This is a genomic window from Agrobacterium sp. O3.4, assembly GCF_041414895.1.
GTDB classification, from domain to species: Bacteria; Pseudomonadota; Alphaproteobacteria; order Rhizobiales; family Rhizobiaceae; genus Agrobacterium; species Agrobacterium cucumeris.
In genome coordinates, this window is the sequence record NZ_JALPZP010000006.1 from 1 (window position 1) to 57,671 (window position 57,671).

48 protein-coding genes and 1 pseudogene are annotated in these 57,671 nt (G+C 58.2%); 21 read left to right on the forward strand and 28 right to left on the reverse strand.

Annotation, left to right across the window (positions count from 1 at the left end; translation table 11 throughout):
• Positions 1-344 precede the first annotated feature (344 nt).
• The 4 genes from ureG to M0412_RS21550 form a co-directional block, all read right to left on the reverse strand.
• The gene (ureG, locus tag M0412_RS21535; protein ID WP_269702265.1) at positions 345-956 is read right to left on the reverse strand and encodes an urease accessory protein UreG; all 612 of its coding nucleotides are present in this window, start codon (positions 954-956) and stop codon (positions 345-347) included.
• Between the two features lie 867 nt (positions 957-1,823).
• On the reverse strand, positions 1,824-2,885 hold the full coding sequence (locus M0412_RS21540) for an AI-2E family transporter (protein ID WP_269702649.1): 1,062 nt from the start codon (positions 2,883-2,885) through the stop codon (positions 1,824-1,826).
• Between the two features lie 144 nt (positions 2,886-3,029).
• The gene (locus M0412_RS21545) at positions 3,030-4,841 is read right to left on the reverse strand and encodes an SLC13 family permease (RefSeq protein WP_269702268.1); all 1,812 of its coding nucleotides are present in this window, start codon (positions 4,839-4,841) and stop codon (positions 3,030-3,032) included.
• Between the two features lie 216 nt (positions 4,842-5,057).
• Positions 5,058-6,161 carry an alpha/beta hydrolase gene (locus tag M0412_RS21550; protein WP_283159208.1) on the reverse strand — a complete coding sequence of 368 codons (1,104 nt, stop codon included), beginning with the start codon at positions 6,159-6,161 and terminating at the stop codon, positions 5,058-5,060.
• 315 nt (positions 6,162-6,476) lie between these two features.
• On the opposite strand from M0412_RS21550, the gene M0412_RS21555 reads away from it, so the two are divergent.
• The 6 genes from M0412_RS21555 (at position 6,477) to M0412_RS21580 (ending at position 16,418) form a co-directional block, all read left to right on the forward strand.
• On the forward strand, positions 6,477-8,306 hold the full coding sequence (locus M0412_RS21555; protein WP_269702272.1) for an SLC13 family permease: 1,830 nt from the start codon (positions 6,477-6,479) through the stop codon (positions 8,304-8,306).
• 160 nt (positions 8,307-8,466) lie between these two features.
• The gene (locus M0412_RS21560; RefSeq protein ID WP_237681452.1) at positions 8,467-9,207 is read left to right on the forward strand and encodes an alpha/beta fold hydrolase; all 741 of its coding nucleotides are present in this window, start codon (positions 8,467-8,469) and stop codon (positions 9,205-9,207) included.
• Positions 9,208-9,447: 240 nt separating this feature from the next.
• Positions 9,448-10,512 carry an AraC family transcriptional regulator gene (locus M0412_RS21565; RefSeq protein WP_269702275.1) on the forward strand — a complete coding sequence of 355 codons (1,065 nt, stop codon included), beginning with the start codon at positions 9,448-9,450 and terminating at the stop codon, positions 10,510-10,512.
• A 316-nt stretch (positions 10,513-10,828) separates the two neighbouring features.
• A complete protein-coding gene (locus M0412_RS21570) occupies positions 10,829-11,893 on the forward strand; it encodes a helix-turn-helix domain-containing protein (RefSeq protein WP_269702277.1) in 1,065 nt (354 codons plus the stop codon).
• A 245-nt stretch (positions 11,894-12,138) separates the two neighbouring features.
• Positions 12,139-13,275, forward strand: a complete 1,137-nt coding sequence (locus tag M0412_RS21575) for an efflux RND transporter periplasmic adaptor subunit (RefSeq protein ID WP_269702279.1) — start codon at positions 12,139-12,141, stop codon at positions 13,273-13,275.
• Positions 13,272-16,418, forward strand: coding sequence for an efflux RND transporter permease subunit (locus tag M0412_RS21580; RefSeq protein WP_269702281.1), 3,147 nt, complete (start codon positions 13,272-13,274; stop codon positions 16,416-16,418). The genes M0412_RS21575 and M0412_RS21580 overlap by 4 nt, the downstream gene beginning before the upstream one ends.
• 190 nt (positions 16,419-16,608) lie before the next feature.
• Here the strand turns inward: M0412_RS21580 and M0412_RS21585 are convergent, their stop codons facing one another.
• The 9 genes from M0412_RS21585 to M0412_RS21625 form a co-directional block, all read right to left on the reverse strand.
• Positions 16,609-17,640 carry an urea transporter gene (locus M0412_RS21585; RefSeq protein WP_269702283.1) on the reverse strand — a complete coding sequence of 344 codons (1,032 nt, stop codon included), beginning with the start codon at positions 17,638-17,640 and terminating at the stop codon, positions 16,609-16,611.
• An 86-nt stretch (positions 17,641-17,726) separates the two neighbouring features.
• Complete coding sequence (gene ureC, locus M0412_RS21590) at positions 17,727-19,430, reverse strand: urease subunit alpha (RefSeq protein WP_269702285.1); 1,704 nt, start codon at positions 19,428-19,430, stop codon at positions 17,727-17,729.
• 9 nt (positions 19,431-19,439) lie between these two features.
• Positions 19,440-19,745 carry an urease subunit beta gene (locus tag M0412_RS21595; RefSeq protein ID WP_142842997.1) on the reverse strand — a complete coding sequence of 102 codons (306 nt, stop codon included), beginning with the start codon at positions 19,743-19,745 and terminating at the stop codon, positions 19,440-19,442.
• Positions 19,746-19,755: 10 nt separating this feature from the next.
• On the reverse strand, positions 19,756-20,058 hold the full coding sequence (gene ureA / locus M0412_RS21600) for an urease subunit gamma (RefSeq protein WP_142842996.1): 303 nt from the start codon (positions 20,056-20,058) through the stop codon (positions 19,756-19,758).
• A gap of 25 nt (positions 20,059-20,083) precedes the next feature.
• On the reverse strand, positions 20,084-20,842 hold the full coding sequence (locus M0412_RS21605; protein WP_269702289.1) for an urease accessory protein UreD: 759 nt from the start codon (positions 20,840-20,842) through the stop codon (positions 20,084-20,086).
• Between the two features lie 135 nt (positions 20,843-20,977).
• A complete protein-coding gene (locus M0412_RS21610; protein WP_269702290.1) occupies positions 20,978-21,538 on the reverse strand; it encodes a YqhA family protein in 561 nt (186 codons plus the stop codon).
• A gap of 66 nt (positions 21,539-21,604) precedes the next feature.
• The gene (locus tag M0412_RS21615; protein ID WP_269702291.1) at positions 21,605-22,285 is read right to left on the reverse strand and encodes an urease accessory protein UreF; all 681 of its coding nucleotides are present in this window, start codon (positions 22,283-22,285) and stop codon (positions 21,605-21,607) included.
• An 83-nt stretch (positions 22,286-22,368) separates the two neighbouring features.
• Positions 22,369-22,947: a HupE/UreJ family protein gene (locus M0412_RS21620; protein ID WP_269702293.1), complete on the reverse strand. Its 579-nt coding sequence runs from the start codon at positions 22,945-22,947 to the stop codon at positions 22,369-22,371.
• Positions 22,948-23,031: 84 nt separating this feature from the next.
• Positions 23,032-24,468: a GntP family permease gene (locus M0412_RS21625; protein ID WP_269702295.1), complete on the reverse strand. Its 1,437-nt coding sequence runs from the start codon at positions 24,466-24,468 to the stop codon at positions 23,032-23,034.
• 680 nt (positions 24,469-25,148) lie between these two features.
• Between M0412_RS21625 and M0412_RS21630 the strand changes: the two genes are divergently transcribed.
• Both M0412_RS21630 and M0412_RS21635 read left to right on the forward strand, forming a co-directional pair.
• On the forward strand, positions 25,149-25,628 hold the full coding sequence (locus tag M0412_RS21630) for a type 1 glutamine amidotransferase domain-containing protein (protein ID WP_269702298.1): 480 nt from the start codon (positions 25,149-25,151) through the stop codon (positions 25,626-25,628).
• Between the two features lie 358 nt (positions 25,629-25,986).
• Complete coding sequence (locus tag M0412_RS21635) at positions 25,987-29,034, forward strand: autotransporter outer membrane beta-barrel domain-containing protein (RefSeq protein ID WP_237681450.1); 3,048 nt, start codon at positions 25,987-25,989, stop codon at positions 29,032-29,034.
• A 66-nt stretch (positions 29,035-29,100) separates the two neighbouring features.
• On the opposite strand, the gene M0412_RS21640 is transcribed toward M0412_RS21635, so the two are convergent.
• A complete protein-coding gene (locus M0412_RS21640) occupies positions 29,101-29,559 on the reverse strand; it encodes an Lrp/AsnC family transcriptional regulator (RefSeq protein WP_142842991.1) in 459 nt (152 codons plus the stop codon).
• A 123-nt stretch (positions 29,560-29,682) separates the two neighbouring features.
• On the opposite strand from M0412_RS21640, the gene M0412_RS21645 reads away from it, so the two are divergent.
• Positions 29,683-30,966, forward strand: a complete 1,284-nt coding sequence (locus M0412_RS21645) for a cystathionine gamma-synthase family protein (protein WP_269702303.1) — start codon at positions 29,683-29,685, stop codon at positions 30,964-30,966.
• Positions 30,967-31,083: 117 nt separating this feature from the next.
• Here M0412_RS21645 and M0412_RS21650 read toward each other — a convergent pair whose 3' ends face one another.
• From M0412_RS21650 to ggt, 5 genes are all read right to left on the reverse strand, one after another.
• The gene (locus M0412_RS21650) at positions 31,084-31,812 is read right to left on the reverse strand and encodes an ABC transporter ATP-binding protein (protein WP_142842989.1); all 729 of its coding nucleotides are present in this window, start codon (positions 31,810-31,812) and stop codon (positions 31,084-31,086) included.
• A complete protein-coding gene (locus M0412_RS21655) occupies positions 31,809-32,678 on the reverse strand; it encodes an ABC transporter permease (RefSeq protein WP_142842988.1) in 870 nt (289 codons plus the stop codon). The genes M0412_RS21650 and M0412_RS21655 overlap by 4 nt, the downstream gene beginning before the upstream one ends.
• Positions 32,675-33,670: an aliphatic sulfonate ABC transporter substrate-binding protein gene (locus M0412_RS21660; RefSeq protein WP_142842987.1), complete on the reverse strand. Its 996-nt coding sequence runs from the start codon at positions 33,668-33,670 to the stop codon at positions 32,675-32,677. Before M0412_RS21660 ends, M0412_RS21655 begins: the two co-directional genes overlap by 4 nt.
• A 149-nt stretch (positions 33,671-33,819) precedes the next feature.
• Positions 33,820-35,148 (reverse strand): LLM class flavin-dependent oxidoreductase, encoded by a 1,329-nt coding sequence (locus tag M0412_RS21665; RefSeq protein WP_269702307.1) that lies wholly within the window; start codon positions 35,146-35,148, stop codon positions 33,820-33,822.
• Between the two features lie 310 nt (positions 35,149-35,458).
• Positions 35,459-37,213 carry a gamma-glutamyltransferase gene (ggt, locus tag M0412_RS21670; RefSeq protein ID WP_269702309.1) on the reverse strand — a complete coding sequence of 585 codons (1,755 nt, stop codon included), beginning with the start codon at positions 37,211-37,213 and terminating at the stop codon, positions 35,459-35,461.
• Between the two features lie 282 nt (positions 37,214-37,495).
• Here ggt and M0412_RS21675 point away from each other — a divergent pair, with 282 nt between their 5' ends.
• The gene (locus M0412_RS21675; RefSeq protein ID WP_269702312.1) at positions 37,496-38,407 is read left to right on the forward strand and encodes an HNH endonuclease; all 912 of its coding nucleotides are present in this window, start codon (positions 37,496-37,498) and stop codon (positions 38,405-38,407) included.
• Between the two features lie 125 nt (positions 38,408-38,532).
• On the opposite strand, the gene M0412_RS21680 is transcribed toward M0412_RS21675, so the two are convergent.
• Complete coding sequence (locus tag M0412_RS21680; RefSeq protein ID WP_046801073.1) at positions 38,533-38,838, reverse strand: hypothetical protein; 306 nt, start codon at positions 38,836-38,838, stop codon at positions 38,533-38,535.
• 265 nt (positions 38,839-39,103) lie between these two features.
• On the opposite strand from M0412_RS21680, the gene M0412_RS21685 reads away from it, so the two are divergent.
• The 4 genes and pseudogenes from M0412_RS21685 to gst all read left to right on the forward strand — a co-directional run bounded on the left by M0412_RS21685 (position 39,104) and on the right by gst (position 42,215).
• Positions 39,104-40,792, forward strand: a complete 1,689-nt coding sequence (locus tag M0412_RS21685; RefSeq protein WP_269702316.1) for a dihydroxyacetone kinase family protein — start codon at positions 39,104-39,106, stop codon at positions 40,790-40,792.
• Positions 40,793-40,831: 39 nt separating this feature from the next.
• A complete protein-coding gene (locus M0412_RS21690) occupies positions 40,832-41,011 on the forward strand; it encodes a hypothetical protein (RefSeq protein WP_142842982.1) in 180 nt (59 codons plus the stop codon).
• Between the two features lie 35 nt (positions 41,012-41,046).
• Positions 41,047-41,342: pseudogene (locus M0412_RS21695) on the forward strand (hypothetical protein).
• Positions 41,343-41,516: 174 nt separating this feature from the next.
• Positions 41,517-42,215: a glutathione S-transferase gene (gst, locus tag M0412_RS21700; protein WP_269702318.1), complete on the forward strand. Its 699-nt coding sequence runs from the start codon at positions 41,517-41,519 to the stop codon at positions 42,213-42,215.
• A 128-nt stretch (positions 42,216-42,343) separates the two neighbouring features.
• Here the strand turns inward: gst and M0412_RS21705 are convergent, their stop codons facing one another.
• On the reverse strand, positions 42,344-42,748 hold the full coding sequence (locus M0412_RS21705; protein WP_269702320.1) for a VOC family protein: 405 nt from the start codon (positions 42,746-42,748) through the stop codon (positions 42,344-42,346).
• Positions 42,749-42,775: 27 nt separating this feature from the next.
• Positions 42,776-43,111 carry a cupin domain-containing protein gene (locus tag M0412_RS21710; RefSeq protein WP_269702322.1) on the reverse strand — a complete coding sequence of 112 codons (336 nt, stop codon included), beginning with the start codon at positions 43,109-43,111 and terminating at the stop codon, positions 42,776-42,778.
• 148 nt (positions 43,112-43,259) lie between these two features.
• Between M0412_RS21710 and M0412_RS21715 the strand changes: the two genes are divergently transcribed.
• From M0412_RS21715 to M0412_RS21725, 3 genes are all read left to right on the forward strand, one after another.
• Positions 43,260-43,805, forward strand: a complete 546-nt coding sequence (locus M0412_RS21715) for a MarR family winged helix-turn-helix transcriptional regulator (protein WP_269702324.1) — start codon at positions 43,260-43,262, stop codon at positions 43,803-43,805.
• A 113-nt stretch (positions 43,806-43,918) separates the two neighbouring features.
• Positions 43,919-45,868, forward strand: a complete 1,950-nt coding sequence (locus tag M0412_RS21720; protein WP_142842977.1) for an ABC transporter ATP-binding protein/permease — start codon at positions 43,919-43,921, stop codon at positions 45,866-45,868.
• A gap of 370 nt (positions 45,869-46,238) precedes the next feature.
• Complete coding sequence (locus M0412_RS21725) at positions 46,239-46,919, forward strand: DUF2161 domain-containing phosphodiesterase (RefSeq protein WP_269702327.1); 681 nt, start codon at positions 46,239-46,241, stop codon at positions 46,917-46,919.
• Positions 46,920-47,117: 198 nt separating this feature from the next.
• Here the strand turns inward: M0412_RS21725 and M0412_RS21730 are convergent, their stop codons facing one another.
• From M0412_RS21730 to M0412_RS21745, 4 genes are all read right to left on the reverse strand, one after another.
• Complete coding sequence (locus M0412_RS21730) at positions 47,118-47,636, reverse strand: hypothetical protein (RefSeq protein WP_371338333.1); 519 nt, start codon at positions 47,634-47,636, stop codon at positions 47,118-47,120.
• A gap of 160 nt (positions 47,637-47,796) precedes the next feature.
• On the reverse strand, positions 47,797-48,747 hold the full coding sequence (locus M0412_RS21735; RefSeq protein WP_269702329.1) for an MYG1 family protein: 951 nt from the start codon (positions 48,745-48,747) through the stop codon (positions 47,797-47,799).
• A gap of 307 nt (positions 48,748-49,054) precedes the next feature.
• Entirely contained in the window at positions 49,055-50,272 is a 1,218-nt protein-coding gene (locus tag M0412_RS21740) for a glycerate kinase (protein WP_269702331.1), read from the reverse strand.
• A 142-nt stretch (positions 50,273-50,414) separates the two neighbouring features.
• Positions 50,415-51,893, reverse strand: coding sequence for an SLC13 family permease (locus M0412_RS21745; protein WP_237681448.1), 1,479 nt, complete (start codon positions 51,891-51,893; stop codon positions 50,415-50,417).
• A gap of 103 nt (positions 51,894-51,996) precedes the next feature.
• Here M0412_RS21745 and M0412_RS21750 point away from each other — a divergent pair, with 103 nt between their 5' ends.
• Positions 51,997-52,410: a hypothetical protein gene (locus tag M0412_RS21750; RefSeq protein WP_142842972.1), complete on the forward strand. Its 414-nt coding sequence runs from the start codon at positions 51,997-51,999 to the stop codon at positions 52,408-52,410.
• Between the two features lie 100 nt (positions 52,411-52,510).
• On the opposite strand, the gene M0412_RS21755 is transcribed toward M0412_RS21750, so the two are convergent.
• The gene (locus M0412_RS21755) at positions 52,511-53,920 is read right to left on the reverse strand and encodes a S8 family serine peptidase (RefSeq protein ID WP_269702334.1); all 1,410 of its coding nucleotides are present in this window, start codon (positions 53,918-53,920) and stop codon (positions 52,511-52,513) included.
• Between the two features lie 113 nt (positions 53,921-54,033).
• Here M0412_RS21755 and M0412_RS21760 point away from each other — a divergent pair, with 113 nt between their 5' ends.
• Together M0412_RS21760 and M0412_RS21765 are read left to right on the forward strand one after the other, a co-directional pair.
• Positions 54,034-54,576 (forward strand): RNA polymerase sigma factor, encoded by a 543-nt coding sequence (locus M0412_RS21760; protein ID WP_142842971.1) that lies wholly within the window; start codon positions 54,034-54,036, stop codon positions 54,574-54,576.
• A complete protein-coding gene (locus tag M0412_RS21765) occupies positions 54,573-55,325 on the forward strand; it encodes an anti-sigma factor (protein ID WP_269702337.1) in 753 nt (250 codons plus the stop codon). The genes M0412_RS21760 and M0412_RS21765 overlap by 4 nt, the downstream gene beginning before the upstream one ends.
• 107 nt (positions 55,326-55,432) lie before the next feature.
• Here M0412_RS21765 and M0412_RS21770 read toward each other — a convergent pair whose 3' ends face one another.
• Positions 55,433-56,680 (reverse strand): MFS transporter, encoded by a 1,248-nt coding sequence (locus M0412_RS21770; protein ID WP_269702339.1) that lies wholly within the window; start codon positions 56,678-56,680, stop codon positions 55,433-55,435.
• A gap of 90 nt (positions 56,681-56,770) precedes the next feature.
• On the opposite strand from M0412_RS21770, the gene M0412_RS21775 reads away from it, so the two are divergent.
• Positions 56,771-57,622, forward strand: a complete 852-nt coding sequence (locus M0412_RS21775) for a LysR family transcriptional regulator (protein ID WP_269702341.1) — start codon at positions 56,771-56,773, stop codon at positions 57,620-57,622.
• Positions 57,623-57,671: the final 49 nt, after the last annotated feature.

Genomic DNA, 57,671 nt, shown 5'->3' on the forward strand with positions numbered 1-57,671 from the left:
CATAAATCCGGATTTGGCCATGATGCGCAAATCATCCAACGCAGAAGAAAGACGCCGTGACCGCCGAACCTTTGCAGATACTCAAGACCATCTACGGCTATGATACATTCCGCCGACGCCAGGGCGAATTGGGTTCCGTACTTGAGCCGTGTCTTCGAGGATTGCTCTAATTAGACCCAGACCGCGCGCCGGGTCTTATTTGAACATGCGGCATTTCTTAGGTATGGGATCGCCCTGGAAGGGGTGGCCTGCGAGGCTATCATTCAGGACGCTGAGATGCCGGACACGTGGCAGAATGGCTGCCGGAGCATACGTGGATTGTGTGAGAAGCCGCAGCATGCAGTCTAAAGCCCGCCCTGAACCTGCAGGAACTGCAACACCCTGTCGACCCCGTCTCCGCGTTTCATGTCAGAGAAAACGAAGGGCAATGCTGCGCGCATGCGCAGTGCATCCTTGTTCATGACATCAAGATCGACACCGACATGAGGCGCGAGGTCCATCTTGTTGATAACCAGAAGATCGGACCGGGTGATGCCAGGTCCGCCCTTGCGAGGGATTTCCTCACCCTGGCAGACCGAGATAACATAGATCGTCAGGTCTGCGAGATCCGGTGAAAATGTTGCGGCGAGGTTGTCTCCGCCAGATTCGATAAACACCACGTCAAGATCCGGAAAGCGGCCATTGAGGTCTGCTATGGCCTGAAGATTGATCGAGGCGTCCTCACGGATTGCCGTATGCGGGCATCCGCCGGTTTCCACGCCGACGATGCGGTCGGATGACAAGGCCTGCATGCGAACCAGTGCCTCGGCGTCTTCCTTCGTGTAGATATCATTCGTGACGACGGCGACCGAATAATGGTCGCGCATGGCCTTGCATAATTTTTCGGTCAAAGCCGTTTTGCCCGAGCCTACGGGACCACCGATGCCGACACGCAGGGGACCATTCTTCGACGTCATCGCAACCTCCAACGTTGGAGCGCGGGAAAAATCCCATCACCCGGATAATAGTGTTTTCGCATGGAAAAACCACGCTTATTACGGATTTCGATACAGCAGGCATGAGAGCAGTTAGAGGAACTGCAGCGCATATCGGCCCAGAATCTGCCGCAGGGTCTTTCAGACAAGGTGCAACCTTTCACCGGGGGACGTGCGACGTCATGACCAGTGCGCAGGTGAGCAGGTCGCTATTCTCATGTCAATCCACACAATTCTGGCTGCCGAGAATTCACGTCGGTCTGCAGAAACCGAAATGAAATCTGAAATGACCACACCGCGCCTTCTCGCATGTGATGCGTAAATCGTCCCCGAAATTGGCGCTGCGTCCCTAATATATCCATGATTTACGCCCCGTTGTTGACATCGTCCCGTAGACCCAAACTATTCCCTGAGCGTCTCACTAGTGGAGGAAACAAGATGCGCCCCGCAACATGGTCTGCGTTTGCTCTCGCTGCTTGCCTTATCTTGCCTGTATCGGTACCGGCTCCAGCCTATGCCGTGTCGATCAACATTCATGTCGGTTCCAATCTCAATTTTGGCCGCGCGATAACGTGCAGGCAGGGTCAACAGCTCATTCAGAACCGTGGCTTCCGAAATGTCCGCCGCGTCGATTGCAGGGGCCGGACATTCGTCTATCACGCCAGGCGAGGCAGCGGAGATTTCGAAATTTCGCTCAGTTCCCGCACTGGACGCGTGATGGAGATACGACGGCTTCGTCGGTAGTAATCCAAGGCGGTATTCGGGGCTGATGGTCCGTTGGGTTGCTGCGAATGTATCTCCCTGGATTATCGATGCGTTCCTGCCGAGACAGTGAAAAAGACCCGACAGTCATGTCTGGCTGCCGCTGTCAGGCACGTCGTCTGTTTTATCTCGCCCGGAAGGTGCGCCAAGAACCACTGCTATCCAGCGGGTTCCGGCGAACTGTGCGCAGAACGTGATGATCGCAATCGTGATCGGCACGCCGATGAATGCGCCGAACACACCCCATATTGATGACCAGAAAAACACCGAGAACAACACCAGGAAAGGCGACATCGCCAGCGCATATCCTGCAACACGCGGCTCTATATAACTTCCGATCGCGAATTGTATCACGTTCAGGCCGGCGAAAATAAAGATCGCGGCCTCCGGCGATCCAAACTGCGCCAGAGCGTAGGCACTCGGCAGAAGCGTCGCAATGAACGGCCCCATAAAGGGAATGTAGTTCAGCGCAAACGCAATGACGCCCCATTCTGTGGCAAAGCGCAATCCGAAGACCGCCGACAACACCCAGACCATAATGCCAGTCGCAAGGCTCATCAGCGTGCGTACAAACATGTAGCGTCGGAGCTTGGCCGCGGTCTGCATAGCACCACCAATGACGGCATCCGCCGTGTCTTTTGCCAATGCCCTTCGGATATTGCGCGCCACGGCGTCGGTATCGAGGAGCCCGAGCAATACATAGACGACGACAACGATCCAGAAGGAAATCGTCGTATTCAGCCGGGCTGTCACGCCCTGCAGCATTCGAAGCAGCCAACCGACGTTAAAATGTTCGGCCCACAGCCCGGCGACAACGATGCCATGTCCTTCCAGCCACGTCACAAGATTGCTGTAAAGCATCTGGAAGCGGGGGGCGTCGCTGACGACGGAGCGACCGATACGGCCGAAACCCCATGCACTAACGGATGCAAGCGCTGTGAAGACACAGATGATTATCCCGACCACAATCGCCAGTGCCAGAAGTCTTGGAAGGCGGGTCTGGAGAGTCTTCTGAACCGGCCACACAAGGGCAATCACAAGAAGTGCACCGGCGATCGGTGCAAACACCGCAGCGGCGATCTGCAGCGCAGATATAAACGCGATCGTTGCGATCAGAAAAACAGGGCCGACCAGCGTTGGGTTACTCATAAAGTCGATGTCCCTTCCTGGAGAGGATCGCCAAGGGCTGCGACCTGCGGTGCAGGGCATTCAGGCATAGTTGCAAAAATCCGAGTTGGAACAATCGGTTCACTGTCCCAAAACCATGCGTTCCGTCTCAAATCGATCATGCGACTAGAACGGCCAGATCAGCGGAACCATGAAAACGGCGATCAGGAAGAAAAACACCATGAGCGGCGTCCCAAGCTTCCAGTAATCGCCGAACCGGTAGCCGCCTGGTCCCATCACCATCATGTTGGTTGTCGTGGCAATCGGCGTCATGAACGACGCGGAACCGGCAACACAGAGGCTCATGAGAACCGGCTGCGGATCAATTTGCATGGCAGATGCAGCCGCCATTGCGATTGGAATGACAAGCATGGTTGTAGCCGTATTGCTCATCACCTGCCCAAGAGAGGCCGTGAGCACAAATAAACCGGCAACGAGCGCCGTCGGACCGGCCGAGCCGATTGCCGAGACAAGCTCATCGGCCACGAAAGCTGCCGTACCCGATTGCATCATGGCGGTCGAAATCGGCATCATCGCCCCCACGAGCATTACCGTCGTCCAGTGAACGGCGCGATAGGATTGCTCGGGCGTAATTACGCCCGACGCGACCAGAACACATGCGCACAGAATGCCCGCAACCGCGGGCGGCACGATATTGGTCGCCAGCATCACGACAAGGCCGATCAGTGCCACCACCGCAACCTTTGCTCCCGGCCCCATTGGAACGGCCTGCCGGCGAACGAGGTCGGGTGAATCGACAACCAGCACATCGGGATCGTTGAGGCGCAGGTCGAGCGCTTCCCAACTGCCTTCGAGAAGAATGGTGTCACCTGCCTCCAGCGTCGGGTTGGCGTAATCGATTTCCTCGCCCCTTCGATGCACCGCCAAAACGATCAGATCACCACTTTCCGTCGCAACGCCTGGAAACATCGGGCGCCCTATGAGGCCGGAGCGTGGCGGAACCATCACCTCTGCCAGGCCGGAGCGCCGGTTGAAGGCCGAATTTCCACCCTCTACAGGCGCGTCCTCGCGAATGGCAAGGTGAAGCCGTGCGGCTGCTTCCGCAACAGCCTGTGCGGTGCCTCGAACGAGCAGATAGTCATCCGGTGTGATACTCCTGCTGCGAGCAGGTAAACCAGAGGCAAGTGCCTGAACGGCCATGACCTGTATCTCGCTTCCACCGCCCAGATCGACGTTGTCCGCCATTACTCCGACCAGTGGAGAACTGTCGCGGATCCTCAATCGGAAGAGCCCGTCCCGCAGACCGTAGTGTTCGACAAGCGTCTGGGCATGGCGGCTGAAGTCGGCGGGCAGCCGGACATTGCTTTTATGTGGAAGCAGGTATCTTCCGACCAGGAGTACGATCAGGATTGTTCCGGCGAGAAGCGGCACGCCGATATAGGCAAATTCAATGAAGCCGAACCCCTCTCGCCCGGAATCTTCCAAAGCCTCGGAGACGAGGAAATTCTTGGGCGAACCAGTCAGAAGCAGATTGGCCCCGGAGTGAGCCGCAAAAGCGAGCGGCATCAGCAATTGTGCTGGCGATTGACCGAGGCGAACAGCCGCCAGCACGGCAACGGGCATCATCGCTGCAACAGCCCCGCTTCCGCTGACGAGCGACGTCAGGCAACCGACGGCGAGCATGAGAATAAGCAGGAGCCTGGTGCGATTGTTTCCGCCAGCCTGAGCGATCAGCATTTGTCCGCACCATGCCGTCACGCCGGTTCGTTCAAGGGCAGCGCTGATGATGAAGAGACTGGCGATAAAGAGAACGGCACGATCCCCGAAACCCGCAAAGGCCTGTTCCAAGGTGACAAGCCCTGCGGCCCAGAGCGAAAGTGTCGCCGCGAAAGCAACAGCAATAACCGGCAGCCTGTTCCATGCGAAAAGAGCGATTGTCGCAAAGATTATCAGACCGGTGCTCTGGATTGGCGACAAACAAAATCTCCCTGCTCGCAGCGCCGGCCTCGTTCACGCCCGCCTTCAGTGCCGAGTTGCGGGACATCACGTGACCGGATCTCTCTGCCGGGCAAGGTCACCTCGCTACGCTAGCAACTGCGGCAACATTAATGATGAGCGACAAATCCCAAAATTGGGCTGATCGTCCCATTTTCAGCGCCGCATCGAGGGCTTCGCAAAGCAGAATTGGAAAATCTAGGGGGTCGTGGCCATGTCGAATATCAGGATCGGAGCGGTCACCGCAAAGGTTGCGACAGCACCAAGGGCATCAATTGTCGTTGCCGGACCTGCGACGTCGACATCCGAGATTTTCTGGCCTCGCAGCAGTCGATCGCCGATCAAGCGGACGGCCTCGGGCCGGGTGGCATAGAGCGCGTGGTTGGTACGATCTCCCGAACTCAGCGCGCTGAGATCAAGAACGGTCACGCCGGAAAGATCAGCCAAGGCTCGCCGGTAGTCTTCCTGCGATGGATCGATCCCCCCGAGACGGGCACCGCCACGCGCGATAAACTGCGAAAGCCGAAGGGCCCGGTCTGTCTGCGCCGCGAAAATGGTGATCTGCGGACGCATCGCCCCCATGTCTTCGACCTGCCGCCGGAAGACGCCGACGTCGAGATCCGGAGATGCAAGGATGAGGTTGGAGATTTTACGCGGGACACCGTGTCGTTGAAGAGCAACCTGTCTGACCGCTTCAACCGCAAGCCAGGCACCCATCGAATGGGCCAGCACGACAACTTCATCGATGGATTTGCTATCTATGGCGGCTTGCAACAGGTTCGCCAGATCCGATCGCGAATAGGACGCGTTGTCAAAGTCGCGCTTGTAGTCCAGAAACTGCCCGCGAGATGGCCAGGAAAAAAGGATCGGCACGGCGTCTGCATCCGTATCGTGCACAAGTTGTGCGAAGCGGAAAACGGAGCGGTCAAACGTTGTTCTGAAACCATGCACATAGACGAAAGCCTTGCGCCGGTGTGGCCCCCGGAATGCAGCCGCAACATCCTCAGTTTTGATCGAGGTCACCGATGTCGCGACAAAATTGCGATCCGGATTTCCCGGCGGCCGCCGGGGGAGTTCAAGTGTACCGGGTTTTCGATTGCGAGGGACTGAAACGACGATCCTGCTATAGGAAACCGAGGCGCCGCGATCACCGCCGAACAATACGCCGGGATCTTTGACCGGCTCCCGCGTTGTTGCGGCAATAAGAGTAATCTGATCGGCGTTCGCGACAGGCGACGTTACGGTCAGCAATCCCGTTCGTGGTGCACAGGCCACCAGACAGGCAGAAAAAACAGCAACCAAGAATATGCTTCGCCTGCGCATTTTTACCTCAGTGAGCCGAAGCGCTGGTGCATTACCTTCCGGCACACTCAAAGCCACTGAGCGACCGGCGGCATACTAACTCAGCTCAAACCGGTCGTCACATGGGATCAACGGCTTACCACGAAAAATCGCCCTTGTTCCGCCAGTCCGGGACGGGTTGCGTAGATTCGGGACTGTGATCCCATGACTTATCGCGGCCTCCGGCTCATCCTGATCATCGAGGTTCAGGCGTGCTGGCGTCAGGCAGCCGTATTGAAAACCGTATCAAGTCGGGTTTGTCAAAGGGAAGCAGGATTGAGCCCGGTAGCCCTCGTTGCAATCATCATCGTTGCCGCAATAGTTTTGTTCATCTCGAACAGGGTACCGGCCGTTGTCGTCGCCATGCTGACTTGCCTGTCCCTGTGGGCGACAGGCCTGCTCAGTCTTGACCAGACCCTTGCCGGCTTCGGTGATCCCGCTGTCATTTTTATAGCAACGCTTTTCGTCGTCAGCTCCGCGCTTGAGCTCACCGGCGTCACGGTCTGGATGGGCAAGCGGTTATTGTGGGATGCCGGGAAAAAAAGCCGCAGCCGGTTCTTCCTTGTCATGATGAGCCTGGTTGCCATGCTGACGGCACTGACCGGTATCTATGGAGCGGTGGCGGCCTTTTTACCTGTCGTTGTCGTCACTTCGGTTCGGCTTGGACAAAAAACGTCCCAATTCCTTCTCCCGCTCGTCTTCGCCGCCCATGCGGGGTCGATGTTGACGTTGACCGGCACCCCGGTAAACGTTCTTGTCTCCGACGCGAGTATCGACGCCGGCGCTGAAGGTTTCGCATTCTTCGAATTTGCTCTTGTCGGGCTACCCCTTCTCGCTGGCAGCATGCTGATCATCATCCTGTTCGGCGAACGACTGTTACCGCAACGAAACGGTCCTTCGATCCCTTCGGATTTCAGCCGTCATGCACGGACGTTGGTGGAACAATACGGGATTGGAGCAAATCTCCACCGCCTGCGTGTTCGCTCCACCTCGCCCTGCATGGGCAAGGCTGTCTCGACGGTCGACATGGCCCCCTATGTCGGCGCCCGGCTGGTGGCGGTGCATGAGGGTGACACCGCCCAGCCGATAAGACGGCCGCATATCGGGGAAAACGATCATCTCCTTTTGAGCGGAAATCCCGACGTGATCGCAAAATTCGCCGTGGACCTGCATTTGTCGTTTCGGGAACACGAGGAAAACTCGGACGATATCCTTTTCAATCACCAGTCCGGACTGGCGGAAGTTGCTATCCCGCCGCGATCGCAACTGATCGGCCAGACAGTCTTTCCCGGCATGGTTACCGAAAGTGGTGATCTTATCATTCTTGCCGTCCAGAAGGCGGGCAAGTCTGTCGATGGCCTCAGTGCCAACGGCGATGCAGGCGCGACCTCGCTGGAGGCCGGAGATACGATGCTACTGCAGGGAACATGGAAAGCACTTGATGTACGCCTGAACGACCCGGACGTGCTCATCGTCAGTTCGCCCGAACTCGTTCGCAGGCAGGCTGTCCCCATGGGGGCCGCTGCCAGGCAAACAGTCGCAATCCTGGCCGCCATGATCGTTCTGCTTGTAACCGGTATCGTTCCTCCAGCCGTCGCCGGCATTCTCGCGGCAGGCGCGATCGTTCTTTCCGGTATCCTGACACCAGAACAATGCTTCAGGGCTATAGGATGGAGCACTGTCATTCTCATAGCAGCAATGAAGCCGCTTGCTGCAGTCATGATTGAGACGGGCGCTGCACCGCTGATCTCGAGGCAACTTGCCAATCTGGTTGGAGACATCAGCCCGACGGGACTTCTGGCTGGCCTGTTCCTGCTGACCGCAATACTTGGACAGTTGATCAGCAACACGGCAACCGCCCTGATCATGGTTCCGATTGGGATCGCAGCAGCGACGGGCATGGGCATCTCACCGCGTCCTGTTCTGATGAGCATCGCAATTGCAACTGCGGCAGCGTTCCTGACGCCGATAGCATCACCCGCCAACGCAATGGTCATGGGGCCTGGCGGTTATCGCTTTCGTGAATACTGGAGGCTTGGTCTGCCGCTGTTCGTCTGGTTCTTCATCGTTTCAGTCTTCGTCGTCCCACTCTTCTGGTCTTTCTAGGCTGAGGGACTGGTGGCGTCATTACCTTGCACTGGTCGAAATCCGCGATCGAATTTCGCGCTGCTCATGAAGGATGGTCATATACAAACGTACACTCTGAAAATTCCGGAGTAACGGCATGCTGGCGTCAGGACACACGAAAGCCACGACGTATCTTGTCATGCTGATGTGGCTCGTTCTTCATGGAGAAACGGCAACCGCAAAACCGCTTCGCAATGGTTCGGGGTGCGTCGTCCTCGTGCATGGCCTCGCCCGCGGCGCCGGTTCTTTCTGGCTGATCGATAAGGCGCTGAGCCGGCAGGGCTATCAAGTGGTAAGCGCCGAATATCCCTCAACGACAGCAAAGGTTTCAGAACTGGTGGGCTACATAGGCCTCGCGGTAGAACGCTGCAGCGCACAACCCGTGCATTTCGTCACACACTCACTCGGCGGCATTCTCATTCGTTACTGGCTGGCACAAAGGCCAGCCTTCGAATCTCTTGGCAGGGTGGTGATGCTTGCCCCGCCCAACCACGGCTCCGAGATCGTCGATGTGTTCGGCGATTTTCCGCCTTTCGACTGGATCAACGGTCCGGCCGGACAGGAGCTCGGCACCGGAGCGGGTGCAATCTCGCGTATTCTCCCATCACCTGATTATCCGGTCGGGATTATTGCCGGTGACCTTTCCATCAATCCGCTGTTCAACTCGATTTTACCCGGCCCAAACGATGGGAAGGTGACGGTTGAATCCACCCGGCTCAGTGGCGCGGCAGATCATCTCGTCGTGCACGCAACGCACACCTTCATGACCTACAATCCAATCGTCGTCATGGAGACGATCGGTTTCCTGGAAAGAGGATCGTTCCGGCACGGACTGTCATTCATCACCGCGTCGCAGGAACTAGGATCGATCTTTGAATGAAACAGGCGTAGTCCCGCTGCCATATTTGCTGCTTTGCAACACGTTTGCCGCGAAGCGGAAGTTTTTGCATCTTTTCTTTACAGACCTTGAATTGTAATAATAACATTCACTTGCGCTTAACCTTCGGCACACGGTCAACATTGTGCTTCGTTAAAAATCGGCTTCCTATCACGATGCACCAGCGCAGCGTCGATGCTGGTTACTTCATGTTTTTTCACTCTGGGTTCAAGGAGAGATATCATGAATGCACGGGTAGAATGTGGGCAGATGTCATCCGCCGAATTTGTGGATGATCCGCTGAGAAGCACGGTAGAATGTGACACGGCCGGCGTCAGCGCGCTTGAACGCTTCGAGTTTTTCCGGAACTGGCATTCGGATATCATCGATGTCGGCCTTGCGGAGGGAGAAACCGCCACCTTTGAAGCCAGCGAGAAAATCTGGCAGATCGCCGATATTGCGTTTGCCGTAATCGATACCTCCCCCGGCCATCTGCTCCGCTGGGAGCACAAGAAAAAGCCAGCTGTCGACAATTGGGTTGTGACAGTCAGAAACAGTGAGGCATCCGGCCCGAAGGACGGATCACCACGGCGACGGCTTCGCATGGCCAATCTTGCCGCGCCGGGTGACTTCGAGAGCAAAGGACGGCTGATTGCACTGTTCTTTCCCTACGGCGCGGTTGACGCACCTCTCCACCCGGAGATCGCTGAAAATTCTGTCGAATTTCTTGCCGATTATCTCATCCTGCTCCATCAAAATCTTGTTCACCTCAAACAAAGCAGTGTCTCCAGGGTCGCCGAAGCCACCACCCACATGCTGGCAGCCGTGCTTTTGCCATCGCACGAAAAACTCGTTCAGGCACAGGCGCCAATCGACGCCGTGGTTACGACCCGAGCCATTCGCGCGATAGGCATCCAGATTGCTGATCCGGATCTGAGCCCCGAGCATCTTTGCAAAAGCGTTGGCGTCTCTCGTTCACGCCTTTACCGGATTTTTGAGCCGGCTGGAGGAATCTCCAACTACATTCGCCGCAAACGCCTGTTGGAAACATATCGCGCGCTCGCAGATACGACCAACGTGAACTCCATTTCACAAATTGCCGAGAATGTCGGGTTTACGGACCCATCCAGCTATAGCCGTATGTTCAAACGCGAGTTCGGACTTTCACCGAAAGAAGTCAGAGCTCTTGGTTGGCAGGGAATCCGCCATCCACTGGCCTTTAGCTGCAACCACATGGATACCGGCGCCGCCACGTTGAACACCTTGCTCATCAGCAATGCGCTTGGCTTGTCGGACGCCAGCGCGTGAAAAAATCGCAGTTTGCATGCTTCGGGCGCCGCCGAACGAGAAAGGGACATCCTGCACATAATTGGGATTAACTGCATATATTCAAATTCACTAATGTGAATAAAGTCGGCCATAACGTTTGTCCTCGACCATCCAATTCCAGCCCTTAAGCTTTTGCTTGAGTTCAGTTTTTATATAACGGTTGTCCTCAAGAGTTGTGTCCGGCCTTTTGTTGCTGGTGAGGTGGCCTTCTGGCAGGCTCGTAAAAAACATGCGGCTTTCTGGATATCTCCCGGTTGCGATCGGCCTTACGCGCTCAAACAGTAGAGTGCCCCTAATGCAGCACCACGCTGATATTGCCGAAGAGAACGATGGCCAGGCCCGCCTGAACAGCATCATTGACATCGATACCCGCGAAGCGCCGCCTGCCGAACAGTTCGATCTCTATCGGTCCTGGAACTCAAATCTGGGTGATGTCACGTTATTACGGGAAAAATTCGAGGCATTTGCGGTGCGCCAGAGGGTATGGCAACTGGGCAACCTCGCGCTGCTGTCACTGGAATATCCCCGCACCGGCTATCGGCGGAGATGGAATAACAAGAAAGTGCCGGTCTTCGACCACTGGGTGTTAAGTATTCCGCTGACCCTGTTGCCGGACGGCCTGCTGAACCACAGTGGGCAATTCCACTGGCATTGCCTTTCTTCGCCATACGAGGCGGAAGGCGAAGATGACGGGACGATTGCTCTCATCCTGCCGCGTGATTTTGCGTTCTCGCAGCCCTATGATCTCGCTATCCGGCCAGAAATGTCCGCGCTGATTATCGACTACATCCAGCTGCTGCATCATTCGCTCCCCGGTCGTGTGGAGCGGGATGCCGAACATATGGCCGTCGCGACAACCTCCTTGCTGTCGGCCTGCATCACGCCGACACGCGACCGTGTGTTCGAAGCGGATGGACCAATCAATGCCGTGATCATGATGCGCGCGAAAAAACTTATCGCCACACAGCTGGCAATGCGCGACCTTTCTCCCGAAAAATTGTGCCGCGACCTCAATGTCTCACGGTCCAGGCTCTATCGGATTTTCGAGACCAGTGGCGGTATTTCCAACTACATCCGCCGCCAGCGTCTTTTACGGACCAGGGACATTCTGACCAATGAAAATGACAGGCGGTCCATCTCCGTAATCGCCGAAGAGTGGGGGTTTACAGACCCATCGACGTATAGCCGCACGTTTCGACGTGAGTTTGGTGTCACACCCAAGGAGGCACGCGAAGCAGGACGGCTTCGCCCAAAACGGTCGTCGTTTCTGTCCGCAGAACCCTATGGAGAAGAAGGGCCGCCTCTTTACGCTATGTGGGCAAACTGCCGTGTTCCACAATATCAATGGTCGTCGGTGTGAGAGGTTACAGCAAGCAATCGAAGGTCACCGGTCAAACAGTCTTGTGCAGTTTATCCCGGTCTTGTGCACAGTATCCCTATTTAGCTAAATGGCTGCAAAATCCGTACTTTAACAGGATTTTTCGCTTCCCGACCCGCGCTTTACAGAAATATGCTCTGGCTGCCGACCTCGGAGCAGGACGATAGCAAGCACGCTCGCATTTGCCGTATCTGCCCTGGCCACTAACGCTTTCCGGAGGGTAACGCATGGGAATTACCGACAGGTTTTCTAAAGTTCTCCTCGCCTCCATGATCGCGGCCTCAGTTGGCATGACGGTTCCGGCACGTGCGCAGGACGCGCCCAAAGTCGCAACGATGAAGGTCGCCGTGGATGATGTTTCTCCGGAATACGAGTTTGTGGGACGCATTGAGGCATTGAATGCCGTCGACATCCGCTCGAGGATAGATGGCTTCATTGATGCAAGGTCATTCGAAGAGGGGGCCGAAGTCGAAGAAGGCCAGGAACTTTTCAGAATTGACAGCCGGGCTCTTGAGATCGCGCTTTCCGATGCGCGAGCCAATCTTACCCGCGCAAATGCGACCCTTCTCGATGCCGAACGGCAGCTTGCGCGCAATCAATCCCTGAACCAGAGCGTCGCGCGCGCAACCGTGGAACAGAGCGAAACGGCACGTGACACTGCGTCAGCAAGTGCGCAGTCGGCAGAAGCGGCCGTGAAGCAAGCCGAGCTCAATCTCAGCTACAGCCATATTACCTCGCCCCTGAAGGGACGGATTGGAACAGCTGCGTTTTCCGTCGGCAGTTACGTGACGCCGTCATCAGCGGCGCTGGCGCGTGTCGTTCAGCTTGACCCCGTCCGGGTGGTTTTTTCCGTCAGCGATCGTGCATTGCTGGATTTGCGCGAAGCGGCAGGCGGGGCGAGCAAGGATGAACTTGCCCTTCGCTATCATACGCGCCTGAGGCTCTCCAATGGCCAGATCTATCCCCAGACTGTACCGGTCACGTTCCTCGGCAGCGAAGTCGATGAGGGAACAGGGACGCTGCCGATCCGCTCCGTTTTCCCCAACAGCGATTTCCTGCTGATCCCCGGTCAGTTCGTAACGGTGGTCGTCTCGGAAAACACACGGTTGGAGCGCCCGACTGTGCCGCTTGGCGCCGTACAGCAGGACCGGGAAGGACGTTACGTCATGTTGGTGACGGCGGATAAAAAGGCCACTCAACGCCGGATCACCGTGTCCGAGCAACGAAACGGAGCCTGGATCGTCGAGAGTGGTCTGGAGGGAGGTGAAGACGTCATCATTGAAGGTCTCCAGAACGTCACTGAAGGGTCCGTTGTCGACATCATCGCAGACAAGACGTCATCTCAGCCAGTGGTGCCAAAATGAACATTTCCGCCCCATTCATTGGCCGCCCACGTTTCGCGATGGTCATCGCAGTCGTGATGCTCATCGCTGGCACCGTAGCGCTTCTTCAGATCCCGGTGGCCCAGTTTCCGCAGATCACACCACCTGAAGTCCAGGTGACAGCCAGCTATCCCGGCGCCAGTGCGACCGTGATGACGGACAGCGTTGGCGCTCCGATCGAAGAGCAGGTCAACGGGGTAGAGGGCATGATGTACATGTCTTCGTCGAGCACCGATAACGGTACCTATTCTCTTACTGTGACCTTCGAGGCCGGCACTGATCCGGCTATTGCCCAGGTCAATGTCCAGAACCGCCTTGCACTGGCAACGCCCCGCCTACCCGCTGCCGTCACACAGGCCGGCGTGACGGTTCGGAGTCGCTCGTCAAGCATGCTGCTCGGTTTGGCGATCTATTCACCGAAGGGAACGCAAAGCGAAGTCTTCATCAGCAACTATGCGACGGTAAACATTCGCGATGCCCTTGCCCGGCTCCCCGGGGTCGGCGAAGCGAGTGTCTTCGGCCCGACCTACAGCATGCGTATATGGATGATGCCTGACCGGATGGAGGCACTCGGTATCACCGCTGCGGATCTCACCGCTGCGATCCGAGCGCAGAATGCCCAGGCATCCGCTGGCCAGATCGGCTCGCCACCGGCAATGTCCGGACAGCAGATGCAGCTTACCGTCATGGCGCGGGGACGCCTCGCCAACGAGGCGGAATTCGGCGATATCATCGTTCGCAGCAACCGTGATGGCGGCGTTGTCCGGCTCCGCGACGTCGCGCGCGTGGAACTTGGCGCCCAGTCATATGATACGGCCTCGACCCTCAATGGTCATCCAAGCGCGACCGTCGTCGTCTATCAGTCATCGGATGCCAATGCACTTGCGGTATCGAATGCAGTGCTCGGCGAACTCGAGAGACTGTCAACGCAGTTCCCCGATGACGTTGCCTATACGATGGTTTTCGACACGACGTCCTTCGTGCGGGAAACCATCCGCGAAATCTTCGTAACGCTCGCGATTACCTTCGTCCTCGTGGTAGCCGTCGTGTTCGCCTTCCTCCAGGATTGGCGTGCAACGCTGATCCCGACGCTGACGATCCCGGTTTCGCTGATCGGCGGGTTCGCCGTCCTCTACGTTCTTGGTTATTCTGCCAACACGATCACGCTTTTCGCAGTCATTCTGGCAATCAGTCTCGTCGTGGACGACGCCATCATCGTCGTTGAAAACGTCCAGCGACTTATGACGGAACGGGCGATAGACATTCGTGCGGCAACGCTTGCGACCATGGAGCAGGTCACTGGTCCGATCGTTGCGACCACGCTCGTTCTCGCTGCGCTTTTCGTTCCGGTCGCATTTCTGGCGGGGATCACGGGGGAACTCTACCGTCAGTTCGCCGTGACGATCCTCGTGACGGTCCTTTTTTCAACAATCAATGCGCTGACATTGAGCCCGGCTCTTTGCGTGCTCATTCTCAGGCCCGGCCGGGAACACAAGACCGGACTGTTCGGCAAGTTGAACAATGGCCTGGACTCCTCGCGTCGGTTTTATCTGAAGATGTTTTCGCTGTTCGCGCGACGTTTTGTGCTCGCAGGCGTGCTGTTTGCCGCAGTCCTGTTCGGCATTTTTGGTTTCTACCGAATGCTTCCGACCGGTTTTGTTCCTGCCGAGGACCAGGGATACCTGTTCATGAACGTGCAGCTTCCCAATGCTGCATCCCTCGAGCGCACCCAGCAGACAATCACGCAGGTAAGTGCGCTGCTGCAGCAAACGCCGGGGATTGCCAACACGATCGGTATTGCCGGTGTCAGCATGGTTGGTGGTGGTGGTTCAAACAGCGGAATGATCATCTCCGCACTGAAGCCATGGAGTGAACGTGGATCCGACCAGAGCGCATTTGCGTTGATCAACCGGCTCCGCCCACAGCTCGCGGCCATTTCCACGGCTTCAATCGTGCCCTTCAATCCCCCGGCAATTCCCGGTCTTGGCACGACAGGCGGCTTTGACTTCCGCCTGCAGGCCCAGGCGGGCCAGAGCCAGCAGGAACTGGCCGAGGTCATGCGAAATCTCATTATGCAGGCGAACCGGACACCGGGACTTGCCGGCGTTTTCAGTACCTTCTCCGCTGGGGTGCCGCAGCTTTATCTCGATATCGACCGGAAGCGGGCCGAGCTCTATGGTGTTTCGCCCGCTGCGATTTTCGCGACGTTGCAGGCTCATCTGGGGTCAACATATGTTGACGATTTCAACATTTTCTCGCGTGTGTATCAGGTCCGGCTGCAGGACGAGGCAGCCTATCGCCAACGTATCGATGACATCCAGCGTCTGAGGGTTCGCAGTCAGTCGGGGGAACTTGTTCCGCTCCAGAGCATGCTTTCCATCTCGACGGTCTACGGGCCGAGCTCGGTCAATCGTTATAATCTGTTCTCATCAGCCTCGATCAACGGCCAGGCAGCAGCAGGCACAAGCACCGGGCAAGCCCTGACAATCATGGGTGGACTGGCAAACGAGGCACTGCCTGCCGGTTTCGGGTTCGAGTGGACGGGTCTGGCGCTTCAGGAGCAGCAATCGGGGAACGAGACGGTCATTATCCTCATCATGGGCATCGTCTTCACCTATCTTTTCCTCGTCGCGCAATATGAAAGCTGGAGCGTCCCGGTTGCCGTGATGTTGTCAGTTGCGGTCGCAGTGGTCGGCGCTCTCGGCGCCCTCGTCGTCGGTGGCATCGATCTCAACATCTACGCCCAGATCGGCCTGCTGCTGCTGATCGGGCTTGCGGCAAAAAATGCGATCCTGATCGTGGAATTCGCCAAGGAACGCCGTGAAGAGGGCATGAGCATTTTCGATGCGGCGTCCGAGGGCACATCCCAGCGCTTCAGACCTGTCCTGATGACGGCACTCGCCTCCATTCTTGGCGTTGTTCCGCTGGTCATCGCAACCGGTGCCGGTGCAGGCAGTCGCCAGGCAATCGGCTCCACGGTGCTCGGCGGCCTGCTGCTCGGTACCGTGCTCGGGCTTGTCGTCATTCCCGTACTTTACCTGGTTGTCCAGGCCGGCCGGGAAAGGCTGAAGGAACGGCTCTTCGGGGTCAAACCGGATCCTGTTACCGAGGTAGCCAGCGAATAGCCGGGAGGTTCCGAGGCTTCAGCCAGACAATAACGGCGCCCTGTGGCGCCGTTTTGTGTCTTGTCCGAGGAGCATGATGGTCGGTGGAAAGCACTGCGGCACAAATCCTGTCCTTCGGCAGGCCGCCGAAAAAATCAGAACAGCCACGTCGACAAAAACGACAGGTATCCTGTGGACGTCGTTTTGAAGATCAACCCTGGTGTCCGAGATAGCGCGCGCGATTATCTTCCGGTGTAGTGGATTCGGCGGGTGGGACTGGCACGAGTGCCTTGAATGCACCCTGACCCAGCAGCATAAGCCAGGTTACGAGAACAAAGGTTGACGTCAGGACCGGCATGCCGATCGGCGTCAGGAAGATGGCAACCGAGGCCCAGAGCCAGCTTGCTATGACAGCGCCAAAAATGGCGTAGAGGAGGCTGCGCCAAGTGAATACCAGAAAAACGCCGCCGAGCGCCATGGCAGTCAGGGCCGAGTTGTAGCCAAAAAGGCCGTCACGCACCGCCCCCTCCGGTCCTCCATACAAGGCAGCCACCAGCGTGCCGACAATCGCTCCAAGCAAGCCCATCGCGGCGCAAATGCGGGAGTTCAGGCCAATGGCAATCAGGATGAGATATCCGGAAATCCAGTTGTCCTGGAAAAAAATCTGGCCGATCGATGTGCCGATCCCTTCGTACCAGGTTGAAAGGACATAAGGCACCGTGTCGGAAAACTGCTCGGGCGAGATGGGTTTGGCCATGGGGCCGGCATCGATGGCATCGAATTTCAGAACAGCGAAGAGAAAGAGCCATCCGACAAGGACGAACGGCATCGTCAGCGGCGCCACCTTGTGAGGCGCCAGCAATGCACCAATGCTGGCAAGCGCCATTGTGGTGAAGGCGGCAGCACAGATGATGTAGACAACCATCGCGATGGACGGGATGGAGCCGGCCCGAAAATCCTCGCTGGTGAAGGCAACGAGCGCCAGACCGACCAGTGCGCCATTGAACCCGTAAAGGCCGTCACGCAGCATTCCTCTGTCAGCCCTGAGGATCACCGCCGTCAACGTGCTCGAGATGACCCCGAGAATGCAGATGACGGCGTAAATCCATGAATTCCAGACAAGTGCGGCCAGGATGACGAGGCCTGACAGCGGGTTGTTCTGAAAGACGACCTGCCCGATGCCCCGCAACGACCAGTCCACGAAAGAAAACAGGGGGTGATCCGGAAAATGGTTCAGCTTCATGAATACGTGCTCCTGTCGCGCAGGCTGGAGGCTTCTGCCCTGTTGTTAGAAATACCGGGCGCGTAAACGCCCGGTATTTCCGCTTTCTAGAAGAGGAAATACCGCTGCGACATCGGCAGCACGTCGGCCGGTTCGCATGTGATCAGCTCTCCGTCGACGCGCACCTTGTAGTTTTGCGGATCGACCTCGAGCTTTGGTGTGCGGCTGTTGTGGATCATGTCCTTCTTGCGCACCGTCCTGGTACCGCTGACAGCGACGAGCTGCTTGTTCAGTTTCAGTTTCTCACCGATGCCGTCATCAAGCGCCGCCTGCGAGACGAATGTGACACCTGTCGAACCGAGGGCGCGGCCGAGCACGCCGTACATCGGGCGGTAATGCACTGGCTGCGGTGTGGAAATCGACGCATTCGGGTCACCCATCGGGGCCATGGCGATCATTCCACCGATCATCACCAGTTGCGGCTTGATGCCGAAAAATGCCGGTTTCCAGAGAGCGAGGTCGGCTCGTTTTCCGACCTGAACGGACCCGATCTCATGAGCAAAGCCGTGCGTCAGAGCCGGATTGATCGTATATTTGGCGATATAGCGCTTGACGCGAAAGTTGTCGTTCCGCTCGCTGTCTTCCGCCAGTGGGCCACGCTGGACCTTCATCTTGTGCGCGGTCTGCCAGCAACGAAGCGTCGTCTCGCCGATGCGGCCCATCGCCTGCGAATCCGAAGACATCATCGAAAAGACGCCAAGGTCGTGGAGAATGTCTTCCGCCGCAATTGTCTCGCGCCGGATACGCGACTCGGCAAAGGCAACATCTTCTGGGATCTGCGGGCTGAGGTGGTGGCAGACCATCAGCATATCGAGATGTTCGTCGATGGTGTTGATCGTAAATGGCCTGGTAGGATTTGTAGACGACGGAAGGACGTTTTCTTCACCGGCTGCGGTAATGATGTCAGGCGCATGCCCGCCGCCAGCGCCTTCGGTGTGGAAACTGTGGATGGTACGCCCCTTCATCGCCGCCAGGGTATCCCGAACGAAGCCGCTCTCGTTGAGCGTGTCACTGTGGAGCGCGACCTGAATGTCCATCTCGTCGGCAACCGTCAGGCAATTGTCGATGGCAGCCGGTGTCGTTCCCCAGTCTTCATGCAGCTTGAGACCGACAACGCCGGCGCGAATCTGCTCCCGCAGCGGATCGGGCTTGCTTATATTGCCCTTTCCAAGCAGGCCGACATTGATGGGCAGTGCTTCCGCTGCCTCAAGCATCCGGTGAATTGCCCAGGGGCCGGCGGTAACAGTTGTCGCGAGCGTACCGACCGTCGGTCCCGCACCTCCGCCAACAAGCGTCGTCGTGCCGCTCGCGAGCGCCTCTTCGGCCTGTTGTGGTGCAATGAAGTGGATATGGGTGTCGACGCCGCCTGCGGTGAGGATGCGCCCTTCGCCGGCGATGACGTCGGTGGCGCCACCGACAATAATCGATATTCCCGGCTGGATATCGGGGTTGCCTGATTTGCCGATGCCGGAAATTCGGCCATTCTTGATGCCGACATCCGCTTTGATGATGCCCCAGTGATCAATGATGATGACATTGGTGATGACGACATCGGCAACCTCGGCCGCCGGCCGCTGGCTCTGACCCATGCCGTCGCGGATCACCTTGCCTCCACCAAACGTCACCTCCTCGCCGTATATGGTGTGATCTTCCTCGATCTCGATGACGAGTTCCGTGTCCGCCAACCGAAGCCTGTCGCCCTTGGTCGGACCGTAGAGATCGGCGTAGTTCTGCCGTGTGATCGTTACCATCCTTGCCTCCTAGAGCTTGCCCATAACCTTGGCGTTGAAACCGTAAACCTCTCTTCCACCATCGAGCGCCACGAGCTCGACCGTGCGCTCCTGCCCCGGCTCGAAGCGGACTGCCGTTCCGGCAGGAATATTGAGCCGGAAGCCACGGCTGGCCTCCCGGTCGAACAGGAGCGCTTCATTCGTTTCATAGAAGTGATAGTGGGACCCCACCTGGATCGGCCTGTCGCCGGAGTTGGCAACGTCGATCTTGCGCGTCTGCCGATCCTTGTTGAGCTCGATGGAACCATCCTCGATAAAATATTCGCCGGGAATCATGATAGCCTCCTCAGGGAATGGGGTTGTGGACGGTGACGAGTTTCGTACCGTCGGGAAAAGTCGCTTCGACCTGTATGTCGTGGATCATCTCCGGCACGCCCTCCATGACCTCTTCACGGGTCAACAATGTCGCGCCATATGACATGAGATCGGCGACGGTTCGCCCTTCGCGGGCGCCCTCCAGCAGTGCCCCTGAGATAAAGGCTACCACCTCTGGGTAGTTGAGTTTCAGGCCCTTTGCCCTGCGCCGTTCTGCGAGCAGTGCAGCGGTAAAGATCAGGAGTTTGTCCTTTTCACGCGGTAGCAGTTCCATGGGTAGCCCTCATCGTTTTGCTGGTTCACGTTGCCCAGATGCGTGGAGCGACGGCCTTTTTCATGAGGCCTCGCTCGCGAAGAATGCTCCACGCCTGGAGAAAAAGCGCCTTGCCTTCGGACATGCGCTGGCCGAGGTAACGGCAGACGATCACATGCTCGAGCTGGCTGACCGAAAAAACACCTGTCGCCTGTGTGCCAAGCGTCTCGCGAATACATTCAACGGTGTTTTCGAGCGCGGGTCCCGCATAGACCATTGTTCCGACGATCGGGCGCCCGGCAAAAAAGACCGGGGCGTCCAGAATCTCCGGTGAGCGCGAAAACGCCATTCGCTCGAACCAGATAAGCTCGCCATCGCGAAATATCTCGACACGTTGCTGAAGCCCACCGGTCACGAAACGTTCCCCCGCCGCTGGGCGGCCGAGGCTGATAAAGTCCCAGCCGGCATAAACGGCATTGCCCGCAAGCGTGACGCGGGTGTTGATGGAAGCATCCGCACCCTCAAAAAGAATGGTTTCCTGTGGGAGATTTTCGCAGATACCGTTTTCGCCAACGTCGATCTGCGTGCGTTGCACGCTCGCGCCGCCATCGGTTCGGTAGAATTTCGTCGCACCGGGGGTGGTGAGGACGCAGCGCGCCTGCGGGGCAAGGCGACAATTGATGTCGAGGACATCGCCACCTGCAACGCCACCTGGCGGATGCAGAATGTAGACATGCGCGGAGCCATCGCTTTCGGGATGAAAGGCACGTTGAACCGCAAGCGGCCCGCTATGGCGTCTATGCATGAGGCGGGTCTTCCCGTGGGATTGCGCAAACCACAATTCGAGTTGCGCATTCCATCCGTTGACCATGGGCGAAAATCCCTCTCGTGATCGCTCCTGGCGACCTGCGCTACGATTCAAGTCCACCAGCACCTCCAGCTATTCGGAAGGTGGTTGCTCAGACGGCTTTGCGCCGGCTTGTCGCACCACGTCCTTCGTGTGATCGCTGCGTTTTTCGCTCCGTGTCCCTTCTGCCAGATGGTGCGAACTCGCGGTCAACTTCATTGCTCCTGCCAAAAGGAGCGCGGATATCGGAAGCACCAGCGCTTCCCATTGCAAAGGCATCTGCATTTCACCGACCTGGGCGGCAAAATGCACAACGAGATAAAGGATGATCATCTGGAAGAAGAGGTTCTTGAGCTCCGCTACGGTATCGATGATCATCCATTGCGGCAGCTTCGATCGCTGCTCGGGCGGGATGTCGAGCGCAAAGCCAAGTGCAATACCGCAGCCCACCACCATCAACACGATGCCCAGGAGAATTTTGTCCGTTGCGCGCAGCACCGCGACGATGACGGACATATCGGGGTTCAGCCGGGCCATCCGGAAACTGTCCACAAGCATCAGTATGGCTTCCCAGAACATCAGGAAGGCGCCGAAAAGCACACCCGCGGCGGCAAGGATGAGAACGGACCGGAGGCCACGAAACAATGAAATCAATGCATAGCCCTCCCTGGACTATCGTGTGATACCGGCAAGATGCGTTCCTGCGGACTCCATTGGCACCTAGGAACGAAAGAGCCGGCTGTATTGCGTTTCATGCCAGGCACTCGCCATGGCCATGACGGGTGCGGCATTGCCTATTTCATCGTCGGTGACCGTCTCGGCCTTTCTCGCCGCCCGCTCGATGACGTCATCTGCAGCAATAAGGAGGCGCTGGCCGGCCGTGTGCCCCAGCGGGACCAGCCGAATGGCCGCAGACACTTGGCCTTCGACCGTACTCCATAGAAGCCCCCGCAGCGCATCGGTCTCCGAGATGTTCCAGTGCGTCGCCGCCAGCGTGAAGGCTGCCGGATATGTCAGCTTCGACCCCTTGAAGGATTTGGCGGACGAAACGCCGAGATCCTGCAAAACCTTCAACATCGATGCGCCCATCTGCTTGTCTTCCAGTTCGATCTCCCGGCTTTCCCGCGCCGCCGACAGCCAAGCATCAGCCTTCAGGAACGCGTCCCGATCCCCGATCTTCATCGCCCGCATCATGCGCAGGAACAAAGCCGCATCGCAGACAGAGTAGCTGTGCTCGACAAGACCGAATATCCAGGCTGCAGCACTTGCCTCATCGTAAACAATCCTGTCGTGCACTGCCCATTCCAGACCGCGGGAGTAGGAAAACGAGCCGACGGGCTGGCTTGGGCTCACCAGGCGCAGTAGCTGGATGGGCAGGCCACCGGATGTCTGTTGCGTCACATGGTTCTCCCGGAGCTATCGCTAAAGCCGGCCCTATGCCGACCCCTTTGGCTTCACATGTTTCATCACGTGCATTCGGCCAGTCAGCTTGCGAGTAAAAGGACGCCGCCAAGTGCGGTCGCGCCACCGGCCAGGCGCAGAGCAGCTGTCCCGCGCGTCAGCCGCTCGGCGACGATGCCCGTTCCCATGCCGATCATGTGCAGCAATGCCGTCGCGATACCAAAACCTGCTCCGAAGACCAGGGCGCTCTGGTTGGCCAGTTCGGTGCCATGGGCGTGTCCGTGGAAAAAAGCGAACCCGCCGACAATCATGGCGACGAGCACCGGCGAGACCGGACGCGCAACCGCGACCGAAAGACCGATGATGATTGTCGAAGCAAGAATGACCGGCTCGACCAGGGGGATGTGCACACCCGCGAGCGCCACGATAAAGCCCACCAGCATCAAAGCGACAAAAGTTGCAGGAATGGCGATCAGGGAACGTCCCCCGAGCATGGCAGCTGAAAGGCCGACCGCGACCATGGCAAGGATGTGATCCCAGCCGGAAAGCGGGTGCATGAACCCGGACATGAATGAGCCGTGGTCGCCATGGCCGACATGTGCGAGTGCCGGGGTGCTGGCCATCAGTAACGGTATCAGGATCAGAACGGACATTTTCTTCATGGCACGGTCTCCATAACGTTGAACGGGTAAGCCTATGAATTGTCACCGGATCCCGAACAGGCGGGATCAGCGTCCGGTGCCCGCTCAGAATGAGCCGAACATCGAACCGAGAAAAAAGACTGCGATGAGAGAGAGGATGACGCCGACAATGACCGTCATGATCATGTCGAAATAGCTTCCGGCGTGCGTCTGCTTGCTGATCTGCAGGAGGAGCAGCACCGTACCATTGTGCGGCAGGGCATCCAGCGTGCCGGCGCTGATCGTCGTCAGACGATGCATCAGGGCAGGGTCGATGCCGTATTCGGCCGCAAGGCGCATATATTCCGCGCCGAGCGCATTGAGCGCGATTGCCATCCCGCCAGACGCCGTCCCGGTCAGCCCGGCCAGGGTGTTCATCGCCACGACCAGTGAAACGAGTGGACCGCCCGGTATTTGCAGCACCGCGTCCCGCACGACCATAAAGGCCGGCATGGCCGCGACAACAGCGCCGAAACCGACAAGGCTCGCCACTGTCATGATGGGAAGAACCGCTGAATTGGATCCTGCATCAAGGCTCTCGCGTAATGACCCCAGCCGGCCGAAATTGATCGCAATGACGGTGATGATCGCCGCTGCCAGGGCAAGAAGGACAGCCCATACGCCAATGGTGGAGGCGATATTGATCCCGAGCGCGGCTTCCGCTCGCGAGAAATCGACCCTCGGCAATATCACCAGGGCCATCAGGAAGTTGACCCCAATCACGACGATCAGCGGCAGAACGGCGAAAAGGAACGATGGCGCCTGTTTGCTCCTCTGTCCGTGGGTCAGCTCGTTTGGATCAAAGTCCCCTGAAATGGTCGCTTGCTCGCGGGTCTTTTCACTGATGACAACCGGCTTTTCATCATCGGTATATCCTTCTCCGGCGGCACGGGCTTTCGCCTCAATGCGTGCCAGCCACCACATTCCGAAGGCGAATGTGATAATGGAGGCAATGATACCAAGACCGGGCGCCGCAAACGTCGTCGTGCCGAAATATGGCATCGGTATCGCGTTGTTTGTCGAGGGCGTGCCCGGCATCGCTGACATGGTGAAGGTAAAGGCGCCGAGACCGATGGCCGCCGGCATGAGGCGCGCCGGGATATTGGCAGCGCGGAACATTTCCCTTGCCATGGGCACCAGCACGAAAAATGCAACGAAGACGCTGACGCCACCATAGGTGACGACGGCGGACGCCAGGACAACGGAGAGCATGGTTCGCTTGACACCCAGCCGCTCCGTCAGGAAACGAGCGATCGACGTAATCGATCCGCTGTCATCCATCATTTTTCCAAAGATGCCACCGAGCAAAAACATGGGGAACCATTGCATCACGAAACGTGCGGTGCCGCTCATGAATGTCGACGTCCAGTGTGGCAAAAGCGGCTCGCCGGAGAAGACTGCGACTATAAGAGCTGCCGCAGGCGCCAGGAGCAACACGCTCCATCCGCGGTAGGCAAACCACATCAGAAAGCCTAGTCCGAGCAGAATTCCAAATAGCCCCATCAGCTCTGCCTCTCAATCTGATCACGTCATCGGCTACGCTTTCAGCGTGCGATCCCATCAGAATTATCACTCTAATTTCATGAACTACCGTGGTGCATTAGTCGACGGCGCGCGCGCCAGCAGCACTCATATTGCTGGAGAAATGGACGCCGTGCTTACTCATGGGATTCCGGACCCATCAAAAGCGTTGCCCGCGACACATGGGGCTCCGTTGCAAAAATTCCGGTTGGTTGGAGAACTCCTGCTTCTCCGCCGTCAAGCGGTCTGACCTTCGAGATCCTGCGCGAGCAGGGCTACCGCTTTCGTCAATGCGCTCGGTCCGACGCCGAACGCACGTTCAATGATGTGTGTTTCTCGCCAGGGCCAGGGCTCGTTGATCAGAACTAGACGATAACAGTTGCGGCGAGAGCGATGGCGGAGAAGAGGGCCATTGGGCACCTGTCGTAACGCCATGACGCAGCCAGAAGATCACGACGGCCAGCCCCCGGACATTCTTGAGGCTGCTGCAGGCAGACCTGATTTAATGAGAGGCTGGATGTTGTTTCCAAGCCTGACAGTGCGCGGCAGGGCCGGAGGCATCACCGCTTATGGTCGGAATTAAATATACATCACGTCACTGACCTGGACTGTTTGCGCAGCTTCGAGCAGGTGTCAATGAATGCCCGTAACTTGGGCTGGCTTTGGGCGGCCTTGGTGAAGTAGAGAAAGAGGCCATCGCCGCCGGGAGAGTAATCGAGCAAAGCGGGTTCGAGCAGACCCTGGGCGAGTTCGCTGGAAGTGTGGAACGTCGACGAATAGATGAGGCCCAGACCCTGGCAAGCGAATTGCCGCATATTTATGGGAGCAACGGCATCGTCAGTGCCGTTTGCCACGGTCCGGCAGGTCTTTTGAATGTGAAGCTGAGCAACGGCAAAAGCCTTATCAACGGACGCCAGCTCACGGGGTTCACTGCAGAAGAAGAAGCCTCCCGCCACTATGACAAGATCGTTCCTTTCGAGCTTGAGGGCGCGCTGAAGAACGCTGGGGCAATATTTGAAGAGGCACCGATTTTCGAGAACAAGATTGTTGTCGATGGCCGTCTCATCACAGGCCAGAACCCAGCCTCGGCCAGGGCATTCGGTGAGGCCATTGTGAAGGCCCTCGAAACAAAGACGCAGTAAACAAACGATCATGATGTCACTTCCGACGCCCTTAGGACGTGACATCATGATGCAAAACGACGACTTGAACCAGGAATTGGCCATGTATTCATCCAGGCCGAAAACAAGCCGGGCAATGCTCATAACCCTGGGCGAAACTGCATGCTCGATACGACTGTGTATCGGTCTCAGAGACGCTAAACAGCGGTGAAGCGATTTCGCTGAAAACTTCCTTCAACCAGGGTAGAGCGAAAGCATGCTGGTTGTCCGATCGACCGGGGAATACAACCGGAAATCCACTTTCTGTTAACCATAAACCCTTCTTATATGAGGAGATTCGAATGTGATTCATTCAAGGTAGTCTGCTTCGGGGCGCGCGATGCTGAAACAACCACGTCTGATGCCGGACAAGCCAAGTATCCGGAGCTCGGGAAGCCCAAAAGCGAAGCACCTTCGTTCGTCGCGCAGCCTCCTGCTTGGATGCCTTTTTACAGCGGCCTCTTATCCAGCCCTGGCGCAAACTGCGAGCTGGACGGGTTCAGCCGGAAACAATGACTGGTTCGATGCCGGGAATTGGGACACGGGCCTTGTCCCGGACGTCTCAACTGACATCGGGATGGTTTCAGGAACGGCACTGATCTCAGGCCGTAGTGCTGAGGGTAATTACGTTAACATCGATATGGGTGCCGTCGTCACGGTGACCGGTACAGGCTCGAGCCTGAGCACAATGGAAACGAGAACCTCCGGGGGCACTCTCAACATCAACGGCGGTGCGGTTGTGACCAACAACAGTGGAGTTGTGGGCGGCACTGTCATAGTATCTGGAAAAGACGCAGGCGGTAATTCGTCAACCTGGACCAATACGGATTATTTTGTAATCGGCGACGGTGCGGCCGGGGGTTTGGAAGTCAGAGCAGGCGGCAAGGTCAATGTCACCGCAGATGCGAGCCTTGGTGGGACGTATTTTGGAACGGCGCTTGTTTCGGGTGCGGGTTCCATGTGGGAAACCACCGGGCGTCTTTCGATCGACAATGGCAGCTTACGCATTGAGGACGGCGGCAGTGTCAGCAATGGCCTGGGGATCATAGGTGACACGTTCTTAGCGGGCAGCGTCATCGTGACCGGTCAGGGTTCAAAGTGGATCAATTCTGACCAGCTTGCCGTCGGCAGCTTTTCCAACGGTACGATGTTGATCGAAGATGGTGCGACCGTCTCAAGCACCCAGGGATATGTTGGTGCAAATCCTGGTAGCGTCGGAAGCGTCACGGTGACAGGGATCGGCTCAAACTGGCAGATCACCAGCTCCAGCCTCACCGTGGGAAACCATGGTGTTGGAGACATCACCATCGAAGATGGCGGTCTGGTTTACGCGAAATCCGGTGTCTTGCTTGGTTCCTCGGCGACAAATGCGTCCGGAACGGTCACTATAAACGGTACTGCGACGGCGCGCGGCGTGCTTGAGACCAGCTTTTTTCGTGGAGGTTCGGGAAGCGCAAATGTCACGCTTGACGGTGGTATCGTACGGGCCATCGAAGACAAAAATACCTTCTTCTCGAATTTCGACGGCCAACAGCTGCGCCTTGCGTCTGGCGGAGGTTTTTTTAATACGAACGGTTTCAGCATCGGGATCGAGCCAGAAATATCCGGCGTTGGCGAGTTAACCAAGCTTGGTGCCGGAACCTTGACGCTGACCGGCGCGAATACATATGCAGGCGGCACAACAATCACAGCTGGAACCCTGAAGCTGGGTGATGGCGGGACCAGCGGCAGTATCATCGGCGACGTTGCCAATGACGGTATTCTGGCCTTTGACCGTTCGGATGTGGTCACATTCGGCGGCACGATTTCAGGGGCGGGTGGCGTGCAGCAACTCGGTAGCGGACAAACCACGTTGACTGCCAACAATTCGGCGCTCCTTGGCACGTCTGGCGTCTATAACGGCATCCTCTCCGTAAACGGCTCCCTTGGCGGATCGATGCAGGTGGTTGGCGGTCGTCTGCAGGGCACTGGCCAGCTGGGCACGACCACCAATTTTTCAGGTGGCACCATCGCGCCGGGCAACTCCATCGGCACGCTCACTGTCGCAGGCGACTATATCGGCAGTGGCGGCACACTCGAAATCGAAACGGTGCTGGGTGACGACAGCTCTGCCGCCGACCAGCTTGTCGTTACTGGCAACACGTCTGGCACGACCAATGTCCGCGTGATCAATCTGGGTGGCGCTGGGGGCCAGACGATTGAGGGCATCAAGATCATCGAGGTTGGAGGCGTGTCAGCCGGCAATTTTTCCCTGTTGGGCAGCTATCTGTTTAAGGGTGATCCGGCGGTGGTGGCCGGAGCTTACGCCTACCGGCTTTATCAGGGCGGCGCCTCCACACCCACCGATGGCAATTGGTATCTGCGCTCGGCTCTAACCGGTTCAGGAGGGTCGGTAAGTCCGCTCTATCAGCCCGGAGCACCTGTTTACGAAGCCTATGCTTCGGTGCTGCAGCGTTTCAACAGTCTGGACACGCTTCAGCAGCGCGTCGGCAACCGCGTCTGGAACCGCAACACGAACGAGGTTCAGGCTGCATTTGACGAGGCTGACGATAGCGGCATCTGGGCGCGCATGACCGGCAGCCATGATCGTATGGCGCCGAAATCTTCGACCACAGCGGCAGACTACAGGGTCGATACCTGGCAGTTGCAGGCCGGCTCGGATCTGGAGCTTCACTCTGGAAAAAGCGGCAGCCTGGTTGGTAGCCTCTCTGTGCATTACGGCACCATTGACAGCGACGTAACCTCGGTTTTCGGCGATGGTTCGATTGGGGGAAATGGCTATGGTTTCGGTGGCTCCCTGACTTGGTATGGCGAGGGCGGTTTCTATCTAGATGGGCAGACCAACCTTACCTGGTACGACAGCAATCTTTCGTCCTCGACTGCAACGACGAGGCTCGTCTGCGGCAATGATGGTTTCGGTTACGCGCTTGGTCTTGAAGCCGGTCAGCAGATCGCCATTGGTCGGGGCTGGGCAGTGACGCCGCAAGCGCAGCTTGTCTACTCCAATGTCAGCTACAAGGATTTCGACGACGTCTTTGGCACAAAGGTATCCCTCGATAACGATGATGATCTGACCATGCGTCTTGGCCTGTCGTCCGACTTTGAAACCACATGGGTTGGCGATGCGGGAGAGATAAATCGGATCCACGCTTATGGCATTGCCAATCTTTATTATGACGCCCTGCCGGAGACCAGAACCGACGTGGCAGGCGTGGCATTCACCAGCGGGCACCAACGGCTCCGGGGTGGTCTCGGCATAGGTGGAACATACAATTGGGCGAACGGAAAATACGCAATTTATGGAGAGGCGAACGTCAGAACTGCCCTGCGTGATTTCAGCGAAAACTATAGTTACGCCGGCAGGTTCGGTTTGAACATTCGTTTTTAAGCGGAAGACACCTCTGGGAGCGCGAGAGCCGGGTGAAGGCAGGAATTGCAACAGTCATGGCAACGCTCAGATGCGTCGTGCCTTGATTGTGTTCATGACGAAGCTTGTCTCGATGGTATCGACACATTTCAGCTTTGCGATCTTGTCCTTGATGAAACGCTCATAGTCTTCCAGGCCGCCACACATGACCTTGAGCATGTAATCCTTCGAACCGGTGACCAGATGACATTCGAGAACCTCGTCCCAGTTGAGAACGGCCGCCTCGAACATTCGGATTTCGTCGTCGTGCTGGCGGCTGAGGCGGACGGATGCAAGGGCGGTCATCGTCCATCCCTCGATTGCCGGATCAATGATCGCGGAATACCCTTTGATCGCCCCTACCTCCTCCAGCCGCCGGAGCCGCCGCAGACACGCAGATGCCGACAGTCCGACCCGCTCGGCGAGTTCGTTGTTGGTGACACGCGCATCGGCAGACAATTCCCTGAGTATCCGTTTGTCGATCTGATCCGCAATTTTCTGCGACATAAAAGAAGATTCTCCGCAATATATTGCGTTATCAGACATGTCTGCGCCTTAAAATGCAAGTTATTTTGGCCTGATTGCATGTAACCTGCAGTGAGTTCAACGCCAGCCAAGGGATCATCGGAAATGACCGCGCCGCATCCGTCCAAAACCCACATCGGCAATCACGCTCTCCATCCTGAAACCCAGATGCTCAATTATGGATATGATCCTGAGTTGTCGGAGGGCGCCGTAAAGCCGCCTGTGTTTTTGACCTCGACTTTCGTGTTCAAGTCGGCAGAAGACGGGCGCGACTTCTTCGACTACGTCTCCGGGCGCAAGGAACCGCCGGAGGGCAGGGGCGCGGGCCTTGTCTATTCGCGTTTCAACCATCCCAACAGCGAGATCGTTGAAGATCGTCTTGCCGTTTATGAACGTACCGAGAGTTGTGCGCTCTTCTCATCCGGCATGTCCGCAATTTCAACGACGCTTTTCGCCTTCGTTAGACCGGGCGACACCGTGCTGCATTCCCAGCCCCTGTATGGCGGCACGGAGACGCTGCTGGCGAAGACCTTCCATAATTTCGGCTTGTCGGCGGTGGGCTTCGCCGACGGTGTCAGCGAGGCCTCGGTGATGGCTGCGGCAGAGGAGGCGATGGCGAAGGGCAGGGTGTCTGTCATCCTTATCGAAACCCCCGCCAATCCGACAAACAGCATTGTCGACATCGCGATGATGGGCCGCGTCGCTGACGTGATCGGCCAAAAGCAGGGGCACAGGCCGATTATCGCCTGCGACAACACGCTCCTTGGCCCGGTGTTTCAGAGGCCTATCGAGCACGGTGCCGATATTTCGCTCTATTCGCTGACGAAATATGTTGGCGGGCACTCCGACCTCATTGCCGGGGCCGCGCTCGGCCGGAAGGATGTCATGAAGCAGGTGAAGGCCTTGCGTGGCGCAATCGGCACGCAGCTTGATCCGCATTCATGCTGGATGCTTGGCCGCTCCCTCGAGACGCTGCAGATCCGGATGGAGCGGGCGGATAACAACGCCAGGGTCGTGGCTGAATTCCTGAAGGAGCACCCGAAGGTGGAAAAAATCCACTACCTGTCTTTCAGCGAGCCGGCGTCCGCCGTCGGCAAGGTGTTTGCAGCTCAATGCACCGGCGCGGGATCGACATTCTCGTTTGACATCATTGGCGGCCAGGCTGCATCCTTCAAGTTCCTCAATGCCCTGACCATATTCAAGCTGGCGGTAAGCCTTGGCGGTACGGAGTCTCTTGCTTCCCATCCGGCAACCATGACGCATTCGGGAGTTCCCGCCGATGTTCGCCAGCGCATCGGCGTGCTGGATTCCACAATCCGGCTGTCAATCGGTATCGAACATCCCGACGATCTTGTCGCTGACCTGGCCCTCGCCTTGGACAAGTCATGACGCGGAGAGAGATGTAACCTCGAATGGAGGGAAGAACGGCGAATGCTGCGGCAGACTTTCGGGCTGCTCAGCTTCGCCTGCCAGCTTCACGCCGACTATTCAGGTGAGGCGCAGCCGTCAGATGACATGGGCGTTGTGCAGGGCGGTCAGCACCTTGTTCTTGAGGCTGGCAAGTTGCGGCGACCTTCGGTCACGCGGGCGCGGCACGTCCACCTCTATCCGCTGCTGGATACGGCCGTCATGGGCGCCCATCATGTAGATCCGGTCACCGAGATAGAGCGCTTCGTCGATATCGTGGGTGACGAGCAGGAAGGAAATGCCGCGCTGTTCAACAATTTTCAGCACCAGGTCCTGCAGTTTCATCCGCGTGAAAGCGTCCACCGCACTGAAGGGTTCATCCAGCAGCAGGATGCGCGGCCGGGTATAGAGCGCCCTTGCGATGGCCACCCGCTGCGCCATGCCGCCTGAAAGAGCCTTTGGCAGCGCGCCAGCGTGGCCGCTCAGGCCCACATCGTTGATCAGGCCTTCCACCCGCTCGACATCATATTTCTTGCCGGCGGCGTAACCTATATTCTCTGCAACCGTCAGCCAGGGCATCAGGCGGGGTTCCTGAAACACGAAGGCGATGGGCGGCGAGGCCTCATCTTCCTCTGCCTGCTGAACCCTGACCGTACCGGAAAAACGTCGGTCGAGACCGGCGGCAATGCGCAGCAACGTGCTCTTGCCGCAGCCGCTGGGGCCAAGAAGAACAGCCGCCTCACCATCCCCCAGCGTCAGGTGGATATCCTGAAGGACGACAGTATCGCCGAAAGCTTTTTCGCGCACATCGACATTGAGCAGGCTCATCGCAGCCGCCCTCCTTCATTGAGGGAATAGGTGTCACGCCAGCGCAGGCAGCGCTCCTCGACGATCTTGAACAGGCTGTCGGAAATCTTGCCCAGCACCGCAAGGCAGATGATGGCGATCATCACCAGATCGGGCCGCGAAAGCTCTCGCCCATCGGACAGCATGTAGCCGATGCCTTCAGACGCGGCCAGAAGCTCGGCTGCGACAACGCTCAGCCAGGCGAGCGACAGCCCGTAACGCAGGCCGGTGAACAGATGCGGCAAAGAGGCGGGAATGAATATCCGCCACACCAGAATGGGCAGCGGCTGGCGATACATCTCGCCCACTTCCACCAGCTTGCGGTCGACATTTCTGATACCGGAGAAGAGGTTGAGATAAACCGGGAAAAACGCGCTTTTGGCGATCAGCACGATTTTTGAAGTTTCTCCGATGCCGAACCAGATCATCAGCAGCGGCACCCATGCAAGGCTGGGCACGGCGCGCAGCGCCTGAAATGTCGGCTCGAGATAACGCTCGGCAGCAATGACCAAACCGACCAGCGAACCAACGACCACCGCCAGCAGCGAGCCGATGACGAAGCCGACAAAGACGCGCGCGGTACTGGCCGCAACATTCGTCCACAACGGCCCTTCGGCTAGCCGCAGAAACGTCTCGTAAAGTTCGGAAGGCGGCGGCAGCACATAGGGGCTGACCCAGCCCAAACGAACGAAAAGCTCGAGCAGCACCAATGAGCCGACCGGCACGATTGCGCCGCGCAGATCGAAGCGGCCAAAGAAATTGCCCACCCGCTGCAAGAACGGCAGGCGGGAGGGGAATTGTTTGGCAGTCTGCTTCACGCGCTGGAATTCGCGCGGATGGGAATTCATGCGCCGAGTGCCTTTTTCGCTGGTGCCGGATCGATCAGCGATGAAAGGACATTATCAACATTGACGCCCGGGCGCAGAACATCATCGCCGAGCAGTGGCGTGACGATGCGGATCGAGTTCAGCAATTCCTCACCGGGAACAGGATCCTTCCAGTCGCGCTTGTTAATCGTCAGCTCGGTGATCTTGGGATCGTTGCCAGTGACCTTGGTGACGAAATCGATGAATTCGCGGTTATTCTCGCGGATCCACTTCTGCGTCTCCACCCAGACGCCGAGCAGTCGCTCGACCGCTTTCGGGTGCTTTGCCAGAAATTCTTCCGAAACGCTGAAGACGCTGCCATCGCGCCAGCTGCGCTCATCGAAAATCGCCCTGTCGCCGGCAAGCTCCGCCTGGGATGTATGCGGATCGATACCGACCCAGGCATCGACCTGACCCTGCTGCAGCGCGTTGAAGCCTTCCGGATGTTGCAGGTTCACGACCTTCAGGTCGTCGATCGACAGCTTGTTCTGGTCAAGCGCACGCACCAGGGTGAAATAAGGAGCTGTTCCCTTGGTGACTGCGATTGTCTTGCCCTTGAGATCGGCAACGGTCTTGACCGGCGAATCCGGGCGCACCTGAATGATGGAGGAACCACCCCAGCTTGCCACATAGATAACCTTCAGCGGCACGCCGTTGGCACGGGCCAGAAAGGCCGACAGTGCGGCCGAACCGGCAAAATCGGTCGAGCCGACCTTCAGGAATTCCAGTGAATTGTTGCTGCCACGGGACTGCACCCAGGTGATCTTGGTGCCGACATCCTTAAAAGCCTCTTCGAGCCAGCCCTTGTTCTTTATCAGCAATGTGTGGGAGGAGTAAAATCCCCAGTCCAGCTTCAGCTCCGCAGGGAAATCCGAAGAGGCTTGAGCGAGCGCGCGGCCCGTGACCAGCGGTGCTGCGAGTGCGCCGGCAAGGCCGAACTTGAGGATCTGGCGGCGGGAATGTTCAGCCTTCATATTAATTCACCTAATTTATGTATTTTGTGTAATTAAAGGGTAAGGGCGGGTGTTTTTGAGGTCAATCCGACCTTCTGGAACCTCATGCCAAACTTCGCGGCGGGTGTGGAAAATCTCCCTAGCTTTGTCGCAATCGGCGCGATGGCCCTTTATTGCGGGAAAAAACGATTGGCTGGCCGTTGCAGCCCCAGATGATCACGCAATGTCGGCCCCTCATAGTCCTTTCGAAACAGACCACGTCGCTGTAGTTCTGGCACTACGCGCGTGGTGAAGTCGTCAAGGCCATCAGGCAGGAAAGGGAAGGTGATGTTGAAGCCGTCCGAACCCTCTTCATGCAGCCATTTTTCCATCTCGTCGGCTATGGTTTCCGGCGTGCCGACGAAGGCGAGGCCGGCATAACCGCCCAACCGCTGGGCAAGCTGGCGCACCGTCAGACCTTCGTTTCTGGCGAGTTCGATGACCCTTTCGCGGCTGGATTTGCTCGCATTCGTCTCCGGAATATCAGGCAGGGGAGCATCGGGATCGAAGCCGGAAACATCGTGACCGAGCGCGATCGACAGCGAAGCGATCGCGCTGTCATAATGGACGAGGCTGTCGAGCCTGGCGCGTTTGGCCCTGGCCTCTTCCACGGTATCGCCGACCAGAACGAAAGCGCCCGGCAGGATGACAATCCCGTCTCGGGAACGGCCGGCGGCAACGGTCCTGTCCTTGACGTCCTTGTAAAAGGCCTTTCCCGCCGCAAGCGTGGGTGTCGCTGCAAAAACCACCTCGGCCGTTTCGGCCGCAAGCTGGCGTCCTGGCTCGGACGCGCCTGCCTGAACGATGACAGGCCAGCCCTGCACCGGACGCGCGATATTAAGCGGCCCGCGCACGGAAAATTCAGGCCCCTTGTGATTGAGGACGTGCATTTTTTCCGGATCGAAGAACAACCCGCTATCGACATCGCGGATGAAGGCGTCGTCAGAGAAGGAATCCCAGAGGCCAGTGACGACATCGTAAAATTCCCGTGCCCGCCCATAGCGCTCGGTGTGATCAGGCTGTTCGTCGCGGCCGAAATTCCGTGCAGCATCCGGGTTGGACGTGGTGACGATGTTCCACCCGGCACGACCATTGCTGAGGTGATCGAGAGACGCAAAACGCCGTGCCACATGATAGGGCTCGTCGAATGTGGTTGAGGCGGTGGCAACCAGCCCGATGCGGGAGGTGACGGCGGCGAGCGCCGAAAGCAGGGTAAAAGGTTCGAAGGACGTTACGGTGTGGCTGCGGCGCAGGGCTTCCGTCGGCATGTTCAACACCGCCAGATGATCGGCCATGAAGAATGCGTCGAATTTCGCGGCTTCCAGCTGTTGCGCAAAGCGCGCGAGATGGGCGAAGTTGAAATTCGCGTCCGGGAATGCGCCCGGATAACGCCATGCGCCGGTGTGGAGGCTGACGGGCCGCATGAAGGCACCGAGATGCAGTTTGCGATCATTTGCCATTCGGTTTTACTCTCTCGTCGATGTTTCTGATCCGGGCTGCTGGCCTTGTCGTGGGAGGGCGAGGCAGGCCCGATTGCCATCGCGACGATATCCCTGCCGCGAACCGGGCGCGGCAAAGACCATTCCGATTATTGGTGGCAAACCGAAAGATTTTTCTTCGGGGCTGGATAGCCGGGTTCAGGAGCGTGTGAGGTCAACCACGATATTGAAACGACGCCCTTTGGCGCAGCCGAGATTTTGAAAGACGTTAGCAGTCACGATGAAGACAAGGTCCTCACCCCTTTCGGGCGGTGTCCGCTGCGCCTGTTTCTCATTCCCCCACAACCACTCCTTCGCGTCGTGGATCGGCACTGCCGACGAAACCTTGGGCGGTTAGTTCGATAGCATGCAAACCGGAATTCATCTCGCCCGGTTTCACCTCGTAACCCAGTGTCTTCAACGGACCGAGCAGTTCTTCCGCGCTGGTACCGGCCTCTATGTCATAGGTGCCGAACCGGTTGATGAGATGCGGCTGGGCGACGATCGCTTCCACCGGCATGCCCCAGTCGATATAGGCAATCAGCGCCTGCGCCACATAGCCGATGATCTGGCTGCCGCCGGGCGAACCAATGGCGAGCAGCGGCTTGCCATCCTTCATCACGATGGTCGGGGCCATGGACGAGCGCGGCCGTTTGCCGGGCTTGACACGGTTGGCGATCGGCAGGCCGCCATCATGGGTCTTGAAGGAAAAGTCCGTCAACTCGTTATTGAGCAGGAAGCCATTCGTCATCAGCCGCGAGCCAAAGCCGCTTTCGATCGTCGTCGTCATCGAGACCACGTTGCCCTCCTTGTCGGCGATGACAAAATGGCTTGTGGAGGGCAATTCGAGCGCGGCATCCCGACCGAAAAGGAGCGCGTGATCCCATTCCGGTTCGCCGGCCTTGACGGCATCGGTGGCCAACGCCTTGTCGCCGTCGAGCAGCTTTGCCCGTTCGCCCAGATAGGTCTTGTCCAGCAGGCCCTTGATCGGTAGTGGCACGAAATCGGTGTCAGCGACGTAACGCTCGCGGTCGGCGAAGGCGAGACGCTGCGCATCGCCGATAATGCGCCAGCTTTCGACATTTTTCGGCCCCAGGGACTTGAGATCAAAATTCTCCGCCATGCCGAGCATCTGGCCGATGGCGATGCCGCCTGACGATGGCGGCCCCATGCCGCAAACATCAAGAGTACGGTAGGTGAAGCAGATCGGTTCGCGCTCTATAACGCGATAGTTGGAAAGATCGGAAAGCGACAGCACGCCGGGATTGTCGGTCGTCTCGCGCACAGTCTCGACGATCGCCTCGGCAATTCGCCCCTTGTAAAAGGCATCGGCGCCACCTTTGGCGATCGCCGCAAGCGTCTCGGCATAAGCCGGGTTCTTCAACGCGGCGCCGGTCTGGAGGGGCGCTCCGGAGGCGTCAAAAAAATAGGAGCGGGCCTCATATTTTTTCAACCGATCGCCCTCGGACGCGATCAGGGAGGCAAGGCGCGGCGACACTTTGAAACCCTCGGTCGCCAGCTTTTCCGCCGGCTTCAGGAGGCTTGCCCATTCCGCCCTTCCATAGCGTTTATGGGCTTCCTCTAAAAGTCGTACCGTTCCCGGCGTGCCGACGGAACGGCCGCCGATTACGGCGTCCATGAATTTAAGCGGCTGACCTTTGTTATCCAGGAAGAGCTTTGGCGAGGCCTCCATCGGCGCCGTCTCCCGGCCGTCCAACGTCGTCAGCTTGCCGCTTTTCGCATTGTAATAGACGAGGAAGGCGCCGCCGCCGAGACCGGAGCTTTGCGGTTCAACGAGGCCCAGCACGGTCTGCACCGCCACCATGGCATCTATGGCGTTGCCGCCCGCGGCGATCACATCGCGCCCAGCCTCGGCTGCCAGCGGATTGGCTGCCGCGACCATGAAGCTTCCTGACTCGACACGTCTGGCTGTCGCGATATCAGTCGCCTTCTCTGGCGCGACCATGTCGGACGCCTGCTGGGCGGAGGCGATAGCGCTGGAAAGCATGAGGGCGAGAAAAGTCTCAGCGAGAAATCTTACTTCCATTAGATTTATCCTCCAGAGGCGCGTCATCGGTAATGTAAGCAGGGCCAGTAATGTAAGCAGGGCATCCAACTGAGCCAACAGGCAGATCGAACCCGCAATGACTGAGATACGGATGACTTCCGAACTCGTCCTTCGCTCTCGGAAAAGACGCCAGCTTCTGGCACTATGATGGCTCTGGCGGCATGCTAAGTCTATGCGATAAACGATTTGGTGCTCACTGATTTCGCTTTATGTGAGAAGGCACATTGCGCTGTTGTATCCTGATCATGCTAATATTCGGGCATGGGATTCGGAATTTTCATTCATCGCTCAGATTCAATTTACGACGACAGTCCGGCTGAACAGTACCAGTTTCCGAGCCAATATCTCGGTCGTGTACAAGCTTGTCTCGGTGATTGGATCATCTATTACGAGCCGCGCAAGGTTGCAGCGACGCGGGGTTATTTTGCTGTCGCCAAAGTTGCACAGATCATTCCGGACCCTAAGGCGGCCGGCATGTATCTGGCGTTGATTGAGCCGGGAAGTTACCTTGATTTTGTCAATCCTGTTCCGTTCGGTGGGCCAGACGGCGTCATCGAGCGCGGTCTGTTGAATGAAGAGGGCCGGATTTCTGGTAGGGCACAGGCGGCAGTACGCCTGATATCAGCGGCGGATTTCAATCGCATCGTGTCGATTGGCCTGAATGAGCTGGAACCCGAGTTGCCGCGTTTGGACGAGCCGAGAGAGATGCGGCTTTCTGACGGATTTGACGACCGGGTTCAGGCGCCCTTCGTGGTCGAAAAAGAGCGTGAGCGTGTTGCCCAGCTTTCGTCACGAATTGTGCGAGATCGCCTGTTTCGCCGGCTCGTTTTGCAGGCTTACGACAAGCGCTGTGCGATCACGGGGCTGAAGCTTATCAATGGCGGTGGACGTGCGGAAGTCGATGCTGCGCATATACGTCCCGTGGAGGCAAATGGCCCTGATATCCTTTGCAATGGCATCGCTCTTTCAGGAACGGCGCACTGGATGTTCGATCGTGGGTTAATCGGCCTCTCGGATGAACTCGAGATTCTGATTTCACGTCATGCCAATGATCGAGAAAGCATCCGCGGTTTGATCAACAAGACAGGAAGAGCGATCGTGCCGTTTCGATCGATTGAGCGGCCACATCCACATTTTCTCCAGTGGCATCGGGAGAATTGCTTCAAAGTTTGAATATTTAGTCATGGCGGCGTGTAGGCCGCTCAGTCAGGGGCCGCAGACCCTCTATACCGCCGGTCGGCCATCGAGAGACGACGATCGACAATGCTCTCGATATCGCGATATGGCCGTACCCTCTCTCATATCCCCGATCCATCGAGTTCGCGATCATCCTCGCCTTTCCAGGGAGATGGCATTGCAAGACCATCGGCATTGGCGAGGGGGACCGGCATCCAACACTTCAATTCCGGCTCGGCATATTCGATGATCCGGCCCGGCGACGAGTCTGAAGCGCGCCAGCCTTCCGAGCCGAACCGGTCGCTCTTTGCCCAATATGCAAGATCTACCTGGGCTGGTCCCTGTTCTGACGAGCGTATCGTTACGAGGATCCGGTTGCCGTTTTTCGGCGCACTTGCCATGTGGCGCCATTGCTGTGCCTCGTCCATCATCTTTCTCCCTGTCCGTTGCTACAAGTGTCACCTCACCATTGAAAACGGTCAACTCAAACTTTGCGCATGGTGCGCTCATTGGTTTACAAACCTGCCGCCCGTTTAGGCGGGGCGTTTTTCTCGCAACATTTATTGGGCAGTGGTTCGCACGTGACGAACGCCCGAGCTTGAAATTGGCCGGGAGATCGTGCTTGTTCAGGGCCAGCAGTGGGCGCGGCTCGTCCTCCACCAGCAACCGGCGACCCCAATCGAGGAATACGGCATGAAGAAGCTCATCAACGACCCATCCACCGTCGTACGGGACATGCTCGAAGGTGTGGTGGCGCTCAGTCCTGCCACAGTCCTGCTTGCAGACGAGAATGTCGTTATCCGCTCCGGCCTTCCGGAAACGGAAAAGCGCAAGGTGGCGGTTCTGTCGGGCGGCGGTAGTGGACATGAGCCGGCTCATGCAGGTTATGTCGGCGCGGGCATGCTGACTGTTGCCGTGGCAGGCGATGTCTTCACGTCGCCAAGCACCGATGCGGTTCTTGCCGGTATCAGGGCTGCGGCTGGACCCGCTGGTGCTCTGGTCATTGTCAAGAATTACACGGGTGACCGGCTGAATTTCGGACTGGCAGCCGAACTGGCAAGGGCTGAAGGAATTCCGGTCGAGATTGTGGTCGTTGCCGATGATGTTGCATTAAAGGACACGGTTCCCGCTGATCGTCGCCGGGGTATTGCAGGCACAATCCTTGTTCACAAGCTTGCTGGCGCGGCCGCGGAGCGGGGACTTCCCCTGCATGAAGTGGCCCGGATTGCACGGGACGCTGCCGACAGAACATCCTCCATGGGTATATCGCTCGGTTCCTGCACTCTGCCCGCCGTGGGCAGGCCGGGTTTTGTGCTTGGCGAAGCGGAAATCGAAGTCGGGCTTGGAATTCATGGTGAACAGGGCGTCCGGCGGATGCCCATAGCCTCCGCGGACGAGCTTGTGAAACTGGTCCTCGAAACGATTAAAGCCGATAGCAGGCTAAAGAGCGGAGACCGCGTCGCGTTGCTGGTCAACGGGCTGGGATCGACGCCGCCGATGGAACTCGCAATCGTGGCGCGATCTGCGGTCACGCAACTGGAAGAAATGGGTGTCGTGGTTGAGCGAGCGTGGGCCGGCACCTTTCTTTCCGCTCTGGATATGCCGGGTTTTTCGTTGTCGCTCATGCATGTCGACGAGGCAGCGCTCGGCCTCATCGACGCGCCAACCGATGCCGGCGCATGGCCACGCGGCGGTGTGGTGAACCGCAGGCGAATCCTGCCCTCGGCAAGGGCCGAGAAGAGCCTGCCGGCCGGAAACAAGATGACCGCCGCCGGCGATCGCCTGCGCTCCACCGCAGATCGGATTGCCAAGATCTTGATTGCAGCAGAGCCCAAATTAACCCAGCTGGACAGTGTCGCCGGTGACGGTGACCTTGGCGCAAGCATGGTTCGTGGTGCCGAGGCGATCCTTGCACTGCCAAAGGAAAACTTCGGCGATGTTGCCGATGGGCTGATGGCGATGGCGAATGCGATGCGCAGGGCGATTGGCGGAAGTTCTGGTCCCTTTTACGCTACGGCGCTGATGCGCGCCTCGCGCCATCTTGCCGCGATTGAAAGCCCGACGGCTCAGCAGATGGCGGAAGCATTTGTGGCGGCGGTCATCGCGATCTCGGAACTTGGCGGTGCGAAGCCGGGGGACCGCACGATGATAGATGCGCTTCATCCGGCGGCAGAAACGTTTCGGGATAAACTTGCAGCGGGAGCTTCGACGGAAGAGGCCTGGCGGTCCGCAGTGGCGGCGGGCGTTGCGGGCGCCGAGGCAACGACATCCATGAAGCCCCGGCTCGGGCGCGCAAGTTATCTCGGCGAACGGGCTGTCGGGCACCCCGATGCGGGCGCAGTCGCCGTCAGCATCTGGCTTGAAGCAATCGGCAGGGAATAGTCGGTGGACGATACGTCCACTCATAGTTTGGGGGAAATCATGATCGCCGCCTATATCGACGAATTCATCATGTTTTGCGCCGGTCTGTGGATGACCGCCGTAGGTTTCGGTCATCTGCCCCTATCGAAAAATCCGACACAGCCGCCGGTGGTTCGTCACTTCAGGTGGATGGGTCCGTTGCTGCTCGCTATTGCGGTCATTTTGGCCGCTGCGTCATAGGGGCACCGTCAGATGCGCTCGGGATCTGTTTTGCAATGAACACCATGCTGGCCTGCACCTCGTGCGGATTGGACGAAACCGAATCTGTCATCCATTTCGGCTCGTATATTCTGCGATGTGCCACTGCGGCCAGCACCTTGTCACGACATCTTTCATGGCGATGCTGAATTCGGATGACGAGTGTTCAGCCTTTATCGATCCAGGTCCTGAAAAAACGCCTTTGCCGGAAACGCTTGTCGCGCGCGGACCGCTCCGGTTGATTGCAGGCGCAATCAGCGCCGCGGCGACTGACGGAACCCTGATACGCGTGATCTTCGAACCAAAGGATTGAAGTCGCGGCTGATAGCTCTGAGCCCAGGCGCGCCTGGTTGTCATCGTCAGCAATGCGTTAGAACATCGAGCCGACGGCTGCGTGCATCGACCCGTCTTTCCTTACAGGGGCGCCGTGGTGGAACTGGCGATAGCCAGTGCCGTTAGTGGTTTGCGTAATGAGCAGGAGGACGATATGAGCGATTTCGACCTATATTACTGGCCAGTTCCGTTCAGAGGCCAGTTCATCAGGGGAATTCTGGCCCATGGCGGGTGCTCCTGGGATGAACATGGTGCCGATGCGATAGACGATATTATGCATCGTGAGGTGGGAGAACAGCCGATAGCTTTCATGGGGCCGCCGGTCCTGATGGATCGCCAGCACAATTTCGCAATCTCTCAGATGCCGGCAATAGCCATCTATCTGGGTGAGCGGCTGGATATCCTGCCCGCGGCGGCTGAGGGCCGCGCGCTCAGTGCCAAGGTGGTGAACGATGCCAATGACGTCCTTGATGAGCTGACACTCAATGGCGGGCGCGAGATGTGGACGCCAGAAAAATGGCAGGAGTTCGTCCCGCGTTTGCAGAAGTGGCTGCGCATTTTTGAAGATACCGGGGCAAGAAACGGTCTGACCGCTCACTCCGGGTTTATGCTTGGAACGGAAAAAGCCGGCGTCGCAGATATCGTTACCGCCCTGCTGTGGACGACGATGGCTGACCGCTTTCCAGTCATTAAAGGCATTATCGAAGATACTTCGCCAGTCATCTGGGCCCTTTCCAGTCGGGTGGGGGCTACAGCTCCGCTGGCCGCCTTGAGCCGCCGGAGTTTCGAAGACTATGGTGATGCTTATTGCGGAGGAGAGATTGAAAAATCACTCCGCAAAGTTACGGGCTAAGCGCAAATATATCTGGCAATCTGCTGCGCGGTATGGTGTCCGCGCGGCAGAGTTTTTTGGAGAGTCATGCGGGGCCGGCAAAGGCGTGACAGCACCCGAATTATAGTGCCCGAAATGCCGATCACAGGTCAGCCGTCATCGCCCAAATTCATGTAGGCGGGCTCGAATACGTGACCATCGGGATCGGCGAAGGTGCGGAGATACATGAAACCTAAATCCTGCGGCTCTCGAACATCCGCTTGCCCGCCGGCCTTTGCCGCGGCCTCAACCATGGCGTCGACCTCGTCTCGGCTGTCGCGCGAAAGGGCGATCAGCATGCCATTTGTTGTGTGGGCATCGGCGATCGGTTTGGTGGTGAAGGTTTTATAATAATCATGCTGCAGAAGCTGGAAGGTGATGGTCTCCGACCACACCATCGAGCTTGCGACTTCGTTGGAGAACTGCTCGTTCTTCGTACAGCCGATTGCCTCATAGAAGGCGGTTGAGGCAGCCAGATCTTTCACCGGCAGGTTCAGGAAAATCATCTTGGCCATTGTCTTTCTCCTCATGGTGGAAAGGGATTACAGAATAGTCTGCTGGAAGGTCTCACTCGGATGGATGCAGATGATCTCCAGCCGGTCAGCGCCGATATTTTCGAAGCGGTGGGGGATATTGGCAGGTCCGACAATGATGTCGCCGGATGAACCACGCGCCTGGCTGTCGCCGATGGTGAATTCGACCTCGCCTTTTCGAACGACCCATGTTTCCGGATAGGGATGAACATGCAGATCAGGGCCACGACCCGGATCGGCGCTGACGAGAAAGATGGATACGCCGCTTCCGTATTCGCATCCTTCATAACGTACCGTTCGGCTCTCGCCAGCTTTCGGTTCCTGATGACGGCGGATTGAAAACATCTGATCTCCTCCCTGAGACAAAACTATCTTCGCGAGAAGATATATGCAGGATTTATCTTCCTGTCAAGATATCTATCTTCTCGCAAAGATATATTCACGGAAGAGGTAAAGCCGTATATGGTTTTCAGAGTGGTGATGGGGTGATGAGATGAAGCAGGCGATGCCGGACGCGACGACGGATCGGACGATTGAAACTGACAGGGAAGATCATGTCGACCGTCTGCGTGGCCAATGGGCGCAGGAGCTGCCCGATATCAATACGGAGCCGATGGCCATCTTCGGACGCGCCAAACGGCTGAGCAACCTTCTGGCGCCGTCTATCGAAGAGACGTTTGCCCGCTTCGGCCTTGATCGTGGCGAGTTCGATGTTATCGCGACATTAAGACGGTCGGGACCGCCCTACCAGTTGACGCCGACGGAGATGTACACAACGCTGATGCTCTCTTCGGGTGGCCTGACGCACCGGCTTGACCGATTGGAAAAGGCCGGGCTCATCGAGCGCAGAAAGTCTAGGCTTGATGGGCGCAGTGTCGTCGTCTGCCTTGCGCCGGCCGGCATTGAGCTGGCCGAAAAGGCGTTTCGCGAAGACATGGCAAGCGAGGTGGACTTCCTGCAGGGCCTCAGCCCGCAGGAGCGCGAAAATCTTGCTGCGCTGCTGAAAAAGCTGGTGCTGGATATCGAGTCTCGATTGTAGTTTTCGGTGCGGATTTTAGCAGGTACCGCTGAAGATATGTATCGGCGAAACCATTTGTCGCGACCCGCCACGCAGCCGTGAAACCTTTCAAACCGCCGTTCGTTTAAGCATCCATGACCGATGCTGACGCAAATCCGAAACCGGTCGATGGCACCGGCCAGAATGGTGCGAAAAACGCGCCCACGACCGATGATCGTGACATGGATGATCCACTCCCGCCCGAGGAAATAGAGCCCGCTTCCGGGTTGACGCCGGAGGAGGCCGAGCAGGCTCGAAAGAGATATCTGCTGAAGCGCTTCTGGATCAGCGCGCGCGGTTACTGGAGCCGCCGTGGTGATGGGCTGGCGTGGCCGTTCTCGCTCGGGCTGCTGGCGATGATCGGCATAAATGTCGGTTTCCAATATGGCATCAATATCTGGAATCGCGGGATTTTTGATGCGATTGAAAAGAGGGACGCATCTACCGTCTATTTTCTTGGATCCATCTTTCCGCCGCTCGTCCTCGGAAGCGTTCTGATCGTGACGTCGCAGGTCTATGTAAGAATGCTGATCCAGCGTCGCTGGCGTTCATGGCTGACGAAGCTGCTGGTGGCGCGATGGATCGCAAATGGCCGTTACTATCAGCTCAATCTGATCGACGGCGATCACCAAAATCCTGAGGCGAGGCTATCGGAGGATACACGGATCGCCACCGAGGCGCCGGTGGATTTTGTCGCAGGTGTCATTGCCGCGTTCGTGTCGGCTTCCACCTTTATCGTTGTCCTGTGGACAATTGGCGGGGCGTTGACGCTGTCGGTCGCAGGAGTATGGATTACAATACCCGGCTTTCTCGTGGTCGCGGCAGTGATCTACGCCGTCATTACATCCAGTTCCATAGCGTTGATTGGCCGGAACTTCGTTCGAGTGTCTGAGGTCAAGAACCAGCTGGAGGCGGAATTCCGGTACACGCTGACGCGCGTCAGGGAAAATGGCGAGAGTATCGCCCTGCTTGGCGGCGAAGAGGAGGAACGGAGCGACCTCGACAAGAGGTTTGGCAATGTTCGACGGCAATGGCGGCTGATGGCGCAACAATATATGCGCACAACGATCGTGTCGCATGGGTCGATGCTGATTGCTCCCGTCGTGCCGGTTCTGCTTTGCGCGCCGAAGTTTCTCGACGGAAGCATGTCTCTTGGCGAAGTCATGCAATCCGCATCGGCATTCACCATCGTTCAATCCGCCTTTGGCTGGCTGGTCGATAACTATCCCCGGCTGGCCGACTGGAATGCATGCGCACGGCGCGTCGCATCTTTGATGATGTCGCTTGATGGTCTCGAGCGGGCCGAACAGAGCGACACCCTCGGACGGATCGTGCGCGGTGAGACGGAGGGCGAAACAATGCTCAGCCTCAAGGATGTTTCCGTTTCGCTGGGTGACGGTACCGCTGTTGTCAAGGAGACGGATGTCGAAATAGGGCCGGGAGAGAGGGTGCTGGTTGCGGGGGAATCCGGATCGGGCAAAAGCACGCTTGTCCGCGCAATCGCCGGCCTGTGGCCATGGGGCGGTGGCGACGTGAGCTTTCGCGCTGGCAGTCGGCTTTTCATGTTGCCGCAGCGTCCATACATTCCGTCGGGCACGCTGCGTCGAGCGGTTTGTTATCCGCAGGCGGCCGAGAGCTGGACCCTCGAAGAGATAGGGGCAGCCCTCGACAAGGTTGGCCTTGGTCACCTCAAGGACAAGGTGGAAGAAGAGGCGCCGTGGGACCAGACGCTGTCGGGCGGTGAAAAGCAAAGGCTGACCTTTGCGCGCCTTTTGCTGAACGATCCTGACATCATCGTCATGGACGAAGCAACCGCGGCCCTGGATGAAAAGAGCCAGGACAGGATGATGCAGACGGTGATCGATGAATTGCCCGATGCCACGATCGTCAGTGTGGCGCATCGTGCCGAACTGGAAGCTTTCCACAGCCGAAAGATAACGCTGGAACGTCGGGAGGGCGGCGCAAAACTGGTCAGCGATATCCACCTCGCTCCTCGCAAGGGCAGGTCCCGCTCCCTGCTTCGGCGCATGGTCAAACGCAGGTGAGCACCTTGTGCCTCCGGATACCACCTTTGTCGAGTGCGGCATCCGGCACCACCGACAATGTGCACTTTAGACATTTGAGTGCAAAGCAGGAGCGGGAATGACTACGCGCTCGGAAGCTTGCGACGCAGAAACTGCTCATAGCCCGTGGTTCCACCCACTGCCACCTTGATGAAATAATGCTATTCGCCGGTGGTCAGATAGGCTTCCAGCATCTCCAGAAGCGCCGCAGGAAATCCACTCCTCTGGGAGAATTTATGGGTGGCGGTCGCCAGTGCTGACGATTTGTAACAGCGTCGGCGGCTATAAAGGTTGTCCTGGGCAGGTGGAACGATGTATTTGGGGCAGGATAATCACTTGATCCTGCAGGCACATGGAAACTTCGCTTTATCTGCCCGTCAAAGGCTTTCTTGAAAAGGCAGGTTACACTGTCAAAGGTGAGGTCGGCGGTTGCGACCTCGTCGGTTTGAGCGATGATGATCCGCCCGTTGTCGTGATCTGCGAGCTGAAGCTCAGCTTCAACCTGGAGCTCATCCTGCAGGCTGTCGATCGTGCAGCTATTGCAGATGAGATCTGGATTGCGGCCCGAATTTCAGCCAGGGGCAGGGGCCGGGAGGCCGACAAACGCTACCGCGATCTTTGCCGCAGGCTCGGGATCGGCATGCTCGGGATTTCTGATAGCGGTGATGTCAGCGTTGTCGTCGGTTCCGTATCACCGATGCCGCGAACCAATCCGAAGCGGCGTTCGCGGCTCATGCGTGAACACCAGAGGCGACGCGGAGATCCGGCGGTCGGCGGAAGCACCCGGGCACCGATCATGACGGCTTACCGCCAGCAGGCGCTCGGCTGCGCTTTGGCGCTGGCATCGGGGCCGCTGCGTGTGCGCCAGGTCAGGTCCAGCATACCGGATGCCGGAAAAATTTTGCTTTCGAATGTCTATGGCTGGTTTGAACGGCTCGATCGGGGAGTTTATGACCTGACCGACGCCGGGCGGGAAGCTCTGCAGCGGTGGCCGCAGCAGGACATGTCCGCGACAGCCGCCATTCCAGACTGATTTTATTCAGTGACAGACCCTAAGCTGAGACGTCGATGGCTATCTGCAAGAGATATGGCGCAGCCATCACAATGGAACAGCCGCTTAAGCGGAGGCCTGAAACGGCATCGACGTCGGCTGCCTGACGGATTTACGGCTCATTCTCTGCCATGATCGCCAGAAGCAAGGCGGTGGCATTGGCAGTTCGCGCGCTGATATTCAGCCCGGGGCGAATTCGCAAGCCAACAGGGTTTTACCGCCAAGAGCGTCACCTTCCCGGGCGACAATGGAGACTTTTCCGGGGCCTGCCAGACCTTCCGGGGGCTGCAGGTCCTGCGAAAGTTCCCGCGCATAGCCTTTGCTGGACGTGCCCATCAGGTCGGAGGTTTCTGGCTTCAAATCATATTTCGCTGCCAGATCGTCGGCACGCTGGCCCTTGATCAAAACGCCGACCGCGCCATTGGCGAAGAACACTTCATCAGTTTCAAATCCATCACGGCCGATCTGAAACGGAAGCGTGTAGATTGCCGCGCCTAGTGACGATGTGTCGGGTTTTGCAAGCTTTTCCGCCGCATCGTAAATCTCGGTCGCAGATGTCATTGAGTAAGGCGGATTGCACAGCGCCGCATCATAAAATGTGGGATCGGTTTCGGCCGCCACAGCGCTTCCGACTTGAAGCATGGCGAAGGCGACGCACATTACGGCCGTGCCGTGACGAAGGTGTGTGAAAGCGAGCATGGGCGATCCTTGAAATTTGCCTGTCGTCTATTAACGGAGATGCGTCAGGTATCGCCTTTGCTTGGAGCACCAAAGTCTACGCCTGTCGATATCCGATGGAGCCTTTTCACAAAAACAGCCAGCTGGCGCGCAAATAACGCGACAGGGACAGGCCGCTAAATCACGGCTTTATCGCTGTCGCCTCCTTGCCAAGGGGGAGAGCCTCTTTCACTGCCAGCTCCGCCATGGCCAGCGCAGCATCACGGGTTTTCGCCGCTGCGACAAACCGGCCGTTGTGGCAGAAACTCGCGCCTTCGACGCCAGACACCGCTTCCAGATCCTTGTCCGTCAGACCGGCCCAGGCGGCTGGCAGATCCGCCCGTAGATCAAAGCCCTCATCGGCGCGACGGATACCGGTCAGGCACCAGTCGCTTTTGCGGGGGTGAACGACAAACAGCAGATGGTCAGCGCCCGACTTCACGATGGCGGGCCGAAACGGCATTCCCACCGGCAGTTCCAGAATATGCCCTTCGCCTGCATCCACGATGGCTCGGTTCACAAGCGCCTCAGCTCGCAATTTTGCAGCGCTGTTGGCAATCTTCGCCTCGATGAAGCTGCGGGCAATGGCGAGCGCCGCATGGAAACCGCGATTGTCCGCGTCCGGATCTGTATCGTCAAAAACAGGTTTCAGGGTTTCCAGCAAAACAGGCAGCGTTAGCCCAGCAAGTGGCCCGGCGACGGAAGGGCTGAGCGCGCCATTGTCGACCAGATCGACCGGCAGCACAAAACTGGTATCGAATGCGGCATGGACCGTTTCGATGTGATCTTCCGGGACGCCCGAGGCGGCAAGATAGTCCCGGCCGAAGTGCTTCCAGATCAGGCCGAAAGAGCTATAGGGCTGGCCGTCGTCCCGCAACGGCGCGCCGCGCTGGTGGTGGTCGAAGATTCCGCCCGCTGGGTCATAAGCGCCACCAACGTCGTAGATGATGCGGTCCGGGCCGGGTGTGATCCATTCGGCTGCCCTGCTGCGAACGAGGCGGGCCTGGGGAAAAAGCCGGGTCAACACGACGCTGGACAGAAGTTCATCAGCATGGAAGCCACCGGAATGGGTGACGAGGAAGTCCGGGATCATGTCAGGATACGCCTTGTTGCTTACGGAAGTCCCGCTTTGGGGCTGGGCATCTGATACCCTGTGCCGGACGTCATCTCAACCCGCCATTCGCCACGGCGACCAAAAGCAATGATATGCCGTACGTTCTCAGATAGGTGTGGCCTTCCTGTGCGAGTTACAGCATCAATGGCGCGCGAAATCGCCGGAAAACGTCGTGATGTCTCCTCCCACGGGCGCTGCCGCGTATTCCTCAATACGCATGGCGGCGCCGGTTTAGACGAGATATCGGGAGAGGTTCCGTGCTCAAGGGCGAGCGCCGGCGAATGCCTCAGGCGTACTGGGAACCGGGCATACCGGTTCCAATTGAGGACGGAGCGCGAACTCGTCCCCTTATTCGCAAGGTTGTCCCGATCATGATCATCCGGACGGCGTCCTCTGCCGCGCGGGCCAGAAGCTTTGGTGCCGATGATATCGCATCTTCCAGGGAGCAGGGTCGGGTCAATATTGAGGCGAAGGCATCAATACCGTATTCGAGATTAAGCCTTACGCCCTTACCGATCGTACCAGCAAGGGCAACCACGGGAACGCCGGCCTCCTTGGCCCTGCGGGCAATTTCGGCTGGAACCTTGCCGAACGGAGTCTGGCCGTCGAGGCTTCCTTCGGCAGTGATCACCAGATCGGCGTTACGCAGATAATCATCAATATCGAGATATTGCATGACAATGTCGTAGCGGGGATGAAGCTTGCCGCAGAGCAGGCCCAGCACTGCCGCTCCCAGTCCGCCCGATGCGCCAGCACCTGGTGCTGAGCCGACATCAAGACCGGTGGCGTCTTCGATGCGTGCTGCGTAGATGTCCATCGCCGCAGCGAGCTCTTCCACCTGTTGCGGCGTCGCGCCTTTCTGCGGCCCGAAAACGCGGGCGACACCTCGCTCCCCGAGAAGCCGGTTGTGCCAGTTCACGGCGGCGTCAATCCGCACCCCGGACAGGCGTGGATCCCGGTTGCCGAGATCGATGCGGTTCAGCTTCGCCAAGGCTGCACCGCCACGGTCGAGGTCGCGGCCGCCGGCGTCGAGCAGTCGAACGCCCAGCGCCTGCGCCATGCCGGCACCGCCATCATTGATGCCGCTGTCGCCGCAGCCGAGCAATATCCGCTTCGCGCCACCGTCAAGTGCCGCGCGCACGAGTTCGCCGACACCATAGCTGGTGGTGAGGCAGGGATTGCGACGATCACGCGGAACAAGGCTGAGGCCGGCAGCCGCGGCCATTTCGATGACCGCCGTCGGCTCGGGGCATCCACCGAGAAATCCGATAAATGCGGAGACAGGTTGTCCAAGCGGGCCGGTCACCGTCACCGGGTGGATCGTGCCATTGGTGGCGCCGATCAATGCCCGGGTAAAGCCTTCGCCACCGTCGGCCATGGGTGCCTTGACGACCTCCGAGCCGGGAAATGCACGCAGAACACCTTTTTCAATGCAATCGGCGGCCTGTTCGGCTGAGAGACTTTCCTTGAAGCCCGAGGGGGCAACAACAACGCGGAAGGGCATGGGAGGATCCTTTCATGACAAGTATGTGACATTGGGGAAACGTGCCGGATCAGCGCTTATTCCAGCGATTAAAAAAATTAGTCGGATAAATAAAAAAGGTCGCATGTCGCGACCTTTAATTCATTGCAGTTAGTTGCTTATGTTAGATTTTTTGCGAAAGACCCTGCATCGGCCAAAGAAATATTGCCGACAAGATGAGCAAGAAAATGAAGGGCGGCAGGAGGAAATAGCCAAGCTTGCGCAGGTCGGCCTGAGTGAAGGCTGCGGGCTCCATTCCACCGAACAGGACGACCGGTTTTGCCGATACCATCGTCATCTGGCAAAAGCCGCTTGCCAGTGTCACCACCATCACCAGCACGGCCGAATCCACGCCAAGACCAGACAGTGGCAGTGCAAAGGCGGGAACGAGAACCGTGACCCGTGCCGTGCGCGATGTGATCACCAGATGGGAAAAAGTGGCGACAATCACCGCAAATGAGATGACGATGACAGGTGCGGTGATCAGGCTCTGGCGGAACACAGCCACCAGCCGATCCGCCAGCATCTGTGCCGTGCCGGTCTCGATCAGCGCTTCGCCGATGACCAGCGTGCCGGCCATGAAAAGAAGCAGGTTCCACTCAACGGTTTTCAGGGCTGCCTTCAATGTCATGCCGGAGACGTTCGGCATGCAGAGGACAAGAGCTGCCACCATGCCGATCAGCGCCATTCCGACACCGTGAATGGAATGGGTGGAAAACATCAGGACGGTGCAGAAGACCACACCCGCGACGATGATCTGCTCTCTGGAAAAGGGCGCGCTGCGCGTCAGCCCTACTTTGCTCTCCGGGGCCATGTTGCGTTCCTCTCTGGTGAGAAACACATGCAACAGGATGGCGCAGGCGATCAGGCAGGTGACGAGCGAAAACGGTCCGGCCAGTACCAGCCAGCCGATGAAATCCGGTTGCGTTCCGGTGAGGCGTGACAGGAACCCGGCAGCGACCAGATGCGCCCCGGCGCCGATCAGCGATGCGCCGGCGGAAAGCAGAATGATCGTGGGAAAGAGCAGCCCGAGGGCACGGGAAATGCGGCTATTGTCGATTGCGCCTGACAATCCGAGATATACCGGCATGAGAATGGCGGCCCGGGCCGAGGTGGAAGGAATGATAAAGGCGGTCGCGAAGGTCAGAAATGTCAGCATCCAGAACATGGAGCTTATGCTGCGCATTCTGGGCATCAGTCGTGCCGTTACCTGCTCGATGAGACCTACGTGCCGTAATACACCGGCAACTACGAAGGCCGACAGAAGAAGCCAGATGATGTCATTGCCCAGTGACTGGTAAACCAGATTTTCCGGTATCGCGCCGACGACGGCAAGCGCGATAGCTCCGGTCAGGGCAACCGGCGTTTCAGGCAGCTCAAGGATCGTCCAGGCGATGATGGCCGACAAAAAGATGAAGAGTGTCGCCCGCATCGGCATTGTCAGGTCGTCGATTGCCAGAAAGATCAACACGGCGGCGAAGGCAGTCAGCAGCATCGCCACAATCTGTTTAAGGCGCCGCACGGAAATCGTAGCCTCGGTCATGATGGTTGTCGGCAGGTCTTTCTTCAGATTTGCCGTGGGCAAGGACATGAGATGCGCCACCAGTGGCCTCCTTTGCATCGCGCCGTCATCAGAAGGCAGTTTCGGATCGGGAGAGCCGTCCGCGCGGCACAAATTTCCCCCTGTGTCCTGTTATGAACGTTCGATGACGATGAATATTCCCGACGGAGGCAAGTTTTTGAGGGCAGGCGGTGGCCTCAGGAAATTGTCTTTGCGCGGAATAAAGCCGCGTCCGCCGCGTTCCTCGTCGGGTACCGACATTGCAGGTACCGACATGAAACACGAAAGGAGAAACGTCATGAGGCAGATTTTTGCCGCAAGCGCCGTGGCGCTGTTTGCCACGGTAACCTTCACGGCTGCAGCATCGCCGGCATATGCCACGCCGATACAGCCGCAGCTACCGCTTCTTGCGCACTCTCACATCGTTTTGGTGGATGATGGCGACGACGACGATGACGATGACCGTCGCTTCAACCGCCACTATCGTTATGACAACGATGGATGGCGGGGGTTCCGCGGCAGCTCCCGCGATAACGACGACGATGATGATGACGATTGATATCGTCCATCAAGATCTGACGTTTATGCCCGGCCTCGTGCCGGGCATTTTCATAAGAGCTGCTGCATGGATAACGCAAAATAAAGTGAGGCCGGCAGGCTCAACTCTGGCACAAGGTTCGTGCGTTCAGCAGGCCCCAACCGAAAATCGTGTCCTTGCCCGGTGCGCCCATGTCGCTTGCCGACTGCGCCAGGGCATTTGCAACGTCGTTCGGCCGCATGTCCGGGTTTGCGCCCAGCAGCAGTGAGGCCGCCGCCGTTACAAAGGGCGCAGCGAAAGACGTGCCGCTCTTCTGCCTCCCGCCGGAAATGGAGGCGGCCGTCCACACGCCGACGCCAGGCGCTGCGATGTCGATGTGCTCGCCGCGGACGGCGCGCCGATATGGCTTCATGCTTCTGTCCACGGCCGTCACCGCGATAACATCCGCATAGGCGGCGGGGTAAACCGGCTTGGCGTTCGGACCTTCATTGCCGGCTGCGGCGACCACTATCGTGCCCCTGTCGATCGTCGCGCGCACCGCCTTTTCAAGCAGCGTGTTTGCGGGCCCGCTCAGGCTGAGGTTGATGATCCGGATTGTTCTGGCGGCGAGTACGTCAAGCGCTTTGATGAGATCGTATGTTTCGGCAATATCTGCCGTCTTGCGATAGCGCTGGAAGGCATCTATCGCCACGAGGTGGCCGGCGGGGAGGAGGCCGGGCGCACGGCTGCCCGCGGCTCCGACCAGAAGGGCGGCGACTGCGGTTCCATGCTGTTCACCCGATGGTGCTTCCGCACCATTACCAAGCTGAACGACCTCAATTGCCGCGTCAGCGAGCGATGCGTGTCCGGCATTTATGGCGGTGTCGATAAGGCCGATTGGCAACGGCGCGGCGCAGCTTGCCGGTCGTTCCTGACCACCATCGAGAGGCCAGCCGACCATATGCCTCACCAGCCTGCAGCCATCACCAGAACAGGAAGAAGCATCCTGCTGTTCCGGCTGATAGAAATGGTTGAAATCCACGGATGCCGAGGGAGCTGTCGCGATGACCGCCTGCCGCGCGTTATCCAGTGTCATGCCCCGTGGTATCGTCAGCTTGACCAGTTCACTGCCGGTAAGCGCTATGGTCGTTCGTTCATCAACGACAAATCCCTCCTGCGTCAGGTTTGCAATCGCTGGATCGTCGAGGTCGAGCGCCAGGATTTTGTCGGGTGCGCGTTCCGGAATGGCGACGGTCCTTCGCTGCGGCGGTCTTCGCTCTGTTCGCTGGAATGGCCAGCTAAAAAGCGAACGCAGATCGCCGCGAGGACGCCGGTCGTCGCTGCTGCGGTCTCCCCCTCCGGAAGAGCCGCCATATCCGCTACCGCCACCATCATCGTCATCGCTGCCGCCATCATCATCATCGTCTGCCAGCGCTGCGGAAATACCGGGAGCAATGCCCGCCGATTGCAGCAGCGGCAATGCGGCCAGCGAAAAGGCGGCGATGAGGACAATGATAAAAAAACGGAAACGAAGCGGTGCAGTCTTCGACAAATGTCTATCTCCGGTAGAAATTACACTCGAAACATTCCGAACATATGTGGGAATGTTACCTCAGGTAGACGTTTGGCTCGACAGATTATTCCGTTCCGTGCCAAACAAATCGCATGATGAATGAAACGCCCACAGTGCCGCAGCGGCTGGTCGAGTTCCTGCCGAACCTGCGTCGATTTGCGATTTCGCTCTGCCATTCACGCGAATTGGCCGACGATCTGGTGCAAGCCGCCTGCGAGCGGGCAATCGTTGCTGCCGACAGTTTTGCGCCCGATACCCGGTTCGATGCCTGGATGTTTCGTATCCTGCGCAACCTCTGGATCGATCATCTGCGCCGTGCCCGGACCGCTGGTCCGCAGGAGGAAATCGAGAAAGCGCATGATGTGTCGGTGCCTTCGGGAGAAGCGGCCACGCATGCCCGCATGGAACTGATGGAGGTGGTGGCGGCCCTGCAGAAACTGCCGGAGGAGCAGCGCGAAGTGCTGGTTCTCGTCTGCGTCGAAGAGCTCAGTTACCGCGATACGGCCGATGTTCTCTCCATTCCCATAGGCACGGTCATGAGCCGGCTGGCGCGGGCCCGCAAACATCTGGCGGAACTGACGGGAATAAGTCTGGGCGAGAAACGTTCGTCAGATACGAAAGGCGGCGTTGCATGACCATTGAACATTTTGACGACGAGACATTGATGGCATTTGCCGATGGCGAACTTGACGAGGCGACCAGCCTTCGTCTTGAAACCGCGCTTGAAACAGATGACGCACTTGCCGAACGCCTTGCCGTTTTCCTCGACACGCGGACGGCGCTAGCCTCGGCGATCAAACCCTTGATCGATGAACCGGTACCGGATGCACTTGCTGCATCGGTACGTCGGATGGTTGAAGATGCCGAAGCGAAAAATGCCGATATAGAGGGCGCCAAGGTCATCACTTTCCGCGGACGGGAAAAGCCGGAAATATCCCGCCTCAGGCAGCGCTGGTTGATGCCGGTTGCGGCCTCCGTCCTCGCCATTATTACCGGTGTCGGCGGTTTTGTCGCCGGGCGTAGCGGCCTTGAAACAGGCGCATCGGTCAATGATGCATTGTCTGCTGCGCTGGACCATCAACCGTCCGGCGGCGATATCGCAGTCGGTCAATCCGAAGTACTGCGCATCGTTTCAAGTTTTGTCGATGGCCGTGGCGCATTCTGCCGCGAATACGAATTGAAACGACAGGAAGAAAACACCCTGGCCGTTGCCTGCCGCTCGGATAGCGCATGGGTGACGCGCCTCGCCCTGTCTTCACCCAGGGCTGACGGTTATATTCCGGCGTCTTCACAGGAGACAATCGACACCTATCTGACGTCTATCGAAGCCGGCGGTCCACTTTCCGCAACGGAGGAGCAACGGCTGCTTTCGAAGGCCGAATGAGGTGTAGTGCGTGTCGGCGGAGTTGCCTTGCCTTTTTGGCCAAGGCCCTTGCTTCGTCCCCTGTCAAAGCACAGCGACGTCTCGAATGATCTCTTGGTTAAGCTTGTTCACGATGAGCCGATCTGAGATATCGAGGGGCGCAGCGAGATTGCCAAGGGCAGCGCCGTCACAACCACCGGTAAGATCAGTACAGCCCATGCTGTCCCATAACCAAAACTGTCGACCAGCAGTCCGAATATGTATGGGCCAATTGCCATGACAGCCAGACAGATCGTGGACGCGAAGGCGATTGTCGATGCTATCGAACCTTTCGGGGCGCTCTCGGCGATCTGCAGAAGATAAATCGGAAACCAGCCTATCCCGAATATCCCCAATATGACGAGCACCAGGAGGATCACCAGCGGCGGAGTGCCGACGGGAAGAAGTGCCAGGATTGTGGCCGCGCCAGCGGCAATGACGGATACCAGGCCAAAGGATTGGCCACGAAGACCGGGCCGGAAACGATCGCTGAGCCATGGCAGCAGAATACGGCCGGGAATGCCCGCAAGCTGTGTGGCGGCAAACATCGAAGAAGCGACAAAGAGGCCGAGGCCCAATCCATCCGCCATGAAGCCGATGGCGTGTGCGGTCAGGGTGAATTGAAAAGCGGACATGGCGATGCCAAGCCGCAAGACGGGCCAGAAGCTGCGATCCTGTCCGACGATGCGGACGAGTTTTGCCAAAGGCAGTGGACGCTCGGTTTTGGCGGCCAAATCGCCCCCCTCACGATACAGCCCCCAGAAGAGCGCCGCGCCGGCGATGGAAATACCGGCGCAAAGCCATGCCGCGGCATGCCACCCGTAGCGGACCGCCATGAATGGCAGGAGAGCAGCCGCAATCATTGTTCCGAAGGGAACGGCGGCCTGTCTGAACCCTGTGGCTATGCCGCGTTTGGCAGGCGGGAACCAGCGCATGATCGCCCGCGTGCCGCCCGGTTGGACGGCCGCATAGGTGCCGCCAAGAAACGCGATGCAAACAAGCAGCGCGGGCAGGCTGTCTGCGAATGCCGCAGCGCAGGCCATGGCGATAGCCATGCCGAGCATGGCAATGCCGACGATGCGACGTTCACCGTGAATATCAATGGCGCGGCCGAGCATGAACATTGTCGCGATCTGCACACCGTTCATGACGGTCACGGCAAGCGAGGCAGATGCGAGGGAGACCCCGAATGCTTCCCGCCAGAAGGGCACGAGAATGTAAATTCCCTGCGATACGAATGAACCTGCGGTTTGCGTTCCGACCGCCACGGCAAGGACTGCCCAGATCCGGGGATCGGTCGCGGACGTGGGCGAGAACAAAGAAATCTGTGACGACACGAAAGGCTCCTATCAGGGTCTTCGTGCAGTAACCTTTCTGTTCAACCGACGGAATTACGAGCTTGCAAGTTTCAGCGATAACAGTTTGTTATGCAAGCCATGCGCTCATTGGATCCTGAAGCCGTCGAGGCTTTTCTTCTTGTTGCCGAATTGCAGTCGTTCACGCGGGTTGCAGGCGTGATGAATACGACGCAGGCGGCCATATCCCTGCGCTTGCGCCGGCTGGAAGACCTGCTGGGGCATCGCCTCGTTGAACGGACGCCACGCCGCGTGCGGTTGACGGCTGCAGGCGAACGCTTTCTGGAGCCGGCACGCGCCTATGTCGCTGCCGGTCGTCGTGCGCTTGATGTCTTTGGGCAGGAGCCCACGCGTCTGGCGATCGGCGTTACCCATCATCTGATCGGGGCCGACCTGCCTCGGATACTTCGGGTGGTCAGTGAGCGCGAGACGAGCGTGACGCTTCATCTTCGCACGGCCGGCACACGAACCCTGCTTGACCTCTATGACGCCGGAGAACTCGATGCGATCGTTGTGCTGCGGCACGATGATATCCGCCGGGATGGGGAACCTCTGTTTCAGGAGAGCTTTGGCTGGTATTGCAGCGCGGATTTTGATCTGCCCTCAAACGCCCCACTGCCGCTGGTACTTCAACCCGAACCCTGCAATTTGCGCGCCATGGCCCTTCGGGCGCTGGAGGCGGCGGATATACCCTGGCGCGAAGTGTTTGTCGGCACCGGTGCCACGGCGGTCGGAGCCGCGGCCGAAGCCGGTATTGGCATAGCACTTCTGGCGCAAAGCGCAGCCTCCGCCGGTGTGCGGCAGGTCAGGAGCCCAGTGCTGCCGGAACTTCCGAAACTGGATGTCGTGATGATTTCGACGGTTACCGGCGACAGTGCGAATGCCGTGCTTCGACGCATCACCGGGGCATTTCGATCATCCTGATCTGGCGTGGGGTTGGCCGTAAGCGCGAAGAAATCGCCCACTTGAGTTC

Excerpts from the sequence above, each read along its gene's own strand:
- ureG (WP_269702265.1), bottom strand. The coding sequence starts at position 956 with ATGACGTCGAAGAATGGTCCCCTGCGTGTCGGCATCGGTGGTCCCGTA.
- M0412_RS21540 (WP_269702649.1), bottom strand. The coding sequence starts at position 2,885 with ATGAGTAACCCAACGCTGGTCGGCCCTGTTTTTCTGATCGCAACGATC.
- M0412_RS21560 (WP_237681452.1), top strand. The coding sequence starts at position 8,467 with ATGCTGATGTGGCTCGTTCTTCATGGAGAAACGGCAACCGCAAAACCG.
- M0412_RS21565 (WP_269702275.1), top strand. The coding sequence starts at position 9,448 with ATGAATGCACGGGTAGAATGTGGGCAGATGTCATCCGCCGAATTTGTG.
- M0412_RS21570 (WP_269702277.1), top strand. The coding sequence starts at position 10,829 with ATGCAGCACCACGCTGATATTGCCGAAGAGAACGATGGCCAGGCCCGC.
- M0412_RS21575 (WP_269702279.1), top strand. The coding sequence starts at position 12,139 with ATGGGAATTACCGACAGGTTTTCTAAAGTTCTCCTCGCCTCCATGATC.
- M0412_RS21580 (WP_269702281.1), top strand. The coding sequence starts at position 13,272 with ATGAACATTTCCGCCCCATTCATTGGCCGCCCACGTTTCGCGATGGTC.
- M0412_RS21585 (WP_269702283.1), bottom strand. The coding sequence starts at position 17,640 with ATGAAGCTGAACCATTTTCCGGATCACCCCCTGTTTTCTTTCGTGGAC.
- ureC (WP_269702285.1), bottom strand. The coding sequence starts at position 19,430 with ATGGTAACGATCACACGGCAGAACTACGCCGATCTCTACGGTCCGACC.
- M0412_RS21595 (WP_142842997.1), bottom strand. The coding sequence starts at position 19,745 with ATGATTCCCGGCGAATATTTTATCGAGGATGGTTCCATCGAGCTCAAC.
- ureA (WP_142842996.1), bottom strand. The coding sequence starts at position 20,058 with ATGGAACTGCTACCGCGTGAAAAGGACAAACTCCTGATCTTTACCGCT.
- M0412_RS21605 (WP_269702289.1), bottom strand. The coding sequence starts at position 20,842 with ATGCATAGACGCCATAGCGGGCCGCTTGCGGTTCAACGTGCCTTTCAT.
- M0412_RS21620 (WP_269702293.1), bottom strand. The coding sequence starts at position 22,947 with ATGAAGAAAATGTCCGTTCTGATCCTGATACCGTTACTGATGGCCAGC.
- M0412_RS21625 (WP_269702295.1), bottom strand. The coding sequence starts at position 24,468 with ATGGGGCTATTTGGAATTCTGCTCGGACTAGGCTTTCTGATGTGGTTT.
- M0412_RS21635 (WP_237681450.1), top strand. The coding sequence starts at position 25,987 with ATGCTGAAACAACCACGTCTGATGCCGGACAAGCCAAGTATCCGGAGC.
- M0412_RS21640 (WP_142842991.1), bottom strand. The coding sequence starts at position 29,559 with ATGTCGCAGAAAATTGCGGATCAGATCGACAAACGGATACTCAGGGAA.
- M0412_RS21645 (WP_269702303.1), top strand. The coding sequence starts at position 29,683 with ATGACCGCGCCGCATCCGTCCAAAACCCACATCGGCAATCACGCTCTC.
- M0412_RS21650 (WP_142842989.1), bottom strand. The coding sequence starts at position 31,812 with ATGAGCCTGCTCAATGTCGATGTGCGCGAAAAAGCTTTCGGCGATACT.
- M0412_RS21655 (WP_142842988.1), bottom strand. The coding sequence starts at position 32,678 with ATGAATTCCCATCCGCGCGAATTCCAGCGCGTGAAGCAGACTGCCAAA.
- M0412_RS21660 (WP_142842987.1), bottom strand. The coding sequence starts at position 33,670 with ATGAAGGCTGAACATTCCCGCCGCCAGATCCTCAAGTTCGGCCTTGCC.
- M0412_RS21665 (WP_269702307.1), bottom strand. The coding sequence starts at position 35,148 with ATGGCAAATGATCGCAAACTGCATCTCGGTGCCTTCATGCGGCCCGTC.
- ggt (WP_269702309.1), bottom strand. The coding sequence starts at position 37,213 with ATGGAAGTAAGATTTCTCGCTGAGACTTTTCTCGCCCTCATGCTTTCC.
- M0412_RS21675 (WP_269702312.1), top strand. The coding sequence starts at position 37,496 with ATGGGATTCGGAATTTTCATTCATCGCTCAGATTCAATTTACGACGAC.
- M0412_RS21680 (WP_046801073.1), bottom strand. The coding sequence starts at position 38,838 with ATGGACGAGGCACAGCAATGGCGCCACATGGCAAGTGCGCCGAAAAAC.
- M0412_RS21685 (WP_269702316.1), top strand. The coding sequence starts at position 39,104 with ATGAAGAAGCTCATCAACGACCCATCCACCGTCGTACGGGACATGCTC.
- M0412_RS21690 (WP_142842982.1), top strand. The coding sequence starts at position 40,832 with ATGATCGCCGCCTATATCGACGAATTCATCATGTTTTGCGCCGGTCTG.
- gst (WP_269702318.1), top strand. The coding sequence starts at position 41,517 with ATGAGCGATTTCGACCTATATTACTGGCCAGTTCCGTTCAGAGGCCAG.
- M0412_RS21705 (WP_269702320.1), bottom strand. The coding sequence starts at position 42,748 with ATGGCCAAGATGATTTTCCTGAACCTGCCGGTGAAAGATCTGGCTGCC.
- M0412_RS21710 (WP_269702322.1), bottom strand. The coding sequence starts at position 43,111 with ATGTTTTCAATCCGCCGTCATCAGGAACCGAAAGCTGGCGAGAGCCGA.
- M0412_RS21715 (WP_269702324.1), top strand. The coding sequence starts at position 43,260 with ATGAAGCAGGCGATGCCGGACGCGACGACGGATCGGACGATTGAAACT.
- M0412_RS21720 (WP_142842977.1), top strand. The coding sequence starts at position 43,919 with ATGACCGATGCTGACGCAAATCCGAAACCGGTCGATGGCACCGGCCAG.
- M0412_RS21725 (WP_269702327.1), top strand. The coding sequence starts at position 46,239 with ATGGAAACTTCGCTTTATCTGCCCGTCAAAGGCTTTCTTGAAAAGGCA.
- M0412_RS21730 (WP_371338333.1), bottom strand. The coding sequence starts at position 47,636 with ATGCTCGCTTTCACACACCTTCGTCACGGCACGGCCGTAATGTGCGTC.
- M0412_RS21735 (WP_269702329.1), bottom strand. The coding sequence starts at position 48,747 with ATGATCCCGGACTTCCTCGTCACCCATTCCGGTGGCTTCCATGCTGAT.
- M0412_RS21740 (WP_269702331.1), bottom strand. The coding sequence starts at position 50,272 with ATGCCCTTCCGCGTTGTTGTTGCCCCCTCGGGCTTCAAGGAAAGTCTC.
- M0412_RS21750 (WP_142842972.1), top strand. The coding sequence starts at position 51,997 with ATGACGATGAATATTCCCGACGGAGGCAAGTTTTTGAGGGCAGGCGGT.
- M0412_RS21760 (WP_142842971.1), top strand. The coding sequence starts at position 54,034 with ATGATGAATGAAACGCCCACAGTGCCGCAGCGGCTGGTCGAGTTCCTG.
- M0412_RS21765 (WP_269702337.1), top strand. The coding sequence starts at position 54,573 with ATGACCATTGAACATTTTGACGACGAGACATTGATGGCATTTGCCGAT.
- M0412_RS21775 (WP_269702341.1), top strand. The coding sequence starts at position 56,771 with ATGCAAGCCATGCGCTCATTGGATCCTGAAGCCGTCGAGGCTTTTCTT.